At 71.2% G+C, this 56,460-nt stretch carries 58 protein-coding genes and 1 tRNA gene (1 of these 59 only partly in view); 44 read left to right on the top strand and 15 right to left on the bottom strand.

Translation table 11 applies throughout. The features are described from left to right. Together miaA and dapF are read left to right on the top strand one after the other, a co-directional pair. Nucleotides 1-911, top strand: the 3' portion of a protein-coding gene (gene miaA, locus E9228_RS04635) for a tRNA (adenosine(37)-N6)-dimethylallyltransferase MiaA (RefSeq protein WP_341849770.1). It extends 40 nt beyond the left edge of the window; 911 of the gene's 951 nt are visible here — the last part of the coding sequence; the start codon falls outside the window, past its left edge; its stop codon occupies nt 909-911. Further along, nucleotides 908-1,798, top strand: coding sequence for a diaminopimelate epimerase (dapF, locus tag E9228_RS04630; RefSeq protein WP_166779460.1), 891 nt, complete (start codon nt 908-910; stop codon nt 1,796-1,798). Before miaA ends, dapF begins: the two co-directional genes overlap by 4 nt. Before the next feature lie 169 nt (nt 1,799-1,967). Here the strand turns inward: dapF and E9228_RS04625 are convergent, their stop codons facing one another. Then, nucleotides 1,968-2,579 (bottom strand): class I SAM-dependent methyltransferase, encoded by a 612-nt coding sequence (locus E9228_RS04625; protein WP_166779459.1) that lies wholly within the window; start codon nt 2,577-2,579, stop codon nt 1,968-1,970. Between the two features lie 61 nt (nt 2,580-2,640). Here E9228_RS04625 and hflX point away from each other — a divergent pair, with 61 nt between their 5' ends. Next, nucleotides 2,641-4,185, top strand: a complete 1,545-nt coding sequence (hflX, locus tag E9228_RS04620; RefSeq protein WP_166779458.1) for a GTPase HflX — start codon at nt 2,641-2,643, stop codon at nt 4,183-4,185. A gap of 155 nt (nt 4,186-4,340) precedes the next feature. Here the strand turns inward: hflX and lexA are convergent, their stop codons facing one another. After that, the gene (gene lexA, locus E9228_RS04615; RefSeq protein ID WP_111075492.1) at nt 4,341-4,985 is read right to left on the bottom strand and encodes a transcriptional repressor LexA; all 645 of its coding nucleotides are present in this window, start codon (nt 4,983-4,985) and stop codon (nt 4,341-4,343) included. Between the two features lie 255 nt (nt 4,986-5,240). Here lexA and E9228_RS04610 point away from each other — a divergent pair, with 255 nt between their 5' ends. The 16 genes from E9228_RS04610 (at nt 5,241) to E9228_RS04535 (ending at nt 20,687) form a co-directional block, all read left to right on the top strand. Further along, on the top strand, nt 5,241-5,603 hold the full coding sequence (locus E9228_RS04610) for a LysM peptidoglycan-binding domain-containing protein (protein WP_166779457.1): 363 nt from the start codon (nt 5,241-5,243) through the stop codon (nt 5,601-5,603). Nucleotides 5,604-5,710: 107 nt separating this feature from the next. Beyond that, nucleotides 5,711-6,817 (top strand): histidinol-phosphate transaminase, encoded by a 1,107-nt coding sequence (locus E9228_RS04605; RefSeq protein WP_166779456.1) that lies wholly within the window; start codon nt 5,711-5,713, stop codon nt 6,815-6,817. Beyond that, the gene (gene hisB, locus E9228_RS04600; RefSeq protein ID WP_111122092.1) at nt 6,814-7,416 is read left to right on the top strand and encodes an imidazoleglycerol-phosphate dehydratase HisB; all 603 of its coding nucleotides are present in this window, start codon (nt 6,814-6,816) and stop codon (nt 7,414-7,416) included. Before E9228_RS04605 ends, hisB begins: the two co-directional genes overlap by 4 nt. Then, nucleotides 7,413-8,051, top strand: a complete 639-nt coding sequence (hisH, locus tag E9228_RS04595) for an imidazole glycerol phosphate synthase subunit HisH (RefSeq protein WP_166779455.1) — start codon at nt 7,413-7,415, stop codon at nt 8,049-8,051. Before hisB ends, hisH begins: the two co-directional genes overlap by 4 nt. Nucleotides 8,052-8,071: 20 nt before the next feature. Further along, on the top strand, nt 8,072-8,818 hold the full coding sequence (gene priA / locus E9228_RS04590) for a bifunctional 1-(5-phosphoribosyl)-5-((5-phosphoribosylamino)methylideneamino)imidazole-4-carboxamide isomerase/phosphoribosylanthranilate isomerase PriA (RefSeq protein ID WP_166779454.1): 747 nt from the start codon (nt 8,072-8,074) through the stop codon (nt 8,816-8,818). A 6-nt stretch (nt 8,819-8,824) separates the two neighbouring features. Further along, nucleotides 8,825-9,670, top strand: a complete 846-nt coding sequence (locus E9228_RS04585) for an SseB family protein (protein ID WP_166779453.1) — start codon at nt 8,825-8,827, stop codon at nt 9,668-9,670. Between the two features lie 177 nt (nt 9,671-9,847). Beyond that, nucleotides 9,848-10,726, top strand: coding sequence for an AAA family ATPase (locus tag E9228_RS04580; RefSeq protein ID WP_166779452.1), 879 nt, complete (start codon nt 9,848-9,850; stop codon nt 10,724-10,726). Beyond that, complete coding sequence (locus E9228_RS04575) at nt 10,710-11,603, top strand: segregation and condensation protein A (protein ID WP_166780112.1); 894 nt, start codon at nt 10,710-10,712, stop codon at nt 11,601-11,603. The genes E9228_RS04580 and E9228_RS04575 overlap by 17 nt, the downstream gene beginning before the upstream one ends. Further along, complete coding sequence (scpB, locus tag E9228_RS04570) at nt 11,593-12,336, top strand: SMC-Scp complex subunit ScpB (RefSeq protein ID WP_208385597.1); 744 nt, start codon at nt 11,593-11,595, stop codon at nt 12,334-12,336. Before E9228_RS04575 ends, scpB begins: the two co-directional genes overlap by 11 nt. Nucleotides 12,337-13,864: 1,528 nt before the next feature. After that, nucleotides 13,865-14,617: a pseudouridine synthase gene (locus E9228_RS16950; RefSeq protein ID WP_252727797.1), complete on the top strand. Its 753-nt coding sequence runs from the start codon at nt 13,865-13,867 to the stop codon at nt 14,615-14,617. A 120-nt stretch (nt 14,618-14,737) separates the two neighbouring features. Then, nucleotides 14,738-15,877 carry a prephenate dehydrogenase gene (locus tag E9228_RS04560; RefSeq protein ID WP_166779450.1) on the top strand — a complete coding sequence of 380 codons (1,140 nt, stop codon included), beginning with the start codon at nt 14,738-14,740 and terminating at the stop codon, nt 15,875-15,877. 164 nt (nt 15,878-16,041) lie between these two features. Further along, nucleotides 16,042-16,737, top strand: a complete 696-nt coding sequence (cmk, locus tag E9228_RS04555) for a (d)CMP kinase (protein ID WP_166780110.1) — start codon at nt 16,042-16,044, stop codon at nt 16,735-16,737. A 72-nt stretch (nt 16,738-16,809) separates the two neighbouring features. Then, nucleotides 16,810-18,330, top strand: coding sequence for a ribosome biogenesis GTPase Der (der, locus tag E9228_RS04550; protein WP_166779449.1), 1,521 nt, complete (start codon nt 16,810-16,812; stop codon nt 18,328-18,330). 57 nt (nt 18,331-18,387) lie between these two features. Then, nucleotides 18,388-19,119 carry a hypothetical protein gene (locus E9228_RS04545; protein ID WP_166779412.1) on the top strand — a complete coding sequence of 244 codons (732 nt, stop codon included), beginning with the start codon at nt 18,388-18,390 and terminating at the stop codon, nt 19,117-19,119. Nucleotides 19,120-19,243: 124 nt separating this feature from the next. Further along, nucleotides 19,244-19,771: a hypothetical protein gene (locus E9228_RS04540; protein WP_166779448.1), complete on the top strand. Its 528-nt coding sequence runs from the start codon at nt 19,244-19,246 to the stop codon at nt 19,769-19,771. 40 nt (nt 19,772-19,811) lie between these two features. Then, nucleotides 19,812-20,687: an oxidoreductase gene (locus E9228_RS04535; protein ID WP_166779447.1), complete on the top strand. Its 876-nt coding sequence runs from the start codon at nt 19,812-19,814 to the stop codon at nt 20,685-20,687. A 3-nt stretch (nt 20,688-20,690) separates the two neighbouring features. Here E9228_RS04535 and E9228_RS04530 read toward each other — a convergent pair whose 3' ends face one another. Together E9228_RS04530 and E9228_RS04525 are read right to left on the bottom strand one after the other, a co-directional pair. Further along, nucleotides 20,691-22,877 (bottom strand): RecQ family ATP-dependent DNA helicase, encoded by a 2,187-nt coding sequence (locus E9228_RS04530; RefSeq protein WP_252727771.1) that lies wholly within the window; start codon nt 22,875-22,877, stop codon nt 20,691-20,693. Between the two features lie 128 nt (nt 22,878-23,005). After that, nucleotides 23,006-24,481, bottom strand: coding sequence for a hypothetical protein (locus tag E9228_RS04525; protein ID WP_166779446.1), 1,476 nt, complete (start codon nt 24,479-24,481; stop codon nt 23,006-23,008). Nucleotides 24,482-24,551: 70 nt separating this feature from the next. Between E9228_RS04525 and E9228_RS04520 the strand changes: the two genes are divergently transcribed. From E9228_RS04520 to E9228_RS04510, 3 genes are all read left to right on the top strand, one after another. Then, a complete protein-coding gene (locus E9228_RS04520; protein WP_166779445.1) occupies nt 24,552-25,388 on the top strand; it encodes an endonuclease/exonuclease/phosphatase family protein in 837 nt (278 codons plus the stop codon). Beyond that, nucleotides 25,385-25,987, top strand: a complete 603-nt coding sequence (locus tag E9228_RS04515) for a DUF2238 domain-containing protein (protein ID WP_166779444.1) — start codon at nt 25,385-25,387, stop codon at nt 25,985-25,987. The genes E9228_RS04520 and E9228_RS04515 overlap by 4 nt, the downstream gene beginning before the upstream one ends. Nucleotides 25,988-26,125: 138 nt before the next feature. Next, a tRNA-Pro gene (locus E9228_RS04510) sits at nt 26,126-26,199 on the top strand. Here E9228_RS04510 and E9228_RS04505 read toward each other — a convergent pair. Then, nucleotides 26,191-26,682, bottom strand: a complete 492-nt coding sequence (locus E9228_RS04505; RefSeq protein ID WP_166779443.1) for a hypothetical protein — start codon at nt 26,680-26,682, stop codon at nt 26,191-26,193. The genes E9228_RS04510 and E9228_RS04505 overlap by 9 nt on opposite strands. 258 nt (nt 26,683-26,940) lie before the next feature. On the opposite strand from E9228_RS04505, the gene E9228_RS04500 reads away from it, so the two are divergent. The 4 genes from E9228_RS04500 to E9228_RS04485 all read left to right on the top strand — a co-directional run bounded on the left by E9228_RS04500 (nt 26,941) and on the right by E9228_RS04485 (nt 29,652). After that, complete coding sequence (locus E9228_RS04500) at nt 26,941-27,084, top strand: hypothetical protein (protein WP_166779442.1); 144 nt, start codon at nt 26,941-26,943, stop codon at nt 27,082-27,084. Between the two features lie 136 nt (nt 27,085-27,220). Continuing rightward, nucleotides 27,221-27,895, top strand: coding sequence for a hypothetical protein (locus E9228_RS04495; protein WP_166779441.1), 675 nt, complete (start codon nt 27,221-27,223; stop codon nt 27,893-27,895). Nucleotides 27,896-27,980: 85 nt separating this feature from the next. Continuing rightward, a complete protein-coding gene (locus E9228_RS04490) occupies nt 27,981-28,541 on the top strand; it encodes a hypothetical protein (RefSeq protein WP_166779440.1) in 561 nt (186 codons plus the stop codon). Between the two features lie 511 nt (nt 28,542-29,052). Further along, a complete protein-coding gene (locus E9228_RS04485; protein WP_166779439.1) occupies nt 29,053-29,652 on the top strand; it encodes a hypothetical protein in 600 nt (199 codons plus the stop codon). A 91-nt stretch (nt 29,653-29,743) separates the two neighbouring features. On the opposite strand, the gene E9228_RS04480 is transcribed toward E9228_RS04485, so the two are convergent. Next, the gene (locus tag E9228_RS04480; RefSeq protein WP_166779438.1) at nt 29,744-30,436 is read right to left on the bottom strand and encodes an SDR family NAD(P)-dependent oxidoreductase; all 693 of its coding nucleotides are present in this window, start codon (nt 30,434-30,436) and stop codon (nt 29,744-29,746) included. 182 nt (nt 30,437-30,618) lie between these two features. Here E9228_RS04480 and E9228_RS04475 point away from each other — a divergent pair, with 182 nt between their 5' ends. Then, a complete protein-coding gene (locus E9228_RS04475) occupies nt 30,619-31,476 on the top strand; it encodes a helix-turn-helix transcriptional regulator (RefSeq protein ID WP_166779437.1) in 858 nt (285 codons plus the stop codon). A 124-nt stretch (nt 31,477-31,600) separates the two neighbouring features. Here the strand turns inward: E9228_RS04475 and E9228_RS04470 are convergent, their stop codons facing one another. Both E9228_RS04470 and E9228_RS04465 read right to left on the bottom strand, forming a co-directional pair. Then, entirely contained in the window at nt 31,601-32,074 is a 474-nt protein-coding gene (locus E9228_RS04470; protein WP_208385596.1) for a DUF1772 domain-containing protein, read from the bottom strand. Beyond that, nucleotides 32,071-32,499, bottom strand: coding sequence for an ester cyclase (locus E9228_RS04465; protein ID WP_208385595.1), 429 nt, complete (start codon nt 32,497-32,499; stop codon nt 32,071-32,073). Before E9228_RS04465 ends, E9228_RS04470 begins: the two co-directional genes overlap by 4 nt. Nucleotides 32,500-32,619: 120 nt before the next feature. On the opposite strand from E9228_RS04465, the gene E9228_RS04460 reads away from it, so the two are divergent. The 3 genes from E9228_RS04460 to E9228_RS16940 are packed head-to-tail and all read left to right on the top strand — an operon-like array spanning nt 32,620 to nt 34,049. Then, nucleotides 32,620-33,222 (top strand): TetR/AcrR family transcriptional regulator, encoded by a 603-nt coding sequence (locus tag E9228_RS04460; protein ID WP_166779436.1) that lies wholly within the window; start codon nt 32,620-32,622, stop codon nt 33,220-33,222. Between the two features lie 33 nt (nt 33,223-33,255). After that, complete coding sequence (locus tag E9228_RS16945) at nt 33,256-33,756, top strand: hypothetical protein (RefSeq protein WP_166779435.1); 501 nt, start codon at nt 33,256-33,258, stop codon at nt 33,754-33,756. Further along, a complete protein-coding gene (locus E9228_RS16940) occupies nt 33,753-34,049 on the top strand; it encodes a transcriptional regulator (protein WP_166779434.1) in 297 nt (98 codons plus the stop codon). Before E9228_RS16945 ends, E9228_RS16940 begins: the two co-directional genes overlap by 4 nt. Nucleotides 34,050-34,249: 200 nt before the next feature. Here the strand turns inward: E9228_RS16940 and E9228_RS04445 are convergent, their stop codons facing one another. Both E9228_RS04445 and E9228_RS04440 read right to left on the bottom strand, forming a co-directional pair. Next, nucleotides 34,250-35,683, bottom strand: a complete 1,434-nt coding sequence (locus E9228_RS04445; RefSeq protein WP_166779433.1) for an MATE family efflux transporter — start codon at nt 35,681-35,683, stop codon at nt 34,250-34,252. A 166-nt stretch (nt 35,684-35,849) separates the two neighbouring features. After that, nucleotides 35,850-36,287, bottom strand: a complete 438-nt coding sequence (locus tag E9228_RS04440; RefSeq protein ID WP_208385594.1) for a MarR family winged helix-turn-helix transcriptional regulator — start codon at nt 36,285-36,287, stop codon at nt 35,850-35,852. A 92-nt stretch (nt 36,288-36,379) separates the two neighbouring features. On the opposite strand from E9228_RS04440, the gene E9228_RS04435 reads away from it, so the two are divergent. The 7 genes from E9228_RS04435 (at nt 36,380) to E9228_RS04405 (ending at nt 45,182) form a co-directional block, all read left to right on the top strand. Beyond that, entirely contained in the window at nt 36,380-37,249 is an 870-nt protein-coding gene (locus tag E9228_RS04435) for an SMP-30/gluconolactonase/LRE family protein (protein ID WP_166779432.1), read from the top strand. A gap of 104 nt (nt 37,250-37,353) precedes the next feature. Next, on the top strand, nt 37,354-39,240 hold the full coding sequence (locus E9228_RS04430; protein WP_166779431.1) for an arabinofuranosidase catalytic domain-containing protein: 1,887 nt from the start codon (nt 37,354-37,356) through the stop codon (nt 39,238-39,240). 300 nt (nt 39,241-39,540) lie between these two features. Continuing rightward, nucleotides 39,541-40,614: a LacI family DNA-binding transcriptional regulator gene (locus E9228_RS04425; RefSeq protein WP_166779430.1), complete on the top strand. Its 1,074-nt coding sequence runs from the start codon at nt 39,541-39,543 to the stop codon at nt 40,612-40,614. A 126-nt stretch (nt 40,615-40,740) separates the two neighbouring features. Continuing rightward, on the top strand, nt 40,741-42,003 hold the full coding sequence (locus E9228_RS04420) for a sugar ABC transporter substrate-binding protein (protein ID WP_166779429.1): 1,263 nt from the start codon (nt 40,741-40,743) through the stop codon (nt 42,001-42,003). Next, nucleotides 42,000-42,959, top strand: a complete 960-nt coding sequence (locus E9228_RS04415; protein ID WP_208385593.1) for an ABC transporter permease subunit — start codon at nt 42,000-42,002, stop codon at nt 42,957-42,959. Before E9228_RS04420 ends, E9228_RS04415 begins: the two co-directional genes overlap by 4 nt. Nucleotides 42,960-42,981: 22 nt before the next feature. Continuing rightward, on the top strand, nt 42,982-43,875 hold the full coding sequence (locus E9228_RS17500; RefSeq protein ID WP_208385592.1) for an ABC transporter permease subunit: 894 nt from the start codon (nt 42,982-42,984) through the stop codon (nt 43,873-43,875). A gap of 65 nt (nt 43,876-43,940) precedes the next feature. Then, nucleotides 43,941-45,182 (top strand): glycoside hydrolase family 1 protein, encoded by a 1,242-nt coding sequence (locus E9228_RS04405; RefSeq protein ID WP_166779428.1) that lies wholly within the window; start codon nt 43,941-43,943, stop codon nt 45,180-45,182. A 73-nt stretch (nt 45,183-45,255) separates the two neighbouring features. Here E9228_RS04405 and E9228_RS04400 read toward each other — a convergent pair whose 3' ends face one another. Further along, nucleotides 45,256-46,494, bottom strand: a complete 1,239-nt coding sequence (locus E9228_RS04400) for an MFS transporter (protein ID WP_166779427.1) — start codon at nt 46,492-46,494, stop codon at nt 45,256-45,258. 229 nt (nt 46,495-46,723) lie between these two features. Here E9228_RS04400 and E9228_RS04395 point away from each other — a divergent pair, with 229 nt between their 5' ends. After that, nucleotides 46,724-47,272, top strand: a complete 549-nt coding sequence (locus tag E9228_RS04395; protein WP_166779426.1) for a hypothetical protein — start codon at nt 46,724-46,726, stop codon at nt 47,270-47,272. Between the two features lie 51 nt (nt 47,273-47,323). On the opposite strand, the gene E9228_RS04390 is transcribed toward E9228_RS04395, so the two are convergent. Both E9228_RS04390 and E9228_RS04385 read right to left on the bottom strand, forming a co-directional pair. After that, nucleotides 47,324-47,788: a MarR family winged helix-turn-helix transcriptional regulator gene (locus E9228_RS04390; protein WP_166779425.1), complete on the bottom strand. Its 465-nt coding sequence runs from the start codon at nt 47,786-47,788 to the stop codon at nt 47,324-47,326. Between the two features lie 21 nt (nt 47,789-47,809). Further along, nucleotides 47,810-48,391, bottom strand: coding sequence for a TetR family transcriptional regulator C-terminal domain-containing protein (locus tag E9228_RS04385; RefSeq protein ID WP_166779424.1), 582 nt, complete (start codon nt 48,389-48,391; stop codon nt 47,810-47,812). Nucleotides 48,392-48,496: 105 nt separating this feature from the next. Here E9228_RS04385 and E9228_RS04380 point away from each other — a divergent pair, with 105 nt between their 5' ends. Further along, entirely contained in the window at nt 48,497-49,198 is a 702-nt protein-coding gene (locus tag E9228_RS04380) for an SDR family oxidoreductase (protein WP_166779423.1), read from the top strand. Nucleotides 49,199-49,221: 23 nt separating this feature from the next. Here E9228_RS04380 and E9228_RS04375 read toward each other — a convergent pair whose 3' ends face one another. Beyond that, nucleotides 49,222-49,722: an ATP-dependent zinc protease family protein gene (locus tag E9228_RS04375; RefSeq protein WP_166779422.1), complete on the bottom strand. Its 501-nt coding sequence runs from the start codon at nt 49,720-49,722 to the stop codon at nt 49,222-49,224. Nucleotides 49,723-49,740: 18 nt separating this feature from the next. On the opposite strand from E9228_RS04375, the gene E9228_RS04370 reads away from it, so the two are divergent. Both E9228_RS04370 and E9228_RS04365 read left to right on the top strand, forming a co-directional pair. Beyond that, the gene (locus E9228_RS04370; RefSeq protein WP_166779421.1) at nt 49,741-50,931 is read left to right on the top strand and encodes a RimK family alpha-L-glutamate ligase; all 1,191 of its coding nucleotides are present in this window, start codon (nt 49,741-49,743) and stop codon (nt 50,929-50,931) included. 199 nt (nt 50,932-51,130) lie between these two features. Then, nucleotides 51,131-51,298, top strand: a complete 168-nt coding sequence (locus tag E9228_RS04365; RefSeq protein ID WP_166779420.1) for a hypothetical protein — start codon at nt 51,131-51,133, stop codon at nt 51,296-51,298. Between the two features lie 48 nt (nt 51,299-51,346). Here the strand turns inward: E9228_RS04365 and pdxR are convergent, their stop codons facing one another. Next, the gene (pdxR, locus tag E9228_RS04360; RefSeq protein ID WP_166779419.1) at nt 51,347-52,891 is read right to left on the bottom strand and encodes a MocR-like pyridoxine biosynthesis transcription factor PdxR; all 1,545 of its coding nucleotides are present in this window, start codon (nt 52,889-52,891) and stop codon (nt 51,347-51,349) included. Between the two features lie 57 nt (nt 52,892-52,948). Between pdxR and E9228_RS04355 the strand changes: the two genes are divergently transcribed. The 3 genes from E9228_RS04355 to rlmN all read left to right on the top strand — a co-directional run bounded on the left by E9228_RS04355 (nt 52,949) and on the right by rlmN (nt 56,033). Next, on the top strand, nt 52,949-53,665 hold the full coding sequence (locus E9228_RS04355; RefSeq protein ID WP_166779418.1) for a pyridoxamine 5'-phosphate oxidase family protein: 717 nt from the start codon (nt 52,949-52,951) through the stop codon (nt 53,663-53,665). A gap of 151 nt (nt 53,666-53,816) precedes the next feature. Continuing rightward, the gene (locus tag E9228_RS04350; protein WP_166779417.1) at nt 53,817-54,734 is read left to right on the top strand and encodes a C40 family peptidase; all 918 of its coding nucleotides are present in this window, start codon (nt 53,817-53,819) and stop codon (nt 54,732-54,734) included. Between the two features lie 66 nt (nt 54,735-54,800). Next, nucleotides 54,801-56,033: a dual-specificity RNA methyltransferase RlmN gene (rlmN, locus tag E9228_RS04345; RefSeq protein WP_166779416.1), complete on the top strand. Its 1,233-nt coding sequence runs from the start codon at nt 54,801-54,803 to the stop codon at nt 56,031-56,033. The last annotated feature ends 427 nt before the right edge of the window (nt 56,034-56,460 follow it).

The raw sequence follows: 56,460 nt of genomic DNA, 5'->3' as shown, positions 1-56,460 counted from the left end.
GGGCGACCGGTACCGGCAAGTCCGAACTCGCGCTCGACATCGCCGAGCGACACCGCTCGCAGGGCCGGCGGGCGGAGATCGTCAACGCGGACGCCATGCAGCTCTACCGCGGCATGGACATCGGCACGGCGAAGGTCCCGGAGTTCGAGCGGCGGGGGATCCCGCACCACCTGCTCGACGTCCTCCGGGTCACCGACGAGGCGAGCGTCGCGGCGTACCAGCGCGATGCCCGAGCCGCCATCGCGGACGTCACGGCGGACGGCGGGGTCGCGGTGTTCGTCGGCGGTAGCGGCCTGTACGTCTCCGCGGTGCTGTTCGACCTCGCGTTCCCGGGCACCGACCCCGTCCTCCGCGAGGAACTCGAACGAGAGCACCGCGAACACGGCCCGAACGTCCTGCTCGAACGCCTCCGGTCCCTGGACCCCGAGGCCGCCGCCGTCATCGACGCGCGGAACCCACGGCGCCTGATCCGCGCCGTCGAGATCGCGAGCCGGTCCGACCGCGTCACCCCGAGCCTCCCGTCCGCCCCGCGGTCGTGGCGACCAGCCCAGGTCCTGCACCTGCGCCGCGACCGGGAGCAGCTCGTCGACGCCCTGCGTGTCCGGGCCGAGCGGATGTTCGCCGACGGGCTCGTCGACGAGGTCGCGCGCCTCCGCGACGAGGGGCTCGAGCAGGGCCCGACGGCCCGCGCCGCGATCGGTTACGCCCAGGCGTTGCAGGTCCTCCGTGGCGAGGTGAGCACCGAGCAGGCGGTCGAGGCGACCAGCATCGCCACGCGCAAGTACGCACGACGGCAGGTCTCGTGGTTCAAGCGGTACACCGACGGCGACACCACACACGTCCGGACCCTCGACGTGACCGGGGCCGGCACCGCAGAGCTGTCCGAGCTGGCCCGTAGGATCGTCCCGTGACCGAGCTGCACTTCACCAAGGGCCACGGGACCGGCAACGACTTCGTCCTGTTCGCCGACCCCGACGCCACGGTCGACCTGACCCCTGATCGCATCCGCGCCATCGCCGACCGTCGGTTCGGCGTCGGCGCCGACGGTGTCATCCGTGCGGTGCGCTCCGACGCGATCCCGGAGGGCCAGGCGATCCTCGCCGAGGACCCCGACGCGACCTGGTTCATGGACTACCACAACGCCGACGGCTCGGTCGCGGAGATGTGCGGCAACGGCATCCGCGTGTTCGCCCGCTACCTCACCGAAGCGGGACTGGTCGACCTCGAACCGGGCCGCACGTTGACGGTCGGCAGCCGGAAGGGCGTCGTCGACATCCAGCGGTCCACCAACGGGTTCGCCGCGGACCTCGGACGGTGGGGCCTCGGCATCGAGGGTGGGGGATCGGACGACGTCCTGGTCCGGGCGAAGGACCTGCCCAACGCGCGTCCCGGCCTGGGCATCGACGTCGGCAACCCGCACGTCGTCGTCGCGGTGGCCAGCGAGGACGAACTCGCCGGCATCGACCTCACCTACATCCCCGTCCTCGACCCGGCACCGGCCTCGGGAGCGAACGTCGAGTTCGTCCTGCCCGGCGACCCGCTCGTGACGGACGGCGTCGGCGAGATCACGATGCGCGTGCACGAGCGTGGCAGCGGCGAGACGCTCTCCTGCGGCACCGGTGCGGTGGCCGCGGCCCTCGCCACGCGGTACTGGGCGGGCGCCTCGGCCCCGAACACCTGGCGGGTCCGCGTCCCGGGCGGGGTCCTCACGGTGCGCATGACGGCGACGGAGGACGGCGAACACGTGTCGCTCGCCGGTCCGGCCGAGCTGGTGTTCTCGGGGGACCTGACGGTCTGAGCCGCGTTCCGCCCGCTGCCCGGCCGGCGGTGGTGGTGCCGGACGGGAGGCCCGGATCACCCGGGCGGACGTCGCCTCGGTGATCCGCGCCTCCAGGCCGCGACCGCGTGACAGGGGACCGTCACCGCGTGACCGGCTGCCCCGCTGCCCCGCTGCCCGGGCTGACCTGTCAGGCCGTTCGATGCACGCGGATGACTCGGAAGCCCTTGTCGGTCGTCGCCCGCGAGACCGTGAAGCCGTCGGCCAGCATCTGCTGCAACCAGCGCTGCAGCGAGTCGCCGCCGAGGTCCTTCGAGACGACCAACCAGGCGTCCCCGCCCACCGCGAGCCGCGGGATCCAGGTGCGGAGGATGTCGTGCAGTTCGTCCTTGCCCACGCGGATGGGCGGGTTCGACCAGATCGTGGCGAACGTCTTGTCCGCCGGGATCTCTGCCGGCGAGCCGACCGTGACGTTGTCCGCACCGGCGGCCGCCGCGTTCGTCCGGGCCAGGTCGAGGACACGCTCGTTGACGTCGACGCCCCACACGTGCGCGTCGGGGGACTGCAGCGCCATCGTGATCGCCAGCGGACCCCAGCCGCAGCCGACGTCGAGCAGGTCCCCGTCCAGGGCCGGAGCGGGGACGTTCTGCAGCAGGACACCCGTGCCGCGGTCGATGCCGTCCGGGCTGAAGACGCCCGCCGCCGTGGTGAGCTCGAGCGTCCGACCGGCGAGCGTCACCCGGATCTGCCGCGGTCGTGCGGCGCTCTCCGGGGTGGCCGAGAAGTAGTGGTCGTTCGCCATGGAAGAACCGTACCGGGAACCCCGTGTGTCCCGAGGCCGCCGGAGGTACCCTGTGGACAGCATGACGGATACCCATCAGCAGGACGAACAGACCATCCACGACGACAGCGCAGACGGTGTCGTCGAACGAGTGCTGCGCAACGCCGACAAGCGCGCCGCCTCTTCCATCTTCGCGCCGGCACAGGCGATCCAGACCCGCTCGATCGACGAGCAGGGCTGGAGCGGCGACGGCGAACAGTACGACCGTGAGGACCGCGCGGCGCTGCGCCGGGTCGGCGGCCTCTCCACCGAGCTCGAGGACGTCACCGAGGTCGAGTACCGGCAGCTCCGGCTCGAGCGGGTCGTCCTGATCGGCGTGTACGCACAGGGCGACGCCTCGGACGCCGAGAACTCCCTCCGCGAGCTGTCGGCCCTCGCCGAGACCGCCGGAGCTGTGGTGCTCGACGGGCTGCTGCAGCGTCGACCGAACCCCGACCCGGCGACCTACCTCGGCAAGGGCAAGGCCCAGGAACTCGCGATGGTCGTCAAGGCCACCGGAGCGGACACGGTCATCGCCGACACCGAGCTGGCACCGTCGCAGCGTCGTGCGCTCGAGGACGTCGTGAAGGTCAAGGTGATCGACCGCACGGCCGTGATCCTCGACATCTTCAGCCAGCACGCCTCCACTCGCGAGGGCAAGGCGCAGGTCGAGCTCGCGCAGCTCCAGTACCTGCTGCCGCGTCTGCGGGGTTGGGGTGAGTCGATGTCCCGGCAGGCCGGTGGTCAGGTCTCCGGCGGTGCGGGCATGGGCTCCCGTGGCCCCGGTGAGACCAAGATGGAGCTCGACCGCCGCAAGATCCACACCCGGATGGCGAAGCTCCGTCGGCAGATCGCCGGGTTCACCCCGGCCCGCGAGGCCAAACGTGCCGAGCGCAACCGCAACGAGGTGCCGAGCGTCGCGATCGCCGGCTACACCAACGCCGGCAAGTCGTCGCTGCTCAACCGCCTGACCAGCGCGGGCGTCCTGGTGCAGAACCAGCTGTTCGCGACGCTGGACTCGACGGTCCGCCGGACGAACACCGCGAAGGGTCGCGAGTTCACCTTCACCGACACCGTCGGGTTCGTCCGCAACCTGCCGCACCAGCTGGTCGAGGCGTTCCGCTCCACCCTCGAGGAGGTCGGCGACGCGGACGTCATCGTGCACGTGGTCGACGGCTCGCACCCGGACCCGGCAGCGCAGCTCGCCACCGTCCGCGAGGTCATCGGTGACGTCGGCGCCCGGGACGTCCCCGAGGTCGTCGTCTTCAACAAGGCCGACCTGGTCGACGACACCCAGCGGATGCTGCTGCTCGGGCTCGCGCCGGACGCCGTGTTCGTCTCGGCCCGCACGGGCGAGGGGATCCCGGACCTGCTCGAGGCGATCGAGGCGCGCCTGCCCGAGCCGGACGTCGAGCTCACGGTCGTGGTGCCGTTCTCACGTGGCGACCTCGTGTCGCACCTGCACGACTCCGGCGCGGTCGAATCGCTCGACTACGTGGAGGAGGGCACGCGACTCCGGGTGCGCGTGTTCCAGCGGGAGGTCGCCGAGCTCGACCCCTACGTGGTCGCGCCCGTCCCGTCCGCCTGACGGTCGGTCTGAAGGACGGGAGGCGCGGTGCCAGCCGGCACCGCGCCTCCCGTCTGTTCGCCCCCGGGCCGAGCCGGATCGCGAAACGCAACGAGGGCGGCTCCCCGCAACGTCATTCCGTTGCGGGGAGCCGCCCTCGTTGCGTTTCGCGGGGGTCAGAGGGAGCGGAGGACCGCCACCACCTTGCCGAGGACCGTCGCCGCGTCACCGAGGATCGGTTCGAACGCGGTGTTGCGGGGGAGCAGCCAGGTGTGGCCGTCCCGCTGGCGGAAGACCTTGACGGTGGCTTCCTCGTCGAGCATGGCGGCGACGACGTCACCGTTCTCCGCCGTCTGCTGCGACCGGACGACGACCCAGTCGCCGTCGCAGATCGCGGCGTCGATCATCGACTCACCGACGACCTTGAGCATGAAGAGGTCGCCCGTACCGACGAGCTGACGGGGGAGCGGGATGATCTCGTCGACGTGCTGCTCGGCGGTGATCGGGACACCGGCGGCGATGCGCCCGACCAGGGGGACGAGGGTCGTGGCGTCGACGTCCGGGCCGTCGGAGTCGGGCGTGGGCTCGTCGACCAGGACCTCGAGCGCGCGGGGGCGGTTCGGGTCGCGGCGGATCCAGCCCCCGAGCTCGAGCTGCCCGAGCTGGTGCGACACGCTCGACAGTGACGAGAGGCCGGCAGCGTCGCCGATCTCGCGCATGCTCGGCGGGTAGCCCCGGCTCGCGATCGACGCTCGGATCGCGTCGAGGATCGACTGCTGCTTCGCCGTCAACGGTTTCTGTCCGCGCAGTTCGTCCACCACGTCTCGCCCTTCGTCCGGAGTGGAACCGTGCCCGCAGGAATGTCAGTGGTCCCCGCGAGACTTGATCCAGTCGATCGAAACAGTATCCGACCGTGACATGTCGGACAAACACCTGTTCGAGCGTGTCGCAAGAAAAACCCCCACAAATCCCTTCGCAGGGGTTGTGCATCCTCTGAGTCGAACGTATGTTCGGTACACGGCTTCGGACGGCCATCACGGTCGTCACGACCCCAACGCAAGCAGGAAGGCAACGACATGAGCACCATCGCCATCGCAGACATGCAGCAGACCGCAGCACCCGTCCCGCGCACGCGCCTCCGTCTCACCCGTCGCGGGCGAGTGGTCTTCACCACCCTCGCGGCCGTGCCCGTCCTGCTGTGCGTCGGCATCGCGATGCTGAACGGCGGCCAGGCCTCGGCCGGCGACCGTGCGGCGAACGTGCACTTCGACACGGTCACGATCCAGCCGGGTGAGACGCTCTGGCAGGTCGCCGAGGACACCGCGCCGAACTCCGACCCTCGTGACTTCATCCAGGACGTCGTGAGCCTCAACGCCCTGAACGGTTCCGCGGTCCAAGCCGGCCAGGAGATCTCGATCCCCACGCAGTACGAGCACTGACCTGAAGCATGAGCACTGGCCCGGTTCTGGTCGCGCGAGCGTTCGCCCGTGGCGTGACCGTCCGGACGGCCGGTCATCCCGTGGGCACCGCGGCCTACGATGGATCGGTGGCAACCACGCTCGAAGACCTCCCCATCCGAGACGACCTGCGCGGGCAGAGCCCCTACGGCGCCCCGCAGAAGCACGTCCGCGTGCAGCTCAACGTCAACGAGAACACGCATCCGGTGCCGCAGGACGTGGCCGAGGACATCGTCGCCTCGATCCGCCAGGCGCTGACGACCGTCAACCGCTACCCGGACCGCGAGTTCACCGAGCTGCGCGAGTCCCTCGCCGGGTACCTCGGACACGGCCTGGGCGCCGATTCGATCTGGGCGGCGAACGGGTCGAACGAGGTCATCCAACAGCTCCTCCAGGCGTTCGGCGGCCCGGGTCGCAGCGTGCTCGGGTTCCCGCCCACCTACTCGATGCACTCGATCATCGCCTCGAGCACCGGCAGCCGGTGGATCGCGGCCGAGCGGGACGCCGAGTTCCGGATCTCACCCGAGACCGCCGTCGCCGCGGTCCGCGAACACCAGCCCGACCTCGTGTTCCTGTGCGGCCCGAACAACCCGACGGGAACGCCGCTGGACCTCGCGACGATCGAGGCCGTGTACGACGCGACCGAGGGCATCGTGATGGTCGACGAGGCCTACGCCGAGTTCATGCCCGACGGACAGCCGACGGCTCTCACGCTGCTGCCCGGGCGCCCGCGTCTGGTCGTGTCCCGCACCATGAGCAAGGCCTTCGCGTTCGCCGGGGCCCGCGTCGGGTACCTGGCCGCCGACCCCGCCGTCATCGACGCCCTGCGCCTGGTCCGCCTGCCGTACCACCTCTCGGCGCTGACCCAGGCCGCTGCGGTCGCTGCGCTCCGTCACGCCCCGGAGATGCTCCGCATGGTCGACGACATCCGTGGTCAGCGCGACCGCATGGTGATCGAGCTGCGCGCCATGGGGTACCAGCCGCACGAGACGTGGTCGAACTTCGTCCTGTTCGGCGGCGTCGCCGACCCCCGTGCCGCGTTCGAGTCGCTGCTGGAGCGTGACGTGATCGTCCGTGACCTCGGGATCCCGAACCACCTGCGCGTCAGTGCGGGAACGGCGGAGGAGACCACGGCGTTCCTCGACGCCATGCGCGAGGTCGCCGCCGAGCAGCCGCCCGTTAGGGTTGCAGCATGACCGCGCGCACCGCCGAGATCACCCGCTCGACGAGTGAGTCGACCGTCTCCCTGTCGCTCGACCTCGACGGCACGGGCACGTCCGAGATCTCGACCAGTGTGCCGTTCTTCGACCACATGCTGACCGCGTTCAGCAAGCACTCGCTCATCGACCTGCGCGTGCAGAGTTCGGGCGACACCGACATCGACGTGCACCACACGGTCGAGGACACCGGCATCGTCCTGGGGCAGGCGCTCCGTCAGGCCCTCGGCGACCGTGCGGGCATCGGCCGCTACGGCGACGCGCTGGTGCCGCTCGACGAGGCGCTGGCCCAGGCCGTCGTCGACGTCTCCGGGCGTCCGTACCTCGTGCACACCGGTGAGCCCGCCGGCTTCGAGTTCCACCGGATCGGCGGCCACTTCACGGGGTCGATGGTCCGGCATGTGTTCGAGGCGATCACGATGAACGCCGGCATCACGGTCCACCTCCGCGTCCTCGACGGGCGTGACCCCCACCACATCGCGGAGGCCGAGTTCAAGGCCTTCGCCCGTGCGATGCGTCGCGCCGTCGAACTCGACCCGCGCGTCGACGGCATCCCGTCCACGAAGGGCACGCTGTGAGTCCCACCCGCCCGAACGTCGTCGTCCTCGACTACGGCTCCGGCAACGTCCACTCGGCGGCGAAGGCACTCGAGCGTGCCGGCGCCGACGTGACGCTCTCGAACGACAAGCAGGCGGCCCTGGCTGCCGACGGGCTCCTGGTCCCCGGTGTCGGCGCGTTCGCCGCCGTCGTCGACCAGTTGGAGGGGGTGCGCGGCGGCGAGATCGTCGACCACCGCCTGGCCGGTGGACGTCCGGTGCTGGGCATCTGCGTCGGCATGCAGGTGCTCTTCGCCCGCGGGGTGGAGCGCGGTGCCGATGTCGAGGGCCTGGGACAGTGGCCGGGCGTCGTCGAGCCGATCAAGGCCGACGTCCTGCCGCACATGGGGTGGAACACCGTGCAGGCTCCGGAGGACTCGGTGCTCTTCGACGGCCTGCGCGACGAGCGTTTCTACTTCGTGCACTCCTACGGGGTCACCGACTTCCCGCTCGACGCCTACGGCCCGTTCCGGGCGCCGAAGCTGACGTGGGCCGAGCACGGGGAGCGCTTCATCGCCGCCGTCGAGAACGGTCCGTTGAGCGCCACGCAGTTCCACCCGGAGAAGTCCGGCGAGCCCGGCATCCGCCTGCTCCGCAACTGGGTCTCGTCGCTGTGACCCCCGATCCCGACGGGACCATGACCGAGCTTTCCACCACCCAGCCCCTCGTCCTCCTGCCTGCGGTCGACGTCGTCGACGGTCAGGCGGTGCGCCTCACCCAGGGTGCAGCCGGCAGCGAGACGGGGTACGGCGACCCGGTCGCCGCCGCCCGCACCTGGCGTGACCAGGGCGCCGAGTGGATCCACCTCGTGGACCTCGACGCCGCGTTCGGTCGGGGCGACAACCGCCGGGTGATCGCGCACGCCATCCGGGAGGTCGAGGGCGTGTCCGTCGAGCTCTCCGGCGGCATCCGCGACGACGCCTCGCTCGAGGCCGCACTCGCCACCGGTGCCGCCCGGGTGAACCTCGGCACCGCGGCGCTCGAGAACCCCGACTGGGCGGCCCGGGTGATCGGGCAGTACGGCGACCAGATCGCCGTCGGCCTCGACGTCCGTGGCACGACCCTCGCCAGCCGCGGCTGGACCGAGGACGCGGGCGACCTCTGGGAGGTGCTCGACCGGCTCGAGGACGCCGGGTGCGCCCGGTACGTGGTCACCGACGTGACGAAGGACGGCACCCTGCAGGGGCCGAACGTCGAACTGCTCCGACAGGTCTGCGACCGCACCGACCAGCCCGTGGTGGCCTCGGGCGGCATCTCGACGCTCGACGACCTGCGCGCGCTCCGCGAGCTCGTGCCGCACGGACTCGAGGGCGCGATCATCGGCAAGGCGCTGTACTCGGGGGCGTTCACGCTGCCGGCCGCGCTCGACATCGCGTCGGAGTAGCCGTCCGTGGCGGGCATCTCGAACGGCCGCGGCACGGGCCCGGACCCCGACGAGCAGGCGGCTCACGCGCAGTCGGCTCCGGAGCACGCGGCACACGGGCACGCGGCTGACTCGGCGGGCAACCCCTGGGCCGGGCGGACGTTCGACGCGCACGACACGACCTTCACCGAGGACGACGGTCTGGCCGACCCGGCCCTGGTCGCCGCGATCAGTGCGGTCGCGGAGGGTGGCTCACACTCCGCCGTCCTCGCTGCGCTCCGGGACGCACGCCTGCTCATCCCGCTCGTCGCCGAGGCCGGGGACGTCGGCGAGACCCCGGACGGCCGCATCGTCGACAAGACCCAGGAGCTCTCCATCGTCACGGTCGCCGGCCCCGACGGTCGTGCGGTGATGCCCGCGTTCACCTCGGTCGAGGCGATGCGCTCGTGGGACGCGGACGCACGCCCGATCCCGGTCGAGTCCCGCCGGGTCGCGATGGCCGCTGCGAGCGAGGACACGCAGCTCGTCGTGCTCGACCCGACGGCACCGACCGAGTTCGTCCTCCGTCGGCCTGCGGTGTGGGCGCTCGGCCAGGACCTGCCGTGGACGCCCTGCTCCGAGGACCCGGAGGTCGCGCGCGCGTTCGCCGGCACCATCGAGACCGAGCCCGCCGTGGTCCGCATCGAGCTGTCGCCGGGGGACCCGCTGTCGCGCTTCGCCGGGCCCGAGTTGACCGTCGGCCTCCGACTCATCGCCGGTCTCGACCGCGAGCAGATCGCCGAGCTCGTCGGACGCCTGCAGCAGCGGTGGGCAGGCGACCCGGTGATCGCGGAACGGGTCGACAGCATGCGCGTCGCGCTCCGCGCGGCCTGACCAGCAGCACCGGAACCGGGACACCGGCAGGACCGGACTCCGGACACGAGCAGCACCGGAACCGAGACCGCGTGCCGGTCCGTCACGGCCGGGAGGCCCGCCCTCCGTCCGCCCCGACCCGCGCCCCACGCGGCGGTGCGGCCCGGCCACCCGCGACTGCGCCGGTACGATGGCCCGGTGAGCAGCATCCCGACGACAGCCTCCGGCACCGGCGACATCGTCACGGGTCCGACCGGTCGGCCCGTGCGGGCGTTCCCCGTGCCGGAAGAGCTGGACGGCCACGGTCCCGCGCGCATCATCTCCCTGTGCAACCAGAAGGGCGGGGTCGGCAAGACCACCACCGCCATCAACCTCGGCGCCGCGCTCGCGGAGTACGGCCGCCGTGTCCTGGCGGTCGACTTCGACCCGCAGGGTGCGCTGTCCGCCGGCCTCGGTGTCCGGACGCACGACATCCCCACGGTGTACGACCTGCTGATGGGCGCCGTGAAGGACCCGAACCAGGTCATCCAGCCGACGAACGTGCCGCTGCTGGACGTCATCCCCGCGAACATCGACCTGTCCGCCGCCGAGGTGCACCTGGTCAACGAGGTCGCCCGCGAGCAGATCCTGGCCAGTGTCCTGCGGAAGGTGTCGAACGACTACGACGTCATCCTCATCGACTGCCAGCCGTCGCTCGGGCTGCTCACCGTGAACGCCCTCACCGCGGCGCACGGCGTGCTCATCCCGCTCGAGTGCGAGTTCTTCGCCCTGCGCGGTGTCGCCCTGCTCATCGAGACGATCGACAAGGTGCGCGACCGGCTGAACCCGGCGCTGCTGCTCGACGGGATCCTGCCGACGATGTACGACTCGCGGACCCTGCACTCGCGAGAGGTCATGGAGCGCGTCGTCGAGACGTTCGGTGACCGGGTCCTCGACACCGTCATCGGGCGCACCGTGAAGTTCCCGGACGCGACCGTCTCGGCGCGACCGATCACGCAGACCGCTCCGGACCACGCTGCGGCCCATGCCTACCGGCAGCTGGCCCGAGAGCTCGTCCAGCGTGGCGCCGTCGCCTGAGGTCCCGGCCACGAGCCTCCCGTCCGTCGTCGCCGGACACGCCGAGAGCGCGACCGACGCGCCGGTCGGCGCCACGACCCCACCCGGGTTCCGGGTGCGTCTCCGCAACTTCGACGGACCGTTCGACCTGCTCCTGTCGCTCATCACGAAGCACGAGCTGGACATCACCGAGGTCGCCCTGAGCGCCGTCACCGGTGAGTTCATCGCCTACGTCCGGCAGGCGGAGTCGAGCGACGAACTCGACGAGGCGAGCGAGTTCCTGGTGGTCGCCGCGACCCTGCTCGACCTGAAGATCGTCGGGCTGCTGCCCCAGGGTGAACTCGTCGACGCCGAGGACGTCGCCCTGCTCGAAGCCCGTGACCTGCTGTTCGCCCGACTGCTGCAGTACCGGGCCTTCAAGCAGGCGGCGGACTGGTTCGGTGACCGATGGGGCGCCGAGTCGCGGCGGCACGTCCGGAGCGTCCGACTCGAGGAACGCTTCCGCGCCAGGACCCCCGAGTTGGTGTGGACGCTGTCCGTGCAGGACTTCGCGGCGTTGGCGGCGTTGGCCTTCGCGCCGCGGGAGATCCCGACCGTCGGACTCGACCACCTGCACGCGCCCGCGGTGAGCATCCGGGAGCAGGCCGCGATCGTGGTCTCGGTCCTCCGCACCCGCGCCGACGAGGGGATGCCGGACGTCACGTTCCGGGAACTCGTCGCCGGGGTCGAGCAGGCGGGTATCGTGGTGGCTCGTTTCCTCGCGATCCTGGAGCTGTACCGGAACGCCTCCATCACGTTCGAACAACTCGAACCGCTCGGGGAACTGGTCCTCCGGTGGACCGCACTCGACTGGACGGACGAGAGCCTCGCGAACCTGGGAGCCGACTATGACGGATGACGTGCACGCGCACGGCGCTCGGTCGCGCGCCGGGGGATCCGCCGAACCCGGCGGCTCGGACGAGATCGGGGACGCCCGGGCGCTGGAACTCGAGTTGCGTGCGGCCGCTGCCGACCGTGATGCCGGGCTGTCGTCGGAAGCCCCTGTCGCAGCCGACATGAACGCGCCCGTCGACCGCCAGCTCGAAGCGATCCTGATGATCGCCGACCAGCCGCAGTCCCTCGTCGCGCTCGCCGCCGCGGTCGGCGCGCCGGTCCCCGTCGTCCGGCAGGCAGTCGACCGCCTGGTCGCCGACTTCGACGGTGTCGACGGCACCGTGCGCCGCGGTTTCGAACTCCGCGAGGTCGGCGGGGGCTGGCGGTTCTACGTCCGTGCCGAACTCGACGGCGTCGTCGAACAGTTCGTCGAGGCACAACGTCCGGCGCGCCTGTCCCAGGCGGCACTCGAGACACTCGCCGTGGTCGCCTACAAGCAGCCGATCACCCGCTCCCAGATCGCCGCGATCCGGGCCGTCAACGTCGACGGCGTGGTCCGCACGCTCGTGGCGCGCGGCCTCATCGAGGAGTCGTTCACCGACTCCGAGACCGGCGCCATCAACTACGTCACCTCCGAGCTGCTGCTCCAGCAGCTCGGCATCAACTCGCTCGACGAGCTTCCGCTCATCTCGCCCCTCCTGGAGGACGGCGCGGACGGTTTCGGGCAGACCGAAGGGATCCCCGATGGCCGGGTTTGACCAGAACGACCGAGCACGACGAGACGACGACCGCCGCGGCGGGTCCGGACGTCCGGGCGGTGACCGGCCGGGAGGCTCGGGTCGCCGCGACGACGCACCTCGCGGACGCGACGGGGCCGGCTCCGGCGGGTACCGCGGGCGTGACGACCGCGGCGCCGGTGGCGACCGCGGTGGGTACCGCGGGGGAGACGACCGTTCTTCCGGTGGGTACCGCGGGCGCGATGACCGTGCCGGCGGCGGCGACCGTGGTGGGTACCGCGGGCGTGACGAGCGCGGCGGGGACCGTTCGACCGGCGGCTACCGCGGGCGTGACGAGCGTGGCGGGGACCGTCCGACCGGTGGTTTCCGTGGGCGTGACGAGCGTGGTGGGGACCGTCCGACGGGCGGCTACCGCGGCCGTGACGAGCGTGGCGGGGACCGTCCGACGGGCGGGTTCCGCGGCGGCGATGACCGGAACGGCGGGGGGTACCGCGGTCGTGACGACCGTTCCTCCGGCGGGTTCCGTGGCCGTGACGAGCGTGGTGGTGACCGTCCGGCCGGCGGCTTCCGCGGCGGCGACGAGCGCAGCAGTGGTGGGTACCGCGGTCGTGACGACCGTGCCTCCGGTGGGTTCCGTGGGCGCGATGACCGTGGTGGGGACCGTCCGACCGGCGGCTACCGTGGGCGTGACGAGCGTGGTGGGGATCGTCCGACCGGTGGTTTCCGTGGGCGCTATGACCGTGGTGGGGATCGTCCCACCGGTGGTTTCCGTGGGCGCGATGACCGTGGTGGGGACCGTCCGACCGGCGGCTACCGCGGTCGTGACGACCGTGGCGGTGACCGTCCGACCGGTGGCTACCGCGGTCGTGACGAGCGTGGTGCGGACCGTCCGTCCGGTGGGTACCGCGGCAACGACGATCGTGCCGCCGGTGGGTACCGCGGGCGTCCGGAGCGCGACACGCGCGGCACGGACCGACGCAGCGACGACCGCGGCGGGTTCGTGAGCCGTGACGACGACCGTGGACGCTTCGTGCGCCGCGACGACGCCGGCGACCGCCGGACCGGTGCACGCGACGACCGTGGCGGGTACCAGGGACGCGACTCCCGTGGTGGCCGCGACGAACGCGGTGGCCGTGACGAGCAGCGTGGCGGGTACCAGGGACGCGACTCCCGTGGTGGCCGTGACGAACGTGGTGGCCGTGACGAGCAGCGTGGCGGGTACCGCGGGCGTGACGACCGCGGGAACTCCCGTCGTCCGGACGACCGTGGCGCCGAGCGCGGTGCCGACCCCCGCCGCGAGGACCGTCGGAGCCCAGACGGCGCCCCGAGCAGTGTGTGGCACAACGGCCGCCGCTACGTCGGTGGCACCACGAGCCCCCGCAACGACCCCGCGCGCAAGCGGACCACGCCGCTCCCGGCCGGTGAGCGCGACGATGCCGGGCGCCCCGCCGAGGGCACGCCCGAACGCCCGATCATCCTCGACTGGGACCCGGCGGACGGGACGGCGACCGACGGGGGCGAGCCGGACCTCCAGGAAGGCGGTGAGCGCCTGCAGAAGGTGATCGCCGCTGCCGGTGTGGCGAGCCGACGGGTCGCGGAGAACCTGATCTCCGAGGGCCGCGTGACCGTGAACGGCGAGGTCGCCGACATGCTCGGTCGCCGCGTCGACCCGGACACCGACGAGGTCGCTGTCGACGGCGTGCCGGTGCAGACCGACACCTCCCGACGGTACGTCGTGCTCAACAAGCCGACCGGTGTCGTGTCGAGCATGCAGGACGAGCACGACCGTCCCGACCTGTCGCAGTACGTCGACCAGTTCGAGGAGCGGCTGTTCAACGTCGGCCGACTCGACTTCGACACCGCGGGGCTGCTCATCCTGACCAACGACGGCGGGCTCGCCCACGTCCTGGCACACCCGTCGTTCGGTGTGACGAAGACCTACGTCGCGAAGGTCGACGGCAACATGGTCCCCTCCACGCTGCAGATGCTGCTCGAGGGCATCGAGCTGGAGGACGGCCAGATCGCTGCCGACAAGGCACGGCTGCTCGAGTCCTCGCGCGGGGAGTCGCTCGTCGAGATCACGCTGCACTCCGGCCGCAACCGGATCGTGCGCCGCATGCTCGAAGCCGTGGGACACCCGGTGCTCGAACTCGTGCGCCGGTCGTTCGGACCGCTGCAGCTCGGGAGCCTGGCGCCGGGCGAGGTGCGCGAGCTGACCACGGTCGAGCTCGGCAAGCTGCTCGGCATCGCCCGGACCGCGGACACCCGCACGGGCGACGACGACGCGGAGAGCACGGACTGACCCTCGCGGGCTGATCGTCGCGGACCGACCGCGACTCGGACGGCGCCGGGCCGGTGGGGACTTCTCCACAGGCCCGGCGCCGTCCTGCTGCCGGGCACCCGCGCTCGGTAGGCTTGCCGGGTGACCGACGCCAGCACGACCGCGACCGACGCGCATCCGTCGCGCGCCGACATCGACCGGCGCGTGCGTGGGCCGGTGCGGATCGTCGGGACCGGCCTGCTCGGCGCCTCGATCGGTCTGGCACTGCGAGACAAGGGTGTGGAGGTCGTCCTCGACGACGTCTCCCCGGCCGCGCTCGCGCTCGCCGTCGACTACGGCGCCGGACGGCCACCCGCCGACGGCGACGAACCAGAGCTCATCGTCGTCGCGGTGCCGCCGGACGTCACCGCGACCGTGGTGGAACGTGAACTCCGCGCGCATCCGAACGCCGTCGTCACCGACGTGGCGAGCGTCAAGTCCGGTCCACTCGACCGGCTGCGCGCCGTCGGGGCGGACGTCTCGCGGTACATCGGCTCGCACCCGATGGCGGGCCGCGAACGCAGTGGTCCGACCGCTGCTCGGGCCGACCTGTTCATCGGTCGCCCGTGGGTCATCGCCGGTCACGACGACATCAGCCACCAGCGTGCAGCAGTGGTCGAACACCTGGCCCTCGACCTCGGCGCGACCGTCGTCCCGATGGACCCCGAGTCGCACGACCGGGCCGTCGCGGTCGTCTCGCACGCGCCCCAGCTGGTCGCGACCCTGATGGCCTCGCGCCTCCGCGACGCCCCCGGCGAAGCCCTCGGTCTCGCCGGCGGTGGTGTCCGCGACGTCACGCGCATCGCCGCGAGCGATCCCGGCCTCTGGGTGCAGATCATCGGTGCCAACGCCGGACACATCCGCCCGGTGCTCGCCGACCTCCGCGACGAACTCGACCGGGTGCTCGTCGCGCTCGCCGACCCCGCTGCGCCCGGGTCTCCACGCGCGATCGCCGAGACGATGGCCTCGGGCAACCGCGGTGTCGAGCGCCTGCCCGGCAAACACGGGACCACCGCACGTTTCGCCCAGGTGGTCGTCCTGATCGACGACCGACCCGGGCAGTTCGCCGAACTCCTCACCACCATCGGGGAACTCGGCATCAACCTCGAGGACCTGCGCCTCGAGCACTCGCCCGGAGCGCAGATCGGCATCGTCGAGGTGTCGGTCGTCCCGGAGCACGAACAGCGACTCGTCGAGGAACTCGAGGGTCGCGGATGGAGGATCGCAGCAGCATGGGCCTGAACGACAACGACACCACGCTCGAGTCCGGCGTCACCGGCGGCCCGGACGCCCCCGACTCCGGTCTGCCGACGCCCGCAGACCAGCCCGGCCCCCTCGGTGGTGGGGACGTCACCGGCGGCGCCGGCGGGCAGGGCGGCGGCGAACTCGGTTCGACGCGTGACCCGATGCCGGCCGGTCTGCCCGCGGGTGCCTTCGTGGCGAAGTTCGTCATCGCCGTCGACGGTCCCGCCGGCAGCGGCAAGTCGAGCGTCTCGCGTGCGGCTGCCCGCGCGCTCGGCTTCGGCTACCAGGACACCGGTGCCGCCTACCGAGCGCTCGCCTGGCACGCGCTGCAGCAGGGCGTGGACCTGGACGACGCGGCTGCGGTCGTCTCGGCCTTCGACTCGTTCGACTACGCGATCGGCACCGACCCCGACGACTACTTCGTGCGGGTCGGCGGTGTCGACGTGACGGACGCCATCCGGACGCCTGAGGTCACCGCTGCCGTGGCGCACATCGCGAAGCTGCCGGAGGTCCGCGCGAAGCTCGTGTCGCTCTTCCGGCAGGTGATGCGGATGGCCGACGGGCAGGGCATCATCACCGAGGGCCGCGACATCACCACGGTGGTCGCGCCGGACGCCGAAGTCCGCATCCTGCTGACCGCCGATGAATCCGTTAGGATGGCACGTCGGTCGGCAGAGGTCACGACCCAGTCGGCCGAAGAGACCTCGGCCGCCCTCGCCCGTCGGGACGCTGCCGATGCGAAGGTCGTCGACTTCATGAACGCCGCCGACGGCGTCACCACCCTCGACTCCACCGACCTCGACTTCGACCAGACCGTGCAGGCGGTGGTCGACCTGGCCCGCTCGGCCACGAACTGACAGCAACCCGGCCACACGGCCGCACCTGAACCACGAACACGCGGCCCACCGGCCGCCGGCAAGGAAACCACCATGGCGCAGCTGGACGACCGAAGCGACGACGACTTCCCCGAGTACGACGACTCGCTCGGAGAGCGGCTCGCCGGCATCGACGACGCCGAAGCGGACCAGCGTGCAAGCGCGCTCCGCGTCGGCCTGGACGAGTACGACCTGGACGACGAGGACCTCGCGCTCCTCGAAGCCGGCAAGCTCGGGGTCGACGGCGTCGCGTACCTGCCGGCGCTGCCGGTGCTCGCGATCGTCGGCCGCCCGAACGTCGGCAAGTCGCAGCTCGTGAACCGCATCCTCGGCCGCCGCGAAGCCGTCGTGCAGGACACCCCCGGTGTCACGCGTGACCGCGTCAGCTACAAGGCCGAGTGGAACGACAAGCGCTTCACGATCGTCGACACCGGCGGGTGGGAACCCGACGCCAAGGGCATCAACGCCTCGGTCGCCGCCCAGGCCGAGGTCGCGATCGACCTCGCCGACGCGGTGCTGTTCGTCGTCGACGTCACGGTGGGCATCACCGCCACCGACGAGCACGTCGTCAAGATGCTCCGTGGCACCGACCGTCCGGTCATCGTCGCCGCGAACAAGTCCGACGACGAGCGCCGTGACCTCGAGGCCTACGCACTCTGGAACCTGGGTCTCGGCGAGCCGCACCCCGTCTCGGCGCTGCACGGCCGTGGTGTCGCGGACCTCCTCGACCTGATCATCTCGACGCTCCCGGACGTGTCCGCGGTCGCCAAGCAGGAGATCGGCGGCCCCCGTCGCGTCGCGATCCTCGGCCGCCCGAACGTCGGCAAGAGCTCGCTGCTCAACAAGGCCGCCGGCGAAGAGCGAGTCGTCGTCAACGAGCTCGCGGGCACGACCCGTGACCCGGTCGACGAGCAGATCGAACTCGGTGGCAAGACCTGGCGCTTCGTCGACACCGCCGGCATCCGGAAGCGCGTGCACCTGCAGCAGGGCGCCGACTTCTACGCGTCGCTCCGCACCACCGCCGCACTCGAGAAGGCCGAGGTCGCGGTCGTCGTCCTCGACGTGACCGAGCCGGTGTCGGTGCAGGACCTCCGCATCATCGACCTGGTGCTCGAGTCCGGGCGTGCCCTGGTCCTCGCCTACAACAAGTGGGACCTGCTGGACGACGAGCGTCGTCGCTACCTGGAGCGCGAGATCGAGCAGGACCTGGCGCACGTCGCCTGGGCCCCCCGTGTCAACATCTCCGCACGCACCGGTCGCCACCTCGAGAAGCTCGTGCCGGCCCTCGAGACCGCACTCGAGTCGTGGGACACCCGCATCCCGACCGGCAAGGTCAACGCCTTCGTCGCCGAACTGGTCCAGGAGCACCCGCACCCGGTCCGCGGCGGCAAGCAGCCCCGCATCCTCTTCGCCACGCAGGCGTCGAGCCAGCCGCCGACGTTCGTGCTCTTCACCTCGGCGTTCCTCGACCCGCAGTACCGCCGCTTCATCACGCGGCGTCTGCGCGAGGTCTGGGGCTTCGACGGCACGCCGATCGTGGTCAACATGCGCGTCCGCGAGCGCCGGAAGCGCTGATCGGCCATGTCCGCGCCACGAGGGGAGCGATCGACGTCACGACGTCGATGGCCCCTCGTGGCCGGGCTCGTGCTGCTCGTCGTGGTCGGCGTCGGCGCAGTGGCGCAGTGGTCCGGCCCGGGCAGCGGGACCGCAGCGCCGACGCCGGACCCGTCTCCGACCGCTGACGGGCCGCAGATGTCGATCGGCCACGGCTTCATCCCGGACGCGCCGACGGCAGACGCCAGCGGGAGTCCGGACGGTGTCGGCACAGCGACCGGCACAGCCACGAGCGACGAGACGACCGTCATCGACGCCGCGACCGGCCTGCCCGTCGACGAGGCGCAGGCAACCGGCCCGTGGTGGCGACGTGCCCTGCCGATCGCGGGCGATCTGGTCCCCATCGGCGGTGACGTCCACGGCAGCGTCCGGCTCGAGGTCGTCGGCGAACAGGTCGTGCAGATCACCCTCACCAGCGTGCGGGTGACGTCAGGGCCCCGCACGTCAGGGCCCCGCACGTCAGGGTCCGGCACGTCAGGGTCCGGTACGTCCGGGTCCGGTACGTCCGGGTCGCACGTCGGTGCCGTGCGGGTCGAGCTGTCAGCGGGCGACGTCATCGGCACCGAGCGGGCGCAGTGGACCGGCGACGACGTCCCCGCCGACTTCGGCTCGTTCACCCCGGACGGCGAACACCCGGTCCTGGTCATGGTCGACCCGCAGGACCTCCCGCCCGTGGTGCACTCGGCGCTGCTCTTCGACGCCGACACCGGGGACCTGCTCGGCGGCGCCGAGTTGCTGCCCGTCTTCTGAGCGGGCGGGCGCGGGGGAGGCGGGTGCGCCTCCAGGCAGACCAGCGACCGGCGTCCGACGGGACTCTCAGCCGTCCGGGAGGCCCGTGGCACCGCCGCCCCGCCGGATACGGCACCATGGGACGGTGACGCAGCGACCCTCCGGCCTGGCAGCGACCGCTGACCGGGCGTGGAACCGGCTCCGCCTGGACCGCCTGGCCGGCGGACGGCAGAGCGGCTACGTCATCCGCGAGGACATGCTCGCCCACCCCGACACGGTCCGGTCGTTCCGGTGGATCCGGTGGTTGCTCGTCGCCGAGACCGTCGTCGGACTGACCGCGATCGTCGTCGCCGTCCTGCTGACCCGAGCCGGGGAGACGGTGCCGTGGGCGGTCTGGTTCCGCGCGACCGTCGTGCTGCTCATCACCCTGACGCTCTACGTGTTCGCATGGCGGGCGCAGCTCGGGTACTACTGGGCGTACCAGCGGCTGCGGCTGTTCAGCCGGATCTTCCCGATCGTGACGCTCGTGATCGCGGCGATCCCCGGCCTCTACCCGTTCTGGATGGTGATCGAGCAGATCGTGTTCTCGGTCCTGATGGTGGGGATCGGCGACGTCCTGACGAGCGACCACATGCGGCTCACGTTCCCGAAGCCGGTGCGCCGGCAACCGTAGGCCCGGGTCGGATGCAGCACCCAGGAGCATCGTGGAGGACATGACCACGACATCGCTCCCCGGCGGCACGTTCCGCCTCGCCGACGACCTCGAACTCACCCGCGTCGGGTACGGCGCCATGCAGCTCGCCGGGCCGCACGTGTTCGGTCCGCCCGCCGACCGCGACGAGGCACTCCGGGTGCTCCGGACCGTCGTCGAGCTCGGCATCACCCACATCGACACCGCCGAGTTCTACGGCCCGCACGTCACGAACGAACTCATCCGCGAAGCACTGTCGCCGTACGGGGACGACGTGCACATCGTGACGAAGGTCGGCTCGGTGCGGGACGCCGAGGGCAACTGGGTGCCGACCCGGCAGCCGGACGACCTGGTGGCGCAGGTGCACGAGAACCTCCGCACCCTCGGACTCGAGCAGCTCGAGGTCGTGAACATCCGGATGGGCGGCTTCGACGCTCCGGAGTCGGGCTCGATCGCCCCGCAGGTGGAGGCGCTCGCCCGACTGCAGGAGGACGGGCTGGTCCGCCACATCGGACTGTCGACCGTCAGCGCCGAACAGCTCGCGGAGGCGCAGAGCTACGCGCCGATCGTCTGCGTGCAGAACATGTACAACGTCGCCCGTCGTGAGGACGACGCCCTCGTGGACCTCACCGCGTCGCAGGGGATCGCGTACGTGCCGTACTTCCCGCTCGGTGGGTTCTCGCCGATCCAGTCCGGCGCGCTCGACCGGGTCGCGGAGCGCCTGGAGGTCTCGCGCCTGACCGTGGCGCTGTCATGGCTGCTCCAGCGCTCGCCGAACATGCTGCTGATCCCGGGGACGTCGTCGGTCGACCACCTGCGGGACAACGTGGCGTCGGCCGGCTTCGCACTGCCGGACGACGCCGTCGCCGAGCTCGACGCGATCGGGTCGGCCGCGTAGGGCTCAGGCCACGGTGGCGAGGGCGAACGGGAGCACGGCGGACGCTCCGGCCCGCCGGAGTTCCCGCCCCGCCACGGTCATCGTCCAGCGGCTGTCGACCAGGTCGTCGACGAGCAGGACCGGCCCGTCGTGCGCCTGCAGTGCTGCCGCGAGTTCCGGGCCGACGACGAAGGTGTCCCAGACGCCCGACAGCCGGTACGCGCTGTTGGTCGCACCGTCCCCACGCGGTGTTCCCCCATTGCGATCGAGGGTGCCGAGGTGCTGCAACCGACCGATCGAGGACAGCCCCTGGGAGAGCGAGGCGACGAGCTGCGGCCGGGAGCGCGAGGACATCGCGACGACGCCGGTCGGCCGGGTCTCCCACGGCCAGTCCTTGAGCGCCCGGACGCAGCCGTCGACGAGTTCACGGGACACCGGAGCGTCCGGGGTGGCGTTCGCGAACAGGGCGCGGAGCGGACCGCCCCAGCCCAGGTCGGTGAGTCGGGCGACGGCGCGACCCGGGGCGACGAGTTCGCCGGCCGGGATCTTGCCCTTGACGGCGACGCCGAGCGACGACATGCCGGAGGGCCACTGCGCGCGGGGGGCGATCTCGACGCCCACCTGGTCGAGGGCGTTCGCGGCACCCGTACGGTCGGCGTCCGAGACGTCGGTCGGGTACCAGGCACCGGCGCAGTTGTCGCACCGGCCACAGGGTTCGGCGGTGGGGTCGTCGAGGTCCTGCTGCAGCAGCTGCATGCGGCAGGCGTTGGTCGACTCGTACGTGAGCATCGACGCCGCCTCGGCCGCGCGGGCCGCAGCGACCCGCTCGTACCGTGCCGCGTCGTACTCCCAGGGCCGACCGGTCGCGACCCAGCCGCCGCCGACCCGACGGACGGCACCGTCGACGTCGAGCACCTTGAGGAGCAGCTCGAGCGTCGACCGCTTGATGTCGACGAGTCCTTCGAGGGCGACGGTCGACATGGCGCTGTCGGTGGAGAGGGCACCGAGCACCGCGGAGGCGCGGGACTCGGTCGGCATCGAGGCGCTGGCGAAGTACTGCCAGATCTCCTGGTCCTCACGCCCGGGCAACAGGAGCACGTCGGCGTTGTCGGTGGCGCGCCCGGCACGACCGATCTGCTGGTAGTAGGCGACGGGGGAGGACGGCGCGCCGATGTGGACGACGAAGCCCAGGTCGGGCTTGTCGAACCCCATGCCGAGTGCGCTCGTCGCCACGAGCGCCTTGAGCTCGTTGTTCTTCAGCTGCCCTTCGAGCTGTTCACGTTCGTCGTTGTCGGTCCGGCCGGTGTAGGCGCGGACGGCGTACCCCGATTCGCGGAGGAGCCGGGCGATGTCCTCGGCAGCCGAAACGGTGAGCGTGTAGATGATGCCGCTGCCGGGCAGGTCGCCGAGGTGCGCGAGCAGCCAGCCGAGACGGGCACGGGCGTCCGGCAGCGTGAGGACGCCGAGTCGCAGCGAGGCGCGGGCGAGTGAGCCACGGATGGTGAACACCGGGTCCTCGGGGCCGGCGGTCAGCTGTTCGGCCACGTCCTCGACCACGCGCTCGTTCGCGGTCGCCGTCGTCGCGAGCACGGGCACGCCGTGCGGCAGGGACCGGATCAGCTCGGCGAGGCGCCGGTAGTCCGGGCGGAAGTCGTGCCCCCAGTCGGAGATGCAGTGCGCTTCGTCGACGACGAGCATGCCCATCCGGCCGATGAGCGCGGGCAGCTGTTCGTCGCGGAACTTCGGGTTGTTCAGGCGCTCGGGGGAGACCAACAGCACGTCCACCTCGTCACGTGCGAGGGCCGCCTGGGTCTCGGTCCACTCGTGGGCGTTGGCGGAGTTGATCGACACCGCTCGGACACCGGCTCGGGCGGCCGCGGCGACCTGGTCACGCATCAGGGCGAGCAGCGGCGACACCAGGACGGTCGGCCCACCGCCCCGACGGCGGAGCAACAGGGTGGCGAGGAAGTACACGGCGGACTTGCCCCACCCGGTGCGCTGCACGACGAGCGCACGCTGCCGGTGCTCGACCAGGGCGGAGATGGCCTCGAGCTGGCCGGGGTGGAAGACCGCGTCGGCCCGACCCGTCAGCGCCAGCAGGGCCTCCTGCGCCTCGGCCGCGACGGCAGCGGACGGCGCCGTGGTGGCTGGCACCGCGGTCGCAGGCACGGCCGCAGCCGGCGGGACGGGGGAGGCAGCAGGTGAACTCATGCCCCCATGCTGTCAGGACCGACCGACGAACCCGGCACCTCCCTCGCAGGCTCGGTCGGCGCGCCCCGCGCAACGCTTCGCGTCGCCGCTGAGCGGGACGCGTCAGGCTGTGGAGAACCCGCGCCTGCTCACTGGTAGGTGACCAACGACGGTGTCGGCTGCACCTCGGACATGGTCTGTTCCGGGGTGAGCATCGGCGTGTCCTCGTCGAAGAAGTTCTTCCAGCCCCAGTGCAGTCCGTCCGGCCCGCCGTCGTGCAGCGCCTTCCACGTCGCCTGCTTGTCCGGCTGCGACCCCTGCCCGTCGACGTGCACGAGCAGGTCGAGCTCCGGGTGCGACGCCAGCGAACCGCGGTCGGACACCATCGAGGACCGGAACTGGTGCAGGACGAATGCCTTCGGCGGCAGCCCCTCGCGTCGGACGAGCCCGGCGAGCCACTTCGACACGCCGTTCACCTCTGCGGCGCTGACCGTGCCGATCTGCTTGAGCGGCACCTGGTCCGGGCCGAGCCGCCACTCCGGGTCGAGCGCCAGCCAGACGTCCGGTCGCGACAGCAGCGACTCGTACCGCTCCGCCTGTGTCAGGAAGTCGCTGCGACCGGGCTGCAGGTCGATGATCGTCGGCATGCCCGCTTCGTGCGCGGCATCGACGTACGGCTCGAGGGTCGACACCGGCAGCTCACGGGAGTAGTCACCGTCGTCACCGGCCTCGCCCGCGGCGACCGTGGCGATCACCTCGAACGCCGGCGTCACGGGCACGTCGGACAGCCCGCGGTACTCCGCCGCGAGCTTCCGGGCCCGCGTGACACTCGCGGCGGGGTCCTGCTCGCCGAGGACTCCGAGCACCGGCGCCCCGGGCGCGCCGTAGAGCGCCGTGTAGCGGTGGCCGTCGAAGGGACGCTGGCCTCCCGCGCCGATCCGGTACCCCGTCTGCGCCGCCCGCACCACCCACTCCGGGTCCTGCAGGCCAGCGAAGGACGCGCCGAGCAGCAGCGTCGGGTGTCCCGCCGCGTCGTGCATCGCCCGGACGACCGACCCCGACGCGGCCGGGTCCGACACGCCCGAGGGCATCTCCACCAGCTGAGCGCCGGCGGCCCGGGCCGTCGCCACCGCCGCAGCGTCCTCGGACCGGTCCGCCACGAGCACCGTCTGCCGGGAGGCCCGCCCCGCCTCCGCCCGCTGGCCCGCCTCCGGTGCGTCCCGCTCCGGCACCCGCGTGTCGAGGGTCACGTCCCCGACCGCCCGGTACCAGGACGCGCCGAGACGCTCGAGCTCATCGGCCACGGCATCGGTCGACGCCGTCGAGCCGGAGTCGACGAGCAGGGCCGGCACATGCGCACGGACCGCAGCGCTCGCCGCCGTGCGGACGGCATCGGCGTCCCCGGTGGGCGCGACGACGGCACCGGGCGCGGACCGGAACAGGGCACGGCTCGCCCGGACCGAACGCTCCGCGGCCGACTCCTGCGCGACCACCGTCACGGCGTCCGACGCAGCGCGGGCCAACGTCGGCCGCGGGGCCGGGGGAGCACTCGAACAGGCGGCCACACCGAGCACGAGACCGGTCATCGCGAGTGCGAGCAGGGAACGGGCAGGTCGAGAACGCATCGGCCCACCCTAGGAGCCGAGCGGCCGTCACCCTGAGAACCGCAGCCGTGCCGCCTCGTAGAAGGGGAGCATGCACCGACAGGCCGACGACCGACCGCTCATCGGGCCGGTGGGGGCTCCCGACCTGCACTGCATGACCCTCAACCTGCGCCGGAGCGTGCCCCGCCCGACCGGTCACCCGGACTCGTGGGAGCACCGCCGCGACGCCGTGGTCGCGCTCGTCGCCTCGGAGGAACCCACCGTCCTCGCCGTCCAGGAGGCCCTCCGCCCCCAAGCAGTCGACCTCGCCACCGGCATCGGGTCGCGCTGGGAAGCCCTGCTGCTCGGACGCGACCGCTTCGGCGACGGCGAGGCCGTCGGGCTCCTGGTCGACACCGAACGCTGCACCGTCGTCGAGCGCCGGTCCTGGGCGATGTCCCGGACACCGCTGCGCCCCGGCTCCCGCTCGTGGGCCACCGCCTTCCCCCGTCATGCGGTCGGCGCCGTCCTCGACGACCACGCCACCGGTCGACGGTTCCTCGCCCTCGCCACGCACCTCGACGTCGCATCGCCCTGGGCACGACTCCGCTCGGCGCAGCTGCTCGGCCGGATCGTGGCCCAGTCCGGCCTGCCCGCCGTCGTCATGGCCGACTACAACGCACCCGCCGGGTCGGCGCCGTGGCGCGCACTGGCGGAGGCGGGCATCCCGGACACCTGGGGACGTGCCTCCCGGCCGGAGACGGCGGAACTCGGTACGTACGCCGCCTACCGGGAGCCGCGTGCCGACAAGCCGCGCATCGACGGTGTGCTCGCCACGGAGGACGCCGACGTGTCCCGCGTCGCGATCTCGACCCGGCGGCCCGGCGGAGTGTGGCCGTCCGACCACCTCGCCGTGCACGCCGTGCTGTCCTTCGGAGCCACCGCGTGATCGCGACCCTCGGGACGACGTTCCTGCGTCGGCCGCACGGCGCCGTCTGGGCTGCCGACGTCCTGCGGATCGCGACGCTCGTCAGCCTGCCCGTCGCCACCGTCGGGTGGGGCGGTGTGGCGTTCGCCGTGATGTCGCTCGCGCTCCTCGGCGCGGTCGTCCCACGCATGCTCGGGCTGCGCCCGACCTTCGACGCGGCCGTCGTGCTGCTCTGCCTGGTCGCCGCATGGAGCAGCGCGCTCGACTGGTACACGACCGTGTTCCTCTGGGACAAGATCGTCCACGTCATCCTGGTCGGCCTGCTCGCGGCACTGCTCGTCGTGATCGCCTCGGACGTCGGCGTCGTCGCCTCGGCCCCACGTGCCGGCGTGCTGCTCTCGGCCCTCGTCGCGCTCGCCGCCGGGATGGCGGTCGGCTCGGTGTGGGAGATCGGCGAGTGGCTCGGCCACAACTTCGTCGACGACACGATCGTCGTCGGCTACGACGACACGATCGGCGACCTGGCGGCGGACGGACTCGGGGCACTGCTCGCCGGGTTCGCGCTGCCGTGGCTGTCGCGCGAACGCCGGATCGTCCAGCCGATGCACCTGCGGGGGTGACGCGCCCGGCTCCGATGCCGTGGCGCGGTGGGGCTTCCGCTTCCGCTATGCTTGACGGGCTGCTCCACGCTCGGTCGGGTGTGGGGCAGGGCTCGCAGTCTCCCTCGTGGAGACGGGGTCTGGGTCCTCTGGGACTCGCGGGCTGTAGCGCAGCTTGGTAGCGCACTTGACTGGGGGTCAAGGGGTCGCAGGTTCAAATCCTGTCAGCCCGACCGAGGGGGCGACTCAAGAACCCAACAACGAAGAGAGGCCCGCAGCCGGTTGGTTGCGGGCCTCTCTTCGTTCTGGGTCTTGTGGGCTGAGCCCTGCTCCGTAGCTCCCTTCCGAGCTCGCGTCGATCGACTGGCGTTGGCCGCGGCTGCCTTGGCTTCTTTCTCCCGTCGCTCCTTGGCTCGCGCCTGACGGACCTCGAGGTCCGGTACTCCACCAGGACGCGTGCCGGTGTAGTCCCTGAAGAACTCGCGGTCTCGGCATCGCCGAATCGGCAGTCTCCTTGGCGGTCGGTTCTCAGCCGCTCGGCGGTCTGCGATCTCCTTCGCCTTCAGGAAGTCGCAGATCTGCTTGATGTTGCGTGCGACGAGCAGGAACGTCAGGAACACGAAGCCGGACGCGAACCCGCGTGACTGCCGGTCGAGGTGGTCGTGCAGGGATCCGTACTTCGGTGCCGTGGGCATCGAGTTGCTGTTCTCGACCATGTTCCCGGCGTAGCCGTGGAAGTCGGACCATTCGCGGGACTTGTAGCGCAGCGCCTGGGTCAGCGGCGGCAGGTTCTCCTTCGGGAACTTGAGGAGTCCTGGCAGCAGATGAGGGGCAGGTCATCGCCGACGGGGTAGCCGGGTTCGGTCGGGTCCACCTCGTCCAGCGTGAGGAGCTTCGCTTCCGAGACGCGAGCGCGGGGCTTTCGGTCATCCCGCCACGCTGCCCGGTGCCTGGAGCTTGGCCAACGCTTCTGCGTGCTCGACGACGTCGTCCAGTTGATCGTCGCCCAGCACTGCATGCGAGCGTTCGACTGCGCCTGGCCAGGGATTCATCGAGCGGGCTTCACCAGCGAGGATCTGGTTGGCCGTGCTGTGGCTGACAGGGACAGCGAGTTGTGATCGTGCCGCACCCGATGGCTGGCGCTGGGCCGTCGACCGAGTCATCTCCGCAGCCTGGCCAGCTCGATTCGTCCGCCGGGGTACAAGTAATGTCGGCATCAAATGCGACTGACAGTTCCTCACGACCAGGGTCAGAATGAAGGCGATCCAATTCGTGATCATTTATCAGAAGGCGCAACGATGCGCTCTTTCTGGAGGGGGAATCATTTTGCGAATCTCATCAAAGCTGGCCGCCGCTGTCGTGTTCAGCACCGTCGCCGCGGGGGTCGCGGTAGCTGCACCCGCCACTGCGAACACGGCGGTCGACAGCACCACTGTCACCATGCCGATGACAGTGGTCGGTTACGACGCAAAGGTCGCCGAGGCTCACGGCTACAAGATCGAGACGGATGCCGACGGCGTTCAGCGTTCTGTCCCGATCACCGAAGCAGCGAAGAAGCAGGCAATGAAGGATGCCGCTGCCACGCAGGTGTCGAAGCCCGGTGGCGTGAGCGTCAAGAACATCGTCCGCGGCAACTGCGGCTCGTCCAGCCTGAACATCGTCCGATACTCCAACGGCGTGCGGATCGCAACGTCCTACTCCGTCAAGGCGACATCGATCCAGCACACTTGGAACGTCGACGGTTCGACCCTGACGAAGACGTTCAGTAACGGCTTCAGCGGACTCAACAACAAGCCGACATGGAGCGCGACGCACGACGTCGCGATCTCGGGCAACGCCTCAGCGCACGCGACCGTTCGTGCGGGTTCATCGGCGCTGCTCGTCAACGGCGAGGTCTGCGCCGCCGGGGCACCGACGGACGCGTACTGACCGATCAGGTTTAGGGTGGCGGCACGCAGTGGTCGCCACCCTTGACTGCGTTGGAGATGTCCGATGGGCGGCAAAAGGAGGCATGATGAAATACTCCGAAGAAACGCACGAACCTTCCGAATGGCCGGAAGCGATGACCATGGTGATCGACGACCATGATCTCGAGCTGTTGGAACTTCTTTTCGTCCGCGCTGCTTGGTCGTTGCAAATTCCAGGGGAAGCGCCGTCTGCGGCAGGAAATGTGCCGGTTGGGTCATCGTCCGCGCCAGGGGCGGACCGCGACAAGCTCGCATCCCGCTGGGCGTCCGAGTGGGCTGCCGCTGTGCAGGAAGCGCCGGTGGAGCGGAACGTTGAGCGGTGGCACGACAAGTACGGGTGGAGCGGCATCGATCATGACGCGTTCGAGGCGTGGGTCTTCGACCAGCGCTCCGAATCACGAGCGCTACCGGCGCTCGAGGACAGTCCGGAGACCGCTGTGACCAGCGAGCTGGTCGGGGCCTGGGAGCGCGGGCTACGGAAGGTCACGGTGCTTCCGATCGATGGTGGCTGGACTGCGACCCGAGGCGCTGAAGAGCTTCTGCTCGGAGCGGACGTCCGCGCCAACCGCGACGAGTACAGCACCGCATTGGGTCGGTTCGGTCAGTAGTTGATGCAAGAGGCGCCCGGCTCGCACAGAGCCGGGCGCCTCTTGCACGGCACGACGAGGATGACCGCCCTGCTGCCGCACAGGCCTCTTCCTGGGTACTTTGCGTCGACGTTCTCGGTGACGAAGAACGCTGCAGACAACGGACCGGAAGTACCCGTGGCAGTCTTCCCGAGTGAGGGATGTGAAGGGCAGCTCGTCGAACTTTCCGATCACTGGCGCTGGCGTTGTGACGGATGGCGGGGCGGAGAGCGGCGACCCGCAGCCGATCCTGGCCCTCGCAACTCGACTCGGCGGGGGCAGTCGTGTGCGGTTGTCTCGCCAGCGGCTGCGCAGCTCTGGTGCTCCGACGGCCCGGGGCGGACACGTCGGTCGTCCGGCCGCGCGACCCCGACGAGACGCCCGCTCGCTAGGTGGTCGACCACCGGGACGGCGCGATCGTCGGTTCGGCCACCTCGACCCACCGGACGAGCAATGACGCCCTGACCCGACCCCTGTCTGGCATCGTCGAGTCATGCGACCGTCGACGATCCTCCTGACCGTCCTCACCAGCGTGTTCGGCGCGGCGACGCTCGTCCTGGCGGTCCTCGTCGGCACCGGTGACACGCAGGCGCTGCTCCAGGTGCTCCGGCTCGGCGGCCTCGTCACGACCGGCTTCGCGGCCGGGCTCGTCATCACGGTGACCAACCGCCGACGCCGAGAGCGCCTCCAGCGGAAGAGTGACGCGAGCCCGGGCACGTTCTTCGTGAACGCCCACCCCACCGGCTCGACCTACGACGAGCTCGACGCGTGGCGCCCGGACCTCCGGGTCTGGTTCCCGTGCGACCTCGGGTTCGACCGGAGCGGCATGACCGCCTGGCCGGACGAGGGCGGCGGTGGTGGTGTCCTGATCGCCACGAGGCAGGAGATCTCCGGCTTCGACGTGTTCGGTGATCCGACCCCGCTCGGCAGTACGAACCGGTGGGGCATCGCGATCTCCCTGGCCCGGCGGGAGACCGGCCCGACGACGGTGCACCTCTGGACGCTCGACGAGCAGCAGAACCACGACGAGTACGCGATGCGGCGGACGATCGCGAGGATCGAGACGGCCCTCGGCGGAGGGACGACTCCGTGACCACGGTCCACCACCAGCCCGCCGCGCCTGTCGCGGGGCCGCGGGCTGGTGCCGCACCGACACCAGCCCGTCGACCGGTAGCGGCCCGCCGTCACCAGGGCAGGACGCCCTCTCGGTCGGTCACCGTCCCGGTGGGCGTCTCGGATCCGAGGGTCGCGATGCGGACTGCAGCGTCGGCGCCGTCGGAGACGTCGTGCCCGAGGTTCCCCGTGAACTCGGTGGCGGTCTGGCCGGGGTCGACGGCGTTGAACCGCACGTCGGGAGTGGTCTTGGCGTACTGCATGGTCAGCATCGTCAGCGCGGTCTTCGACGACCCGTAGGCCGCGAGCGGGTACTGGGACTCGACACGCTCCGGGTCGTGGACCAACGTGAAGGAACCCAGTCCGCTGGTCACGTTGACGACCGAGGGTGACTCAGCCAGTCGGAGCAGTGGCAGAAACGCGTTGGTCACCCGGACGACGCCGAACACGTTGGTCTCGTAGACGGTCCGGAGTTGGTCGACGGTCATGTCCCCGGGGGTGGTGACGTCGCCGAGGATGCCCGCGTTGTTGATGAGGACGTCGAGGCGCCCTGCTTCGTCGCGGACCGTGCTGACCGCCGATGCGACGGACGCGTCGTCCGTCACGTCGAGTCGGACGAAGGACGCGCCCAGGGTGTCGGCTGCCGCGCGGCCACGTCCGGTGTCGCGTGCGCCGATCCACACGGTGTGCCCGGCGGCGACGAGGCGCCTCGCCGTCTCGTAGCCGATGCCCTTGTTGCCGCCGGTGATGAGGGTGGTGGTCATGGTGCTCCCTGGTCCTGGTGCGTACCGATCGCGCGGTTGCGCGGATCGGACTCCAGGTTGTGGGCGGACGACGGGGCCGACCAGGGACAGATCGTGCTACCCGACGAGCGGGCGCTCGCGCACGGGCTGGCTGGGACAAGCAGTACCAGGCAGCCGTCCTCGGTCCGGTGGAGGATGAGGACATGCCTGCCGACGCCGACACCCTCGCCCAGCTGCTCCGTGCCTGGCGGGGCCGGCTGCTCCCGGAGGACGTCGGGCTCACGTCGTCCGGCCAACGGAGGACGACCGGGCTCCGACGCGAAGAGCTCGCGCAACTCGCCGGGGTCAGTGTCGACTACGTCATGCGACTCGAACAGGGGCGCTCACGGACACCGTCGGTGCAGATCGTGGCGTCACTCGCCCGGGCGCTCCAGCTCGACCGGACGGAGACGGACCTGCTCCACCGAGCCGCTGGCCTCGCTCCGCCCGGGTCGGGGACGGTCTCGGACCACATCCCGCCGGGTGTGCAGCGGATGCTCGTCCGCATGGCGGACCTGCCCTTGGCGGTGTTCGCGGCGGACTGGACGCTCCTGCACTGCACCCCGCTGTGGCAGGCGCTCTTCGGGTCCGCGCCGACGGGCAGCGGCCAGCCCCAGAACCTCATCGTGCAGACGTTCATCGACGGCAGCGTCGCGGACGTCGCGACCGCGCACGGCGGGTCCGACGGCTTCGAGCGTGCGCTCGTCGCCGACCTCCGCAGGACCGCGACCGTGCTCGACGGCGACGTGCGGCTCCGGTCGTTCATCGCGCGGGTCCGCGCCGAGAGCACCCGCTTCGCAGCACTGTGGGACGAGGGCCGCGCCGCCGCTCACCGATCGATGGTCAAGACCGTGCACAACCGCCTCGTCGGCGACGTCACCCTCGACTGCGACGTGCTCACGGTGCCCGACTCGGACGTGAAGCTCGTCGTGTACTCCACGACCGAGCGCGGCCCGGATGCGGAGAAACTCGACTTCCTCCGCGTCCGTGCCGTGCATGCGGCGGTCCCCGCGGGAGCCTGAGCGTCGAGACCGGCGCGGAGCCCGCCGTCCCAGCCCATCCGCACCGGCGGCGGAACCTCGCTCGACCGGTCCCGCTCCGCGGCCAGGAGGTCGTCCGACGCGGGATCGGTGTGCTGCGAGCGGGTCAGAGCAGGACGAGGGTGATGCCCAGCGCGAGCAACGCCACACCCTGCAACGCGGCACGGAGCACGATGATCCGATCCCACCCGGCCTGCAGCGCCCGAGCGTCCGCGGGGGTCTCGCCGCGGTCGGCCGCGGCGGTCAGGGTGCGGTTGATCGGTGCGCTGACACGGACGTAGAGCACGAGCCAGACGACGAGCAGGACGAACCCGACGCCCGCGGCGCTCGCCGCAGCGGAATGCCCCGTCAGCGCTGCCAGCACGGCGGCGGCGAGCGACCCGACGAGCCCGACCACGCCGGGGACGGGCATCCGCCGGTCCCCGTACCGGTGGACGTTGCCCATCACCGCGGTGAGCGCGGAGTCGTCGACGCGGGTCAGGGCCGGGCGCTGCACGAGCGCGCAGAACGCATCCGTGCCCCAGACCAGTCCGACGCCGAGGACGGCGAGCAGTGCGGTGACCTCTGCGAGGACGATCACGACCGGGACTCCGTGGTGCTGCCGCCGAGCCGGGGGAGGACCCCGACCTGCTGGAAGACCTCCATCAGGTTCAGCTCGTCCCAGTGTTCGACGAAGCGCCCGGCCTCGACCCGCCAGATGTCGATGCTGCGCATCTCGACCGTGGCGCCGGTGGCCGGGATGCCCATGAGTTCGCCGGTGTGCGTGCCGCGGTAGACGAACCGGCCGACGACGCGGTCACCGGCGAGGACGAGGTCCTCCATGGTGACGACGACGTCCGGGAGGCCCGTGAAGAACCCGGCCCAGAACGTCCGGTTGGCCGCTCGGCCGTCCGGCACGACGACGTTGTGGTTGACGTAGTCCTCGGCGACGAAGGCGTCGACGAGGTCCGGGTCGTGGGTGTTGAGCATCTCGAGGTAGGTCTCGGCGAGAGCGCGTGCGTCCAATGGTCCTTCTCCTCCGTGGGGGCTAGCGGTGCTAGCTGTGATTGTGGTCAGCGACGCTAGCCCTGACTCGAACCATCGTCAAGACTCGCGCTCTCATCGCGAGCAGCGCTACCATCGCGCATGACCATCGAGGAACGGCGAGCTCGCGAGCGTGCCTCCCGGCGCCGCCTGATCACGACGACCGCACGGGCCATCGCCGAGCAGGAGGGGTGGGATGCGGTCACGACCCGGAGGCTGTCGGCCGAGATCGAGTACAGCCAGCCGGTCATCTACAAGCACTTCGCATCCCTCGACGAGATCGCCGACGCCGTCGCCCTCGACGGGTTCGGCGAGTTGGCCGACGCGCTCCGCCAGGCTCGGACGGCGGCGGAGGCGGAGGCGAAGACGGAGTCGGATGCCGTCCTCGGTGCGGTGGCGCACCGGTACGCGTCCTTCGCCACGGAGCAGCCGGCGGTGTACGACGCGATGTTCGGCCGCCCGTCGCGCCTGCGCTTCGGTCCTGGTTCGAGCCCGGCGCCGTCGTCCGCCTTCGCGGAGCTGCGATCCGCGGTCGAGTCGCGGGCCGGCGACGCTGACGTCGAACTCCTGACCGAGGTCGTCTGGGCCGGTCTGCACGGGCTGGTCGTGCTCCAGCGCGGCGCTCGCCTCCGCCAGGACCACCAGGCGGCACGGATCGACCTGTTCGTCGACCGGATCCTGCCGGTCGACCAGCACGGCCATTGACTTTCCTTCTCGGAAACACTTAGTGTTGCCGACATGGAAAGCCAATCAGACAACAGCCCTGCACAGCCGGTCGACCCCGTCGCCGCGTTCCAGGTCGCGAACGACGCCCAGGCGAGGATGGCAGCGCGGGTCCGCTCGCCGTGGTGGGTCCACCTGCTCCGTGGCGCGCTCGTCGCCGCCGTCGTGTTCGGGCTGAGCGGGCCCGACGACACCGCCTGGCTGCTGCTCGGGGTGGTCGGGCTCATCAGCCTCTCGCAGTGGCGGGTCCGCGTGATCGGGCTGACCCGGTCGAACCCCGAGCGGTGGAAGTTCCTCGCCCTCGGTGCCCCGTGGTCGATCATCGCGCTGGTCGTCACCGTGGCCGCCATGACGTTCGTGGTGCTGGTCCGGAACGAGCCGGCCTGGCAGATCGCCGTCGTCGTGATCGTGGCCGGCGTCGTCACGGTCGCGCTCGGTCCGGTGGCCGACGCGGCTGCCCGCCGCCGGCTCGCCGGAGACCTCGCCGTGGGCCTGCCCGGGGGTGGCCGCCGGTGAGTGCGCCGGAGCCGGTGTTCGACGCTGTCGTGCACGCGCCGCAGCGTCTGCAGATCTGCGCGATGCTCGCCCGCGGCGGTGAGATCGAGTTCGGGGTCCTGCGGGAAGGACTCGACGTCACCGACGCCACCCTCAGCAAGCACCTCCGCACCCTGACCGAGGCCGGCTACGTCGAGCTCCGTCGCGTCCAGCGGGCCCGGGGTCAGGCTCGGACCTGGGTCCAACTCACGCCGTCGGGGACCCGGGCCCTGCACGGCCACTTCGCCTTCCTGCGGAGCATCGCACCGGAGTGACCAGGCCGGAGTGACCAGGCCGCAGTGACCAGGCCGGAGTGATCAGGCCGGAGTGATCAGGCCGGAGTGACCAGGCCGGAGTGATCAGGCCGGAGTGATCAGGCCGGACCGACCACGCCGGACTGACCAGGCCGGGCTGACCCGCCGGACCGACCACGCCGAGTACCGGACGTCGACGGTCCCGCGGGTCGCGCCTCCCGTCAGCTGGCTTCGGCCAGCACCGCGTCCGCCCGCTCGACGCTCCCCGCATCCAGCCCACGGTCGATGCGGCTCCGCGACGCGAGCCAGATGATGAGCCCGGCGACGAACACCAGGACCTCGGTGACGGTCAGCGCCCAGATGATGCCGGCGAGCCCGAACCACAGGTTGCCGAGCAGGACGATCGGGATGAACAGCACGCCCTGCGCCAGGGACATCGCGATCGCCGGCGTCGCGAGCCCGGCCGCCTGGAACAGCGAGGTGAACAGCCCCGTGAACCCGTTCACCACGGTGGCGACGAGCTGGGCGACCAGGATCGTCAGCCCGATCGCCAGGACCGAGTGGTCGGAGGAGAAGACCGTGAACACCTGCTGGCGGAAGACGAACACGGTGCCGGAGAACAGCAGCACGATCGCCCCGACCGTCAGCGCCGATGCCCGCAGTGCCGAGCGCAGCCGCTCCCGGTCGCCCTTGCCGTAGGCGTAGGCCAGCAACGGCAGTACACCGATCGTGACGCCCATCACCAGGAACTCCGGCACCTGGGCGATCCGGACGGCGACACCCATCGCAGCCAGCGGGTCGTCGCCGTACTGGGCGGCGAGGTTGTTGAGCACGAGGGTCGTGACGATGAGGAACCCGGCCTGCAGCAGCTCGCTGACGCCGATGCCGAACACCGGCTGCAGGACCGAGCGCCGGAGCGTGAACCAGCGGAGCGACAGGCTGACGTTCTCGCTGTGGGTCTCGAGCCAGAGCACCCAGTAGACGATGCTCACGAGGTTCGCCAGCCCCACCGCGAGCGCGGCCCCGGCGACGCCCCAGTGCAGCACCAGGATGAACAGCACGTCGAACACCAGGTTCCCGACGGTCGACAGGATGAGCCCGACCATCGCCTGGCGGGCGGCGCCCTCGGCGCGGACCATCTGCTCCAGACAGAACGCCGCGGCGAGCACCGGGACGAAGACGAGCATCACGCTGACGTAGGCGCTGGTGGCTGGGACCGCGGCGGCGTCCGCCCCGAGCAGGCCGACGAGTGGGCCGAGGAACAGCAGCCCGAGCCCGCCGAGCACGATGCCCGTCACGACCGACCCCCAGACGGCGAAGGACGCGACGTGCTTGATCTCGCCGGCCTTCGCGGGGTCGTGCTCGGAGGCGCCGAGCAACCGCGACATGAGCGAGCTGCCGCCGACGCCGAACACGCCGCCGACCGCCATCACCAGCCCGAGCAGCGGCGTGCCGAAGGTGATCGCCGCCAGCAGCGAGGTGTCGTGCTGCGCGCCGATGAAGCCCGCGTTGATGACGTTGTACAGGGCGCTGACGACCATCGCAGCGGCCATCGGCACACACAGGTGCACGAGGGCGCGGAGGATCGGGGCGGCGGAGAGGTACCAGCGGTTCTTCTCCGCTGCGGTGGTGGGGGTGCTGGTCGTGGTCGTCATGGTCGTTCCCTTCCGGGCAGGACGGATCGCGCGCCGACGGGCGCCGGCACGGCATGGCGGACGGCGCGACGGCAGGGCCGTCACGGCATCACTGAGGGCGCGTCGGCGGTGCCGTCGCGTGGGCAGGCTCGCGCCTCCGGCGGACGGCCGGGAGGCTCTGCTGCGGTTACCGGGTGGGTTCCGGCAGCTCGGCGGTCACCTTGAGCAGGAGGTCGCGGAGCGTGGCGCGCTCGTCCGGACTGAGCGGGGCGAGCAGGCGGTCGTCGAGGGCGAGCATGGCGTCCTCGAACCCGGCGATCAGGTCGATGCCGGTGGGCGTGGCGTACACGAGCTTCGTCCGGGCGTTCCCGGCGTCCGCGCGTCGTTCGATGAGGCCCCGTTTCTCGAGCCCCTGCAGGAGGCTCGACACGCTGGCCGCGCTGGTCCGGGTCATCTCGGCGATGTCGCGCTGGATGGCGCCCGGGTTCTGCTGCAGGTAGCCGAGCACGAAACTCTGCTCGTGCGAGAGCTCGCGCTCCCGCACCCATTCGTCGGCGGCCTTGCGCTGGGCCCACCCGATCCAGCGCATGAGCTGGAGGGGCGTGTCGAAGTGCGGTGCCTGCATGATGAGGACTCTAAGTGTTCGATGTCTAACTGTCAACACGGAACCGTGTGGATCCTGCGATGGGGCGGTGACCCGGCTGGCATGCTGGCCTGGTGCGCATCACCCTGGACTCTGCGACCGACGTCGTCACCGGCATCCGCTTCCCCGAGGGGAACCGTTGGCACGAGAACCGGCTCTGGTACTCGGACATGCACACCGGTGAGGTCTTCTCGATCGACCCGAGCGTCGGCGCGGATGCCGTGCCCCGTCTCGAGGCCACGGTCGCCGGGCAGTCGTCCGGCCTCGGGTGGTTGCCCGACGGCCGCCTGATCGTCAGCTCGATGGAGTCGCGCACCGTCGTGGTCGTGGAGCGTGACGGCTCGTCGAGTGTCTTCGCGGACCTGTCCCCGGTCGAGTCGTCGCTCGTCAACGACCTGGTCGTCGACCCGGAGACCGGTCGGACCTACATCGGCGCCTTCGGGTACGACCTCTACGCCGGCGAGGAACTGCGCCCCGGTCCGCTCTACGTCATCGAGCAGGACGGCTCGATCCGTCTGGCGGCCGAGGGGCTGGTCTTCCCGAACAGCGCCAACGTGCTGCCCGGTACCCGCACCCTGGTGGTCAGCGAGACCTGGGGCGGGAAGCTGACCGCGTTCGACATCGAGCCCGACGGATCCCTGACCGGACGCCGCGTGTGGGCCGCGCTGCCCGAGGGCATCACCCCGGACGGCAGCACGGTCGACGCCGAGGGGGCGATCTGGGTCTGCTCCGTCGACACGGGGGAGTTCCTCCGCGTCGTCGAGGGTGGCGAGGTCACGGATCGCATCGACGCTCCCGGTCGGTGTGCGATCGACTGCGCTCTCGGTGGCGAGGACGGGCGGACGCTGTACCTGGCGACGGCGGACAGCTACGACCCGGCGACGACCGCCGAGACGCACGCCGGGCGCATCAGCGCGGTGCGTGTTCCGGTCCCCGGCGTGTAGACCGCTCGTCCTCTGGCGCCTTCCGGCGTACGATGGCTCCGGTTAATCGTTTAAACAGCGAACTGCCATCCACCGGTCAACGACGCTCGGAAGGAACCACCACCATGCACACCAGGCTCATCTCCAGGAGGCGGCGCACGGTCGCCGCCGTCCTCGGGGCGCTCGCGCTCATCACCGGGAGCCTCGTCTCCGCCACGGTCGGTGCCGGCAGCGCTGCCGCCGCCACCAACGGTCCGTGCGACACCTACTCCGGCGCGGGCACGTCGTGCGTCGCCGCCTACAGTTCGACGCGAGCGCTGTACGCGTCCTACAACGGCCCGCTCTACCAGGTGCAGCGCGCCTCCGACGGGGCCACGACCAACATCGGCCTGCTCGCTGCCGGCGGGTACGCCAACGCCGCGACCCAGGACGCGTTCTGCTCCGGCACCTCCTGCACGATCCCGAAGATCTACGACCAGTCGCCGAACCACAACGACCTCACCGTCGCCGGCGCCGGGGACGCCGGCCCCGCCAACCACGCGGCCGACGCGGCGGCGCTGCCGATCACCGTCGCCGGGCACAAGGCCTACGGCGTCTTCATGCCACAGCAGGTGGCCTACCGGATCTCGAGCACGGTCGCCAAAGGCACCGCCCGCGGAGCCAGTCCCGAGTCGATGTACGAGGTGGCGAGCGGCACGAACGTCAACCACGGCTGTTGCTCCGACTTCGGCAACGTCGAGACCCAGTCCAAGGACACCGGCAAGGGGCACATGGACGCCCTGAACCTGTCGATGCTCAACGGCAAGGGCAGCGCCGGACGAGGACCCTGGGTGCAAGCGGACCTGGAGAACGGCGTCTACGAGGGGAAGACCGCGATCAACACGGCGAACACGGGCAACAGCTCGAAGTTCGTCACCGCGCTGCTGAAGAACGACGGCGTCGCCAACTTCGCGCTGAAGGGTGGGAACGCGCAGTCCGGTGCCCTGTCGAAGTGGTACGAGGGGGCGCTGCCCACGGACAGGGACGGCGACGGCCAGGGCTACACGCCGATGAAGCTCGAGGGTTCGATCGTCCTCGGTGCCGGCGGTGACAACTCGAACCGCGGCACCCAGTCGTTCTTCGAGGGCGTCATGACGACCGGGTACTCGACCGACGCGGCCGACTCCGCCGTGCAGGCGAACATCGTGGCGCAGAACTACCAGGGCGTCTCCACCGGCGGGGGACCGGGCGCTGCGATCGCCGCTCCCGGTGGCAAGTGCATCGACGTCGCCGGTGACGACGTCGGTGGCAACGGGGCCGTCGTGCAGCTGTACGACTGCCAGGCGCTCGCTGCCGACCAGCACTGGCTGGGGAGCGTCTACGGCACGCACACGCTCAGCACACTGGGGCGCTGCCTGGACGCGAACGGCAACGGCACCGCGAACGGCACCCACGTCGAGCTCTACGACTGCAACGGGGTGGGCGGTCAGCAGTGGGTCGTGCAGCCGGACGGGTCGATCAAGAACCCGCAGTCCGGTCGCTGCCTGGACGTCCCGTCGGGTAACACCGCGAACGCCACGGCCCTGCAGCTCTCCGACTGCAACGGCAACGCGGCGCAGAAGTTCGTCGCGGCGGTACCGATCGGCACGATCGGTGGCAAGTGCGTCGACGTGGCCGGCAACGACCTGCAGCAGAACGGCCAGCAGGTGCAGGTGTTCGACTGCCAGACACTGCTGACCGACGAGCAGACCACCGACCAGCAGTGGGCCTACAGCGCGGGTGACCACACCATCCGCACGCTCGGCCGGTGCCTGGACCTGGACGGCAACGCCACCGCGAACGGCACCCATCTCGAGCTGTACACGTGCAACGGCGTGGGCGGGCAGCAGTGGGTCCCGCAGGCGAACGGCTCGGTGCTCAACCCGCAGTCGGGTCGGTGCCTCGACGTGCCGTCGGGCAACACCGCGAACGGCACCGCCCTGCAGCTCTACGACTGCAACGGCGCGGCTCCGCAGGTGTTCCGGCTGAACTGACCGCAGTCGGTCGCGGGGGACCGCGGACGGGAGGCTCGGTGCCGGTCCGGTACCGAGCCTCCCCTCCGTCTGCCCGTCACCCGGCCCGCGCCCAGCCGAGTCTCGGCTGTGCGGACAGCGTGCGCGTCGCTCGGGCCGCATCGTGTCCGCGTGGCCGAGGCTCGGCCGCGACTCCCGGGCGGCCCGCGTGGCGGATTACGGAGCAGGGCTTGCTTCATCGATTAAGCAGGTGCAGGATGGCGACAGAGTTAATCGATAAAGCGTCGGCTCCGGCCACGCCCACGACGAGGAGGCGACACCATGCCGAAGTCCGTCACCCTGAAGGACGTCGCCGCGAAGGTCGGGGTCACCTCCGCCGCCGCGAGCATGGCGCTCTCCGGCCACGAGCGCATCAGCGAGAAGACCCGCGCCGCGGTCAAGCAGGCCGCCGAGGACCTGGGCTACGTCCCGAGCTCCGCCGGCCGTGCCCTCCGCAGCCAGCGCGCGGACGCCGTCGCCCTGGTCGTGCCGAACTCGTCGGCGCACGTGTTCGGCCACCTCTACTTCATGCACGTCCTCACCGGGATGTCCACGGCCGCGAACGCCCACGACGCCCAGGTGATCGTCTCGACCAACGCGGACACCTCGAACGGCGGCGTCGCCTACGAGCGGGTCATGCGCTCCCGGACCGCCGACGGCGCGATCGTCACCAGCGCCGCGATCGACGACCACCACGTCGAGGGGCTCGTCGCGAGCGGCCTGCCGGTCGTCCTGATCGGCAACTACCCGCACCTCGCCGACGCCGTGAGCGTCGGGATCGACGACGTGGCGGCGACGGAACAGCTCGTCGAACACCTCGTGACCGAGCACGGTCGCCGACGCCTGCTGCACGTGTCGGGGACGCTCGACCACCAGACCGGCATCGACCGGCGCGACGGCTTCCTCCGGGCTGCCGAGATGCACGGCCTGACCGACGTCGCCGTGATCGAGGGCGACCTGGCCGAGGAGTCCGGCGCAGCCGCCGTCGAGCAGGTGCTCCGCGAGCGGACCGGTGACGAGCGGTTCCCGTTCGACGGCATCGTGTTCGCCAACGACGACATGGCCGTCGGCGGCCTCGCCGTGCTCCGACGGGCCGGCGTCAGCGTGCCGGGGGACGTCGCGGTCGTCGGGTTCGACGACTTCGGCTTCGCCCGCGTCACCACCCCCGGCATCACCACGATCCGGGTCCCCGCCGAGGAGATGGGGCGCATCGCGACCGAGCGCCTGTTCGACCTGGTCGACCAGCGCCCCGGCGGCCGCGCCCACACCGAGCTCGGCGTCGAGGTGGTCCTCCGCGGTTCGTGCGGCTGCGACCCCGAGCGGGCCGCCGCGCCCGGGCCCACCCACTCCCACTGACCCCCGCTGACCAGAACGACGCCCGACACCGAACACCCACAGCACGTACCCGCACGACTGCACGACCCGGCACCACCGCACGACCGCACGACCCACAGCACCCGCAACGCAAAGGAGCGTTCCCCGATGAAGCACGCACGCACGACCCTCGCGGTCGTCTCCGGTGCCGCAGCACTGGCACTGGTCCTCACCGGTTGTTCCGCCAGCGGCAACGCCGCCCAGGACGGCCCCGTCACCCTCAAGCTCTGGACCGGGTTCACCGGCGGCGACCGACCGGGCTACGCCACCATCGTCAAGGACTTCGAGAAGTCGCACCCCGACATCAAAGTCGACATGACCGTGCAGCCCTGGGACACGATCCAGCAGAAGCTGCCGTCGGCATGGCTCACCGGCCAGGGCCCGGACGTCGCCGCGGTCTCGTCCGACCCGAACGCCGTCGCCCAGTACGTGAAGACCCGCACCGTCCTGCCCATCACCGACACCGGCGAGGGCAGCGGCAAGATCAACACCGCCTCGTTCGCCCCCGGCACGGTCGAGGAGTTCACCTACGACGGCAAGCTCTACGGCGTCCCCGCCAACTTCGCCACGCTGAGCCTGTACTACAACAAGAAGCTCTTCGCCGATGCCGGCATCACCGACCCGCCGAAGACCGTCCAGGAGATGGCAGCGGACGCGAAGAAGCTCACCACCGGCGGCAAGTACGGCATCGCACTCGCCGACAACCAGACCATCCAGATGTGGCCGGTCCTGCAGTGGCTCGAGGGCGGCGACATCGTCAGCGGCAAGGGCTGCAGCGTCGTCCAGACGTCGGCCGGGCAGAAGAGCCTGTCGACCTGGGCCGACCTGGTCGCGAAGGACAAGGTCAGCCCCGTCGGCCTCACCGGCGCCGAAGCGGACTCGCTCTTCTCCGCCGGCAAGGCCGCGATGGAGATCAACGGGCCCTGGGCAGCCTCCGGGTACAAGGACGCCGGCATCGACCTCGGCATCGTGAAGGTCCCGGTCGGCGTCGACGGCAAGTCGAGCACGCTCGGCTCGATCGCACCCCTGTCGATCTCCGCGAAGACGAATTACCCGAAGCAGGCGCAGCAGTTCCTGGCGTACTGGACGTCGAAGACCGCCCAGCAGAAGTTCTCGCTGCAGACCGGGTTCCCGCCGCTCCGCACCGACCTGTCCGACGACGCGAAGCTCACCGCCGACCCCACGGTGTCGGTCTTCGCCAGCCAGGTGCCGGACGCGCGCCTGTACCTGCCGCACGTGACGAACGCCACCAAGGTCGACTCCGACGCGTACGTCCCGCTCATCGGCGAGATCACCCGCGGCAAGTCCGTCGCCGACGCCACGAAGAGCGCCGGCCAGGCGATCGACGGCCTCACAGGCTGCAGCAAGTGACCGACCAGCTCACCGGTTCGGCCCCGCCACGCGCCCCGCGTGGCGGGGCCTCCGCCCCGGACGGACGGGAGGCCCGCCCCACCCGGGTCCGCACCCGCCGGTTCCAGCCCGCCTGGCTCTTCATGGCCCCGTCGCTGCTCATCCTCGGCGCCTTCGTGGTCTTCCCGATCCTGCGGTCGCTGTACTACTCGTTCTTCGACTGGACCGTCGGTGCGGCCACCCAGCCGTTCGTCGGCTTCGGCAACTACGTCACGCTGTTCCACGACGGACAGTTCTGGAACGCGCTGCGGATCACACTCGAGTTCACGGTCGTCTCGGTCGTGCTCCTGGTGGTCTTCGGCTTCATCGCCGCGCTGCTGCTCCAGCGGGACACCCTGGCGAACCGGATCGTCCGCTCGGTGTTCTTCTTCCCGACGATCGTGTCCCTGGTGACGATCGGCCTGGTCTGGAAGTTCCTGCTCGACCCGGACATCGGCCTGGTCGGCGGCATCACCGCGGCCCTCGGGCTGCCGAGCGTCGCCTGGCTGCAGTCGACGTCCCTGGCCCTGCCGACGATCGTCTTCGTCTCGGTGTGGAAGAGCATCGGCTTCGCGATGATCCTGTTCGTCGCCGGACTCAAGGGCGTGCCGGCCGAGCGCTACGAAGCAGCACGCCTCGACGGTGCGAACACGTGGCAGACCATCTGGGGGATCACCCTGCCGAGCATCCGTCCGACCATGCTCTTCACCTCGATGATCCTGACGATCCAGTCGTTCCAGGTCTTCGACCTCGTGTACGTCATGACCGGCGGCGGCCCGGTCTTCCACACGGACACGCTCGTGAACCTGCTCTACCGCGACGGGTTCGTCAACTACCAGACCGGCTACGCGTCGGCGATCTCCTGGGTCCTCTTCGTGATCATCATGCTCATCTCCCTCCTGCAGCTCCGGCTCTTCCGGTACGACGATGTCGACTGATGCGCGCGTCGGGCGACCGTCCGTGACGGAACCGCCCCGTGCCTCCCGTCCGACACCGGGCCGTCGGCCCACCGGCCGTGGCCGCGACCGGGGCACCGGCACCGCGCGCACCGGGTCCGTCCTGAAGTGGGTGTACCTCGGCATCGGGCTCGTCTTCGTGCTCGTGCCGTTCATCTGGATGGTCAGCGGGTCGTTCCGGTCCGAGGCCGACCTGTTCGGCCACCCGGCCAGCCTGTTCCCGACGCGTGCCACACTGCACGGCTACGTCGGGGTCTGGCAGCAGCTGCCGTTCCTGCGCCTGCTGGCGAACTCGTTCCTGTTCACCATCGTCACCACGGTGCTGACGCTGCTATTCGACTCGATGTGCGCCTACGCCCTGGCCCGGATGCGCTTCGTCGGCCGGAACGTGGCGTTCGTGCTGGTCATCGCGACCCTGATGGTGCCGTTCCAGGTGACGCTCATCCCGGTGTTCGTGGAGCTGTTCCACCTGGGGTGGCTGAACACCTACCAGGGGCTCATCATCCCGCGGGCGACCAGCGCGTTCGGCATCTTCCTGTTCCGCCAGTTCTTCATCGACATCCCCGTCGAACTCGACGAGGCCGCGCGCATCGACGGCGCCGGACACTGGCGGATCTACTGGCAGGTGATCCTGCCGCTGGCGAAACCGGCCATCGCCACGGTCGCCGTCCTCAACGGCATGGCGCTCTGGAACGACCTGCTCTGGCCACTCGTCGTCACCACGTCGAACGACATGCTGACGCTACCCGCCGGACTGACGCTGTTCGGGGGAGCGCACGTCACCGACCACGCCGTGCTGCTCGCCGGCGCCGTGATCTCGCTCGTGCCCATCGCCCTCGGGTTCTTCTTCGCCCAGAAGTACTTCGTCGCCGGCGTCGCCACCACGGGGCTGAAGTGACGGCCCCGGGCGGAGCCTTCCCCGCCGGCAGCTTCACCTGGATCGCCGGCATCGAGGACACATGCGTGCACCCACCGGAACGCTTCGCGATGGCACCGCTCGACGAGCACGAGCTCACCGGACACGACACCGCCTGGCGCTCGGACCTGGACCTCGTCCGCTCCCTCGGCGCGACCGCACTGCGGTACGGGGTCGACTGGCCGCGGGTGCACCTGGCACCCGGGGTGTTCGACTGGGCCGTCCTCGACGAACGCCTGGCGTACGCGGCCGGGATCGGACTCACCGTGATCGCCGACCTGGTGCACTACGGCACCCCGACCTGGCTCGACGACTCCTTCGCCGACCCCGCCTACCCCGGGGCGATCGCGTCGTTCGCCGGTGCCTTCGCCGCCCGGTACGCCGGCGTCGTCGACCACGTCACCCCGCTCAACGAGCCGATCACCACCGCGTCCTTCGCGGGGCTCCGCGGGGTGTGGCCACCGGCCCTGACCGGGTGGGACGGCTGGACCGCGGTCGTCCTCGGCATCGCCCGCGGCATGCAGCAGAGCGTCACCGCCGTCCGGTCCGCCAACCCCGACGCGACGATCGTGCACGTCGAGGCCACGTCGATGTACAGCACCACCGACCCCGGGCTCGGCGCCGAGGCAGCGCTCCTCACCGAACTCGGCACCGTCCCGACCGACCTCGCGCTCGGACGCGTCGACCCCGACCACCGCTCGTACCGGTGGCTGCTCGAGCACGGTGCGACCGAGGCCGGGCTCGCCGCGCTGGTCGACGGCGCCGTCACACTCGACCTGCTCGGGGTGAACTACTACCCCGACCTGTCACCACGACGGCTCGAACCCGGCCCGGACGGCACCGTGCAGCACGCCCACGACCGGTGGACGACCGGACTCGTCGAATCACTGACCGGCTTCGCCGACCGCTACGGACTGCCGATGCTCGTCACCGAGACCTCGATCGAAGGCGACGACGACCTCCGCTCCCGATGGGTGCAGGACTCGTCCGCAGCGGTCGCGGCGCTCGCCGGTTCCGGCGTCGACGTCCGCGGGTGGACGTGGTGGCCGGTCTTCGACTTCGTCGACTGGTCCTACGCCTCCGGCGGGGTGAACGTCGAGGAGTTCGCGGTCGCACCCGAGGTCCTCGCGGCCCGCCAGCAGGCCGGCGGACCGAAGGAGCCGTTCCTCCGGCGGATGGGACTGGTCCGGTTGGAGGAGCGGGCGGACGGCTCCCTCGACCGGGTCGAGACCGCGGCGGCGGCGGCGTTCCGCGCCGTCGCGACGGCGACCATCGTCGCCCGTCCGTAGCGCAGGCGGACGGGAGGCGCGTCACGCGACTGCTGCGTGCCTCCCGTCCGCCACCGCGTCGGTGAGGACCCGGTCAGTCCACCGCCGCGGTGACGACCGGGCCGGTCGGGACGGGCCCGGCGGGTGACGGGGCGTCCTCGATGGGGACAGCGCTCGACCGTCGTGAGCCGAGCGACAGGAGCACGACCGCTCCGATGACCGCGACGGCTCCGGCGAACCAGAAGTCGGCGGCGAGTCCGAAGCCCGTCACGGCCAGGCCGCCGACCACGGAGCCGGCCGCGATCGCCAACTGGATGGTCGTGACGAACAGGGCCAGCCCGCTCTCCGAACCCCCGGGGGACGCGGTCGACATCCACGTCTGGGTCCCGAGCGGCAGAGCACCCCAGACGAAGCCCCACACGACCAGCAGGGCGAACACCCCGACGACCGAGTGCGCGGCGAAGGGCAGCATGACGACGGCCGCGGCGAGGACGACCTTCGACACCCCGATGGTGCCGATGACGTTCCGGCTCAGCGTCACGCCCGCGACGAAGTTCCCCGCGATGCCGGCGACGCCGAAGACGAGCAGCGCCAGCGTGACGGTGTCCGGGCCGACGCGGACCGACTCCTGCAGGTACGGCGCGACGTAGGTGTACGCGGCGAACTGCGCGACGAAGAGGAACGCCGTCGCGATGAGTCCGACACGGGCGCGCTGCACCCGGAGTAGTCCGCCGAGGGTCCGGAAGCGCACCCGCTGCACCGACGGGATGCTCGGCAGCATCGCGAGCTGCAGCACGAGGGCGACCACGCCGAGCGCGCCGCCGACGACGAACGCCAGCCGCCAACTGGCGAGCGACGACACGAACGCCCCGAGCGGCAGGCTCACCACGGTCGCCACCGAGACGCCGGCCGTGATCAGCGAGGTGGCACGGATGACGGAGGCCGGGGTGACCAGACGGCCCGCGATGCCGGCGCCGATGGCCCAGAAGCCGCCGATGCCGACCCCGAGCAGCATGCGCGCGACCAGGAGGACCCAGAAGCTCGGTGCCAGGGCCGCCAGGGCGTCCGCCACCACGAGCAGGACGGTCAGGGCGAGCAACACGATCCGACGGTCCAGGCGTGAGGTGGCGACGGTGACGACCGGGGCGGCGACCGCGCCGGTGAGGCCCGTGAAGACGACCATGAGGCCGGCCGTGCCGATGCCGACGTGCAGGTCGTCGGCGATCGCGGGCAGGAGCCCGATGGGCAGGAACTCCGAGAGCACGAGGACGAACGAGCCGAGGGCGACCGACAGGACGCTGAGCCATCCGTGTCGATCCGCTGGTGAGGTCATGGACGCGAGAAGCGCGTTCCGGCGTCGTCCATTCCGGTGTGACGGTCACTGCCCGGTTCGTGTCCGGACCGGGACGCGCTCGGTGGCGGCGGGCCGTCCGGACACCACCGGCCGACGTGGGCAGGATGGACGGCGGGGACAGGGGGAGCACATGACGAGGTCAGCGGCGCCGAGGCAGGACGCGGACCGTGCGAAGCGGCGGCCCACCCGGCGTCGCTTCGGAGCCGGGGTGTGGCAGTTCCTACCGAACCTGCTGGTGTACCTCGGCGCGCTGGGCGTCCTCGTCACGCTGTTCGGACTCGGCCCGGCGGTCAGGACCCACGACCAGAACTCGGAACTCCACCGCATCGGGGTGCGGACCACCGCCGAGGTGGTGAGCGTGCGGAAGGAACACCACCACAGTCGGCACAGCAGTTGGGACGAGTGGATCCCGACGACGCAGCAGACCGTCGACGGCCGCACCAGCCGTACCGAGCTCGAGCGGTACTCGTCGAAGGACGAGGACGCCTTCCACCGTGGGCAGCGGTTCGCGGTGCTCGTCGACCCAGGCGACCTCGACTCCGTCGTTCCGGCGTCGGACGCAGATCGTGACCGGGCCGTCCGCCAGCTGCACCTGTCGGTCGGGGTGGCCATCGGCAGTGTGGTCTTCCTCGGGGTCGGCATCCCGGCCGTGGTGCTCCGTCGGCGGTACGACCCGACGCTGCAGCGGCGTCGGGAGAAGGCGGCCCGGCTCGAGGCTCGTTCGCGTGCGGCACGCGAGAAGGCCCGCCTGCACTGACCAGCGCCGGTCTCCGTCGGCATCGTTGCCGTCGGCTCGGTCGGGCTGGCCTCAGCCTCCGAACGCGGAGATCTCCTCGAGCAGCGGCTCGTGCATGGCCCGGCGGAGGACCGCGGCGCCGGCGAAGACGCGGGCGCGTTCGTCCTCGGGGATCGTCTCGAGCAGTCCGACGATCTCGACCCGGCGGCGTTCCATGACGTCGGCGACCATGGCGCGTCCTCGGTCGGTGGCGCCGACGAGCACCTCGCGGCGGCTCTCGGCGCTGGGCAGTCGCTCAACCCAGCCGTCCGTCACGAGTCGGTCGACGTTCCGCGTGAGCGTGGACGGCCCGACGGCGAGCCGTTCCGCCAGGTCACCGGAGCGGGTGGGGCCGAGGGTCGTGACCAGGACGATGAGCCGGAACTGCGGGACGGTGACGTCCTCGAGCGCCGGGGCCAGGGACCGGGCGACGACTCCGAGGAGTCCGCGCGAGGCTGCGAGCAGCTCGTCGATCCCCGCGTCGGGTGCAGCAGTCATGCCACCATCCTGCCCCGCTGGTCAGGGCAGCCCGAGCAAGCGCCGTACCCCGACCTCGAGCTGCCGTCGTGCTGCGGCACCGTCCCCGTGCACCTTGGCGCGGAGTGCCACCCCTTCCCAGAGTGCGACGAGCAGGTCGGCGGTGACGTCGGCGTCGACCGACTGCGGAACGTCCCCCTGGTCCTGCGCGCTGCGGATGAGCGCCTCGAGCCGTGCCGCCCACCCGGCGAAGATGCCCTCGACGTGGGCGGCGACGGTCGGTTCGTCGCCGGCGGTGTCGGCCGCCAGGTTCCCGAGCAGACACCCGCGGACCACGCCCATCTCCTCGAGCCTTGAGCCGAGGAACGCGAACTGGCCGTCGATCCGGTCGAGCGCGCGGGGCACGGACGGGTCGTCGAGGAGTTCGCCGCCGTTGCCCGCGACGAAGCGGTCGGCGGCGGCGACGGCCAGGTCGGCCTTCGAGCGGAAGTGGTTGTAGAACGAGCCCTTCGGCGCCCCCGCGGCGGCGGCGATGCCCGCGACCCCGGCCCCGGCGTAGCCGTGCTGGTGGAACTCGCTGACGGCGGCGTCGACGATGGCGTCTCGGAGACTCGGCTTCGGCATGGGTCGATCCTCCCACCTCCTCCGGCATGTCGCGGGAATGAGACGACCGGTCGTATTGTCGTCTTCGACAGCGCGGACGACCGCGCGACGACGGAAGGCATCACCATGACGGAACTCAGCGGCGCAACGGTCCTCGTGACGGGCGCGAACGGCGGACTCGGCACCGAGTTCGTCCGACAGGCACTCGAGCGTGGCGCGACGAAGGTCTACGCGGCAGCGCGTCGCCCCCGCCAGTGGGACGACGAGCGCATCGTCCCCCTCGAACTCGACGTCACCGACGCGGCCTCGGTGGCCCGCGCGGTCGAACTCGCCGGGGACACCACCGTCCTCGTCAACAACGCGGGCATCCTCCGACCCGGCCGTCTGGTCGACGGTGACGTCGACGCCCTCCGTGCGCACCTCGAGACGAACGTGGTCGGCCCGCTCCTGCTCACCAGCGCCTTCGCGCCGGTCCTCCGACGGGCACACGGAGCGCTCGTCAACGTCGCGTCGATCCTCAGCTGGCTCGGTGGTGCCGGTGCGTACGGGGTGTCGAAGGCCGCGCTCTGGTCGGCGACCGACAGCCTCCGGCTCGAGCTCGCGGACGACGGCGTGCAGGTCGTCGGCGCCTACCTCGGGTACACCGACACCGCCATGACCGAGGGCGTGGACGCACCGAAGAACGACCCCGCCGACGTCGTCCGTGCGGTCTGGGACGGCGTCGTCACCGGTGCGCACGAGGTGCTCGCCGACGAGCTCACCCGCCAGGTGCGGGGCTCGCTCGGTGCGCCGGTCGAGGCCCGGTACCCGGCGCTCGCGGGGGAGTGACGGGCGCCGCGGGCGGAGGAGCGTCAGCTCCGCCCGCGGTTCCGCCGCCGCACGGCCTTCGGCGCCCGACCGGCCATGAACGACCGCGCCGGGTCCACCACGAAACCCTGCCGCAGTGCCTCGCGCCCGACGAGCATCCGGAAGCCCATCTGGTCGCGGTTGCTCAGCGTCACCTCGGACAGGACCGTCCGACCGGCGAGCTCGATCGACATGAGCACGACGATCCGCTCCTGCGTGTGGCCGCTCGAGCTGCGGATGACCCGGCGGTCGTGGACGTCGCACTCGACGGTCTGCGGGTCGACGTCGGAGTCCTGCCAGGGGTGCACCGAGAACCGGACGCGGCCGCCCGGCAGCTCTTCGACGTCGAAGGCGTGCAGTGCCGAACTGCGGGCGCCGGTGTCGAGCTTGACCTTGATCCACGGGATGCCGATGTCCGGCAGCGCCGCCCATTCGCGCCAGCCCGCGACGATCGGCACACGGGACGCGGACTTCCCGCCGTCGGGGCGCTTCGCGGGCTGGGCCATGCCCTTATCTTGGCAGTGATGAAACTCGCCATCCTGTCGCGCGCTCCCCACGCGTACTCGACGCAGCGTCTCCGCACCGCTGCGGCCGAGCGCGGTCACACCGTCAAGGTGCTGAACACCCTCCGCTTCGCGATCGACCTGACCGGCGAGCAGCCGGACCTGCAGTACCGCGGCAAGTTGCTCTCCGACTACGACGCCGTGCTGCCGCGCATCGGCAACTCGATCACGTACTACGGCACCGCGGTCGTGTGGCAGTTCGAGCAGATGGACGTCTACACGCCGAACACGGCGAACGGCATCACGAACTCCCGCGACAAGCTCCGCGCGAACCAGATCCTGTCGCGGCACGACATCGGCATGCCGGCGACGACCTTCGTCAGCAGCCGTGCGGACGTCCGCGGTGCGATCGAACGGGTCGGTGGCGCTCCGGTGGTCATCAAGCTCCTCGAGGGCACGCAGGGCATCGGCGTGATCCTCGCTCCGGAGGCGAAGGTCGCCGAGTCCATCGTCGAGACCCTGCACTCCACGAAGCAGAACGTGCTCATCCAGCGTTTCATCTCCGAGAGCCGCGGCAAGGACATCCGTGCACTGGTCGTCGGGGACCGGGTGGTCGCGGCGATGCGTCGCTCGGCGTCGGGTGACGAGTTCCGGTCGAACGTGCACCGCGGGGGGACGGTGGAGCAGGTCACCCTGACGCCGGAGTACGAAGAGGCCGCGGTCCGTTCCGCGCAGATCATGGGCCTCCGGGTCGCGGGCGTCGACATGCTCGAGGGCAACGACGGCCCGCTCGTCATGGAGGTCAACTCCTCCCCGGGCCTCGAGGGCATCGAACGGGCGACCGGGCTCGACGTCGCCGGCGCGGTCATCGACTTCATCGCGAACCAGGTGGCGTTCCCGGAGATCGACGTCCGCCAGCGCCTCAGCGTCTCGACCGGCTACGGCGTCGCCGAGCTGCTCGTCCACACGAACGCGGACCTGGTCGGCAAGACGATCAAGGACTCCGGGCTCTGGGACCGCGACATCACCGTCCTGACCCTGCACCGGGGCACGTCGGTGATCCCGAACCCCCGCAGCGGCGTCGTGCTCGAGCCCGGGGACCGGCTGCTCTGCTTCGGCAAGCTCGAGGAGATGCGGTCGATGATCCCCGACCGCCGTCGCCGCCGGACGAAGCTGCGGAAGCTGCCGAAGGACTCCCTGCCCGACAGCTGATCCGGCACCCGCCGCGCGTTCGTCCGCATGGCGCTGTCTTCCGGTGCAGTTCACCCGTGCGCCTCCGACGTCACGTAGCGTCCCGCCCAAGAAGAGAGTTCGTCTCGCGTCCCGCAGTCCGCGGGTGGTCCGAGGCACCGGTGGTCCCGGAGCCGGACATCGCCAGCGGACGGTGGGCGCCGTGAACAGGGAGCACGCCATGACGACGTACGAATCGAACCACGACGTGGAGCCGCTCCACGTCACCACCTACCGCTCGGCCCGCAAGGCCGCCCGACGCGGCTGGGCGGTCCCGGCGGACCTGCCCGTGCCGTCGCTGAACGACCTCTGGCGCACCGGCGCCACGGAGCGGGCCCGACGACGGTGACCAGCGGCGCACGTCACCGGTGACGGCCGGGAGGCTGCACCCGGCTCGTCAGGGCGCCACCGGCCTCGAGACCACGGCTCCCGAAGCCGGCGGCCCCGAGACCACGGCTTCCGAAGCCGGCGGCCCCGAGCCCACCGTCTCGCGGATGGCCGCGAGCACCACGTCGAGCGCCCGGTCGAGCTCCGGCAGCGTCACCGCTCCGTACCCGAGGACGACCCCCGGCCCGGAGCGGCCACGGTCCGTCTCGTAGTCCGCGAGGTCCGCCACGAGCACCCCGTTCGCAGCTGCCCGCACTACGACGTCCGCGCCGGACGGGACGACGGGACCGGCCGCCGGAGCACCGGCAGCCGGAGCACCAGCCGCCGGATCGGGCCACGTCAGGACCGCGTGCAGCCCACCGGTCAGTGCCCGGGCCTCCAGGCCGACGACGTCACTGTCCGCCAGACGGAGCACGATCTGCTCGCGACGGTGGGTGTAGTCCCGCCGGACCCGGCCGAGGTGCCGCCGGAACGCACCGGTCCGCAGCAGGTGCGCGACCGCGACCTGCACCGGTTCGGCGACCACGGCTCCGCGGGCAGTCCGCGCGTCGACGACCGCGGTCCGGAGCCCGCTGGCCGGCCCCGGCAACACCAGGTAGGCGCACCGCAACCGGGGGTCGAGGGTCTTCGAGAACCCGCCGAGGTGCACGACCACCCCGTCGGTGTCGAGCGCCGCGAGGGCCGGGACGGGCGTGCCGCGGTGTCGGAGCTCCGAGTCGTAGTCGTCCTCGACGACGACCATCCCGGTCGCTCCGGCCCGTGCCAGGAGCGCCCGCCGGTGTCCGACCGGCATCACGGACCCGAGCGGGTACTGGTGCGTGGGGGAGACGACGACCGCGTCGGCGTCGGCCGCGGCGAGCAGCGCCAGGTCGATGCCGTCGGGACCCACCGGGACGGCGACGAGTTCCGCACCCGCGCTGGTCAGCGCCCGGTGGCCCGACCGGTAGCCGGGGTCCTCGACCGCGACGCGCGGCGCCCGGCCGAGTCGGGCCCGGAGCGCCTCGACCAGGAGCGAGAGCGCCTCCGAGGTCCCCGCGGCGACGATCACGTCGGACACCGCCGGGCTGAACCCGCGAGCCAGTCCGAGCTGCGCGACGACCTGCTCGCGCAGTGCGGGGAGGCCCAGCGGATCCGGCAGCCCGTTCCGGAGGGGCGCGTCGGCCGCGGCGCGCCATGCCGCTCGCCAGTCCCGCTGGCTGATCGCGGTCACGGCGGGGATCCCCGGCCGACAGTCGAGCGACGTGTCCGGACGGGAGGCACGGCGCGCGTCCGTCCCACCGCCCACGCCCGGCCGCAGCACAGCACCGGCCGCGGGCCGCGTCCCGGCACCCGTGGCCGCGCCCCCGACGACCCGCGCCGCCGCCCCGTGCCGGGTGCGGATGTAGCCCTCGCCGTCGAGCTGCTCGTACGCGGCCACCACCGTGCCGCGCGCCACCCCGAGTTCGGCCGCCAGTGCCCGGGTCGACGGCAGCGGGTCGTCGGCACCGAGCGTGCCGTCGTGCACCAGCCCCCGGACCCGTGCGACGACGGCGGCCACCTTGCTCGACTGGTCCACCCGAACTGCCCCGATCTGGTCTACCTGCTGATCCAGTCCTGACCATAGCGTCAGACCGTGCCCATCGACGACGCCCTGCCCTCCCTCACCGTCCGACGTCTCCGTGACCGTCAACTGACCGACCCCGAGGCACTCCGCCAGGTCCTCGCCGAGGGCTTCGTCGCCCACGTCGGACTGGTCCGCGACGGCTTCCCGATCGTGCTCCCCTTCCTCTACGGCGTCGGGGACCTCGGCGCCGGGCCGGTCCTGCTGCTCCACGGCTCGACGGGTGGCGGGCTCTTCCTCGACGCCGGCGCAGACGGCGTCCCCGTCTCGGCGACGATCACCCACGTCGACGGCATCGTCTTCGCCCGCTCGACCTTCGACAGCTCGGCGAACTACCGCAGCGCCATGGTCGTCGGGCGGGCGACCGTGGTGCCGGCCGGACTCCGGGCCGACGCACTCCGACAGGTCTCGGACCACCTCATGCCCGGCCGCCGGGCAGAACTGCGCGAGATGACGGCGAAGGAGGTCCGCCAGACCCAGGTCCTCCAACTCCCGCTCGACGCCGCGAGCGTCAAGGTCCGTGCAGCCGGGGTGGGGGAGTCGCCCGACGACGGCGAGGACCACACCGTCTGGGCCGGCGTCCTGCCCGTCGCGCTCCGCGCCGGCGCACCGGTCGCCGGAGTGCTGGCCCGAGCGGCCGCGACCCCGGTCGACGCGTCCGTGGTCGCGCTCGCCGCACGACTCGACGCGGTCGCCGACGGACGGGAGGCACGGCTCGCCTCCGCCTGACGACTCCTGCCAGTGCGGTGTGCCCGACCGGCGACCCTGTGACGCACCGCAGGTTCACGGCCCGGTTCCCCAGGCGAGACCAGGTTCGTGACCAATACGTTATCTGACCGGGCCGTCGCACGAGTCGGGCGGCCCGGACCCGGAAGGAACCATGGGACGCCACGCTCTGCCCGCCCTCGACGACGACCGTCGAGCCGCACCCGTCCCTCCGTCCGCAGCCACTCCCGCGCCCCGTGCGCGCGGCCGTCGCTCCGCATCCGGCCCCGCCGTCGCCCGCGCCACCTTCGTCGAGCACCAGCGCCCGGCGCGCGTGGTCGCCCTCGCGCCGGGCCGTCCCGTGCCCCAGCCGTCGGGCACTTCCGTCACGCGGAACGCCGCACTCCGCGCCGAGCGTGCCGCCGACCCCCGTCACATCCGCCGCGCCGCGAACGCCAAGCGCGCCGCGCTGCTGATCGCCCCGGCCCTGGCGATCACCTCGACCCTGTCGCTGTCGATCCCGGCCGACGCCGCGACGGTCGTCCCGGCTCCCGCGACGACCACCACCACGTCCCAGGCACTGCAGACGTACACGGTCGCCCACGACGTGCAGGTGCCGATCATCTCCTCCGACGGTGTGACGACGACCTCGATCGTGTCGTACCCGACCCTCGTCCTCCGCTTCGGCGTGACCGAGACCCAGGCGAAGTCCGCGCTCTCGGCGGCCCTCTCGGCCGGCGGGGACCGTGCGACCGTGCTCCAGACGGCGCTGCAGTACCTCGGCGACCCGTACGTCGAGGGCGGCGCGAGCCACGCGGGCATCGACTGCTCCGGGCTGACGATGGTGGCGTACCAGGCCGTCGGCATCCAGCTCGTCCACTACGTCCCGACGCAGGACGCCGTCGCGACGACGGTGCCCGAGTCCGAGGCTCTGCCCGGCGACATGGTCGTCTACGACGACGAGGACCACGTCGGCCTGTACCTCGGCCAGGGGCTCGTGCTCCAGGCGCCGCACCCGGGCGAGGTCGTCGACATCGTCCCGATGTACCCGGCCGCGCACCACTTCGCCCGGCTGCTGCCCGCCGGCTCCTGAGCCCGGACCACCCGAGGGCGCGCACCGGCGCGCTCGAGGGTTGCGGGCCTCCCGTAAGCTGGAGTGATGGCCACCGACACCCGCACACCGTTCGAGGAGCAGCGCTCTGCCCGCCCGCAGGTGCGCCCGCGCACCGAAGGATGGCAGCAGGCCACCGGGACCGACGGTCGGCCGCTGCTGCAGTTCGCGTCCCCGAAGCGGGGCAAGCCGCCGGTGCACCTGGCGGACCTGACGGTGGAGGAACGCGAAGCCAAGGTGAAGGAACTCGGTCTGCCCGGGTTCCGCGCCAAGCAGCTCGCCACCCACTACTTCACGCACTACACGTCCGACCCGGCGCAGATGACCGACCTGCCGGCAGCCCAGCGCGACGAGCTCGTCGCCGGGATGCTGCCGCCCCTGCTGACCGAGACCCGTCGTCTCGAGACGGACAAGGGCGACACCATCAAGTTCCTCTGGAAGCTGCACGACGGCGCCCTGGTCGAGTCGGTGCTCATGCGGTACCCGGGCCGTATCACCCTCTGCGTCTCGTCCCAGGCCGGTTGCGGGATGAACTGCCCGTTCTGCGCGACCGGGCAGGCGGGTCTCACCCGCAACATGTCCACCGCCGAGATCATCGAGCAGATCGTCCGCGCGAACGCCGCCATCGCCGCGGGTGAACTCGGGGGAGACCCGCGCAAGGGTGGGCAGGACCGAGTCGACGCCGAGCGCGTGACGAACATCGTGTTCATGGGCATGGGGGAGCCGCTGGCGAACTACAAGCGTGTGATGGACGCCGTGCGGATCATGGTCGCCCCGCAGCCGAACGGCCTGGGGATGAGCGCCCGTGGCATCACGGTGTCGACCGTGGGGCTGGTGCCCGCAATGCTCAAGCTCGCGGACGAGGGCATCCCGCTGACGTTCGCGCTGTCGCTGCACGCGCCGGACGACGAGCTGCGCGACGAACTCATCCCGGTGAACTCGAAGTGGAAGGCCGACGAGGCCATCGACGCCGCCCACAACTACTACGTCAAGACCGGCCGGCGGGTGTCGATCGAGTACGCGCTCATCAAGGACATGAACGACCATGCCTGGCGCGCCGACCTGCTGGCGGAGAAACTCAACAAGCGCGGCAAGGGCTGGGTGCACGTCAACCCGATCCCGCTGAACCCGACGCCCGGCTCGGTGTGGACCTCGTCCGAGGTGCACGTGCAGGACGAGTTCGTCCGGCGACTGAACGCAGCGGGCATCCCGACGACCCTCCGCGACACCCGCGGCAAGGAGATCGACGGGGCCTGCGGGCAGCTGGCCGCGGCCGACTGACGGCCGTCCACCGGTGGTCGGTCCGACCACGCCGGTCGCGTCGACGACCGGTCTGCCAGGAGGCGCAGTGCGAGTCCGCACTGCGCCTCCCGTCGTTCCCGGGCAGGCCAGCGCCGGACCGCCGCGGTGCCCGCTGACGCGACACGCCCGGGCGTCGAGCTGGCTTGGCGCTGCCGTTCACCCGTGCGTAAAGTAATCACTCGTTGCCGCTGAGGCGGAGAACGGAACGACCGAGACACTGACCGGGTCACTGACCTGGAAGATGCAGTCCGGCTCCGATCTTCCCCGGGCAACGAATCAGCCTCTCTGGCGAGACATCGTGATGGTGTCGAGTGGGGAGTGCGTCTGGTCCTTGAGAACTCAACAGCGTGCACATTGTCAATGCCAATTTTATTGACCTCGTGCCCGGTCGGCTTTGGCTGGTCGG

The organism is Curtobacterium salicis (assembly GCF_011759505.1).
In the GTDB taxonomy this organism is placed as follows: Bacteria; Actinomycetota; Actinomycetes; order Actinomycetales; family Microbacteriaceae; genus Curtobacterium; species Curtobacterium salicis.
Note: the sequence above shows the minus strand (reverse complement) of the source record. Positions and strands in the feature narration are given on the sequence as shown.

Excerpts from the sequence above, each read along its gene's own strand:
- E9228_RS04625 (WP_166779459.1), bottom strand. The coding sequence starts at position 2,579 with ATGGCGAACGACCACTACTTCTCGGCCACCCCGGAGAGCGCCGCACGA.
- hflX (WP_166779458.1), top strand. The coding sequence starts at position 2,641 with ATGACGGATACCCATCAGCAGGACGAACAGACCATCCACGACGACAGC.
- E9228_RS04610 (WP_166779457.1), top strand. The coding sequence starts at position 5,241 with ATGAGCACCATCGCCATCGCAGACATGCAGCAGACCGCAGCACCCGTC.
- hisB (WP_111122092.1), top strand. The coding sequence starts at position 6,814 with ATGACCGCGCGCACCGCCGAGATCACCCGCTCGACGAGTGAGTCGACC.
- priA (WP_166779454.1), top strand. The coding sequence starts at position 8,072 with ATGACCGAGCTTTCCACCACCCAGCCCCTCGTCCTCCTGCCTGCGGTC.
- scpB (WP_208385597.1), top strand. The coding sequence starts at position 11,593 with ATGACGGATGACGTGCACGCGCACGGCGCTCGGTCGCGCGCCGGGGGA.
- cmk (WP_166780110.1), top strand. The coding sequence starts at position 16,042 with ATGCCGGCCGGTCTGCCCGCGGGTGCCTTCGTGGCGAAGTTCGTCATC.
- der (WP_166779449.1), top strand. The coding sequence starts at position 16,810 with ATGGCGCAGCTGGACGACCGAAGCGACGACGACTTCCCCGAGTACGAC.
- E9228_RS04535 (WP_166779447.1), top strand. The coding sequence starts at position 19,812 with ATGACCACGACATCGCTCCCCGGCGGCACGTTCCGCCTCGCCGACGAC.
- E9228_RS04530 (WP_252727771.1), bottom strand. The coding sequence starts at position 22,877 with ATGAGTTCACCTGCTGCCTCCCCCGTCCCGCCGGCTGCGGCCGTGCCT.
- E9228_RS04525 (WP_166779446.1), bottom strand. The coding sequence starts at position 24,481 with ATGCGTTCTCGACCTGCCCGTTCCCTGCTCGCACTCGCGATGACCGGT.
- E9228_RS04520 (WP_166779445.1), top strand. The coding sequence starts at position 24,552 with ATGCACCGACAGGCCGACGACCGACCGCTCATCGGGCCGGTGGGGGCT.
- E9228_RS04505 (WP_166779443.1), bottom strand. The coding sequence starts at position 26,682 with ATGGTCGAGAACAGCAACTCGATGCCCACGGCACCGAAGTACGGATCC.
- E9228_RS04495 (WP_166779441.1), top strand. The coding sequence starts at position 27,221 with ATGAAGGCGATCCAATTCGTGATCATTTATCAGAAGGCGCAACGATGC.
- E9228_RS04490 (WP_166779440.1), top strand. The coding sequence starts at position 27,981 with ATGAAATACTCCGAAGAAACGCACGAACCTTCCGAATGGCCGGAAGCG.
- E9228_RS04485 (WP_166779439.1), top strand. The coding sequence starts at position 29,053 with ATGCGACCGTCGACGATCCTCCTGACCGTCCTCACCAGCGTGTTCGGC.
- E9228_RS04480 (WP_166779438.1), bottom strand. The coding sequence starts at position 30,436 with ATGACCACCACCCTCATCACCGGCGGCAACAAGGGCATCGGCTACGAG.
- E9228_RS04475 (WP_166779437.1), top strand. The coding sequence starts at position 30,619 with ATGCCTGCCGACGCCGACACCCTCGCCCAGCTGCTCCGTGCCTGGCGG.
- E9228_RS04460 (WP_166779436.1), top strand. The coding sequence starts at position 32,620 with ATGACCATCGAGGAACGGCGAGCTCGCGAGCGTGCCTCCCGGCGCCGC.
- E9228_RS16945 (WP_166779435.1), top strand. The coding sequence starts at position 33,256 with ATGGAAAGCCAATCAGACAACAGCCCTGCACAGCCGGTCGACCCCGTC.
- E9228_RS04445 (WP_166779433.1), bottom strand. The coding sequence starts at position 35,683 with ATGACGACCACGACCAGCACCCCCACCACCGCAGCGGAGAAGAACCGC.
- E9228_RS04440 (WP_208385594.1), bottom strand. The coding sequence starts at position 36,287 with ATGCAGGCACCGCACTTCGACACGCCCCTCCAGCTCATGCGCTGGATC.
- E9228_RS04430 (WP_166779431.1), top strand. The coding sequence starts at position 37,354 with ATGCACACCAGGCTCATCTCCAGGAGGCGGCGCACGGTCGCCGCCGTC.
- E9228_RS04425 (WP_166779430.1), top strand. The coding sequence starts at position 39,541 with ATGCCGAAGTCCGTCACCCTGAAGGACGTCGCCGCGAAGGTCGGGGTC.
- E9228_RS04420 (WP_166779429.1), top strand. The coding sequence starts at position 40,741 with ATGAAGCACGCACGCACGACCCTCGCGGTCGTCTCCGGTGCCGCAGCA.
- E9228_RS04400 (WP_166779427.1), bottom strand. The coding sequence starts at position 46,494 with ATGACCTCACCAGCGGATCGACACGGATGGCTCAGCGTCCTGTCGGTC.
- E9228_RS04390 (WP_166779425.1), bottom strand. The coding sequence starts at position 47,788 with ATGACTGCTGCACCCGACGCGGGGATCGACGAGCTGCTCGCAGCCTCG.
- E9228_RS04385 (WP_166779424.1), bottom strand. The coding sequence starts at position 48,391 with ATGCCGAAGCCGAGTCTCCGAGACGCCATCGTCGACGCCGCCGTCAGC.
- E9228_RS04380 (WP_166779423.1), top strand. The coding sequence starts at position 48,497 with ATGACGGAACTCAGCGGCGCAACGGTCCTCGTGACGGGCGCGAACGGC.
- E9228_RS04375 (WP_166779422.1), bottom strand. The coding sequence starts at position 49,722 with ATGGCCCAGCCCGCGAAGCGCCCCGACGGCGGGAAGTCCGCGTCCCGT.
- E9228_RS04370 (WP_166779421.1), top strand. The coding sequence starts at position 49,741 with ATGAAACTCGCCATCCTGTCGCGCGCTCCCCACGCGTACTCGACGCAG.
- E9228_RS04365 (WP_166779420.1), top strand. The coding sequence starts at position 51,131 with ATGACGACGTACGAATCGAACCACGACGTGGAGCCGCTCCACGTCACC.
- E9228_RS04350 (WP_166779417.1), top strand. The coding sequence starts at position 53,817 with ATGGGACGCCACGCTCTGCCCGCCCTCGACGACGACCGTCGAGCCGCA.
- rlmN (WP_166779416.1), top strand. The coding sequence starts at position 54,801 with ATGGCCACCGACACCCGCACACCGTTCGAGGAGCAGCGCTCTGCCCGC.